This window comes from Rhizobium sp. BR 250, from assembly GCF_047445855.1.
In the GTDB taxonomy this organism is placed as follows: domain Bacteria; phylum Pseudomonadota; class Alphaproteobacteria; order Rhizobiales; family Rhizobiaceae; genus Agrobacterium; species Agrobacterium tumefaciens_I.
The window spans coordinates 221891-277973 of the sequence record NZ_JARWKW010000002.1 but is presented as its reverse complement, the minus strand read 5'-3'; the positions used below and the strand labels follow the sequence as shown (position 1 = coordinate 277973).

At 60.3% G+C, this 56083-nt stretch carries 58 protein-coding genes (2 of these 58 cut by a window edge); 30 read left to right on the top strand and 28 right to left on the bottom strand.

What is annotated here, in order from left to right:
• The 3 genes in view from QD336_RS04425 to QD336_RS04415 are tightly spaced (at most 13 nt apart) and all read right to left on the bottom strand, a layout consistent with a single transcriptional unit that may run on beyond the window.
• Positions 1–85 carry the 5' portion of a 2-dehydro-3-deoxy-6-phosphogalactonate aldolase gene (locus tag QD336_RS04425; protein WP_269342205.1) on the bottom strand. The gene continues 545 nt to the left of window position 1, outside the view, so 85 of the gene's 630 nt are visible here — the first part of the coding sequence; its start codon is at positions 83–85; its stop codon lies beyond the left edge, outside the window.
• A 13-nt stretch (positions 86–98) separates the two neighbouring features.
• Complete coding sequence (locus QD336_RS04420; protein ID WP_499169545.1) at positions 99–1013, bottom strand: 2-dehydro-3-deoxygalactonokinase; 915 nt, start codon at positions 1011–1013, stop codon at positions 99–101.
• On the bottom strand, positions 1013–1816 hold the full coding sequence (locus tag QD336_RS04415; protein ID WP_499169544.1) for an SDR family NAD(P)-dependent oxidoreductase: 804 nt from the start codon (positions 1814–1816) through the stop codon (positions 1013–1015). The genes QD336_RS04420 and QD336_RS04415 overlap by 1 nt, the downstream gene beginning before the upstream one ends.
• Positions 1817–1867: 51 nt before the next feature.
• Between QD336_RS04415 and QD336_RS04410 the strand changes: the two genes are divergently transcribed.
• The 13 genes from QD336_RS04410 to QD336_RS04350 all read left to right on the top strand — a co-directional run bounded on the left by QD336_RS04410 (position 1868) and on the right by QD336_RS04350 (position 15927).
• Complete coding sequence (locus QD336_RS04410; RefSeq protein WP_499169542.1) at positions 1868–2737, top strand: IclR family transcriptional regulator; 870 nt, start codon at positions 1868–1870, stop codon at positions 2735–2737.
• Positions 2738–2948: 211 nt separating this feature from the next.
• Positions 2949–3689, top strand: a complete 741-nt coding sequence (locus tag QD336_RS04405; protein ID WP_499169541.1) for a helix-turn-helix transcriptional regulator — start codon at positions 2949–2951, stop codon at positions 3687–3689.
• Positions 3690–3767: 78 nt separating this feature from the next.
• Entirely contained in the window at positions 3768–4991 is a 1224-nt protein-coding gene (locus tag QD336_RS04400) for a CmpA/NrtA family ABC transporter substrate-binding protein (protein WP_269342211.1), read from the top strand.
• A gap of 128 nt (positions 4992–5119) precedes the next feature.
• Positions 5120–6250 (top strand): Mrp/NBP35 family ATP-binding protein, encoded by a 1131-nt coding sequence (locus QD336_RS04395; protein WP_499169540.1) that lies wholly within the window; start codon positions 5120–5122, stop codon positions 6248–6250.
• Between the two features lie 336 nt (positions 6251–6586).
• Positions 6587–7564, top strand: coding sequence for a magnesium transporter CorA family protein (locus tag QD336_RS04390; RefSeq protein WP_269342215.1), 978 nt, complete (start codon positions 6587–6589; stop codon positions 7562–7564).
• A 15-nt stretch (positions 7565–7579) separates the two neighbouring features.
• The gene (locus QD336_RS04385) at positions 7580–9499 is read left to right on the top strand and encodes a potassium transporter Kup (RefSeq protein ID WP_269342216.1); all 1920 of its coding nucleotides are present in this window, start codon (positions 7580–7582) and stop codon (positions 9497–9499) included.
• A gap of 364 nt (positions 9500–9863) precedes the next feature.
• Positions 9864–11027: a cell wall hydrolase gene (locus tag QD336_RS04380; protein ID WP_269342217.1), complete on the top strand. Its 1164-nt coding sequence runs from the start codon at positions 9864–9866 to the stop codon at positions 11025–11027.
• Positions 11028–11297: 270 nt separating this feature from the next.
• Positions 11298–11663, top strand: a complete 366-nt coding sequence (locus QD336_RS04375) for an AtpZ/AtpI family protein (protein WP_269342218.1) — start codon at positions 11298–11300, stop codon at positions 11661–11663.
• 63 nt (positions 11664–11726) lie between these two features.
• On the top strand, positions 11727–12476 hold the full coding sequence (locus QD336_RS04370; protein ID WP_269342220.1) for a F0F1 ATP synthase subunit A: 750 nt from the start codon (positions 11727–11729) through the stop codon (positions 12474–12476).
• Between the two features lie 72 nt (positions 12477–12548).
• Positions 12549–12776 carry a F0F1 ATP synthase subunit C gene (locus QD336_RS04365; RefSeq protein ID WP_003494147.1) on the top strand — a complete coding sequence of 76 codons (228 nt, stop codon included), beginning with the start codon at positions 12549–12551 and terminating at the stop codon, positions 12774–12776.
• A 79-nt stretch (positions 12777–12855) separates the two neighbouring features.
• Positions 12856–13497, top strand: a complete 642-nt coding sequence (locus QD336_RS04360) for a F0F1 ATP synthase subunit B (RefSeq protein WP_499169536.1) — start codon at positions 12856–12858, stop codon at positions 13495–13497.
• A gap of 1 nt (position 13498) precedes the next feature.
• Positions 13499–13984: a F0F1 ATP synthase subunit B gene (locus QD336_RS04355; RefSeq protein WP_499169535.1), complete on the top strand. Its 486-nt coding sequence runs from the start codon at positions 13499–13501 to the stop codon at positions 13982–13984.
• A gap of 341 nt (positions 13985–14325) precedes the next feature.
• Positions 14326–15927 carry a hypothetical protein gene (locus QD336_RS04350; RefSeq protein ID WP_499169534.1) on the top strand — a complete coding sequence of 534 codons (1602 nt, stop codon included), beginning with the start codon at positions 14326–14328 and terminating at the stop codon, positions 15925–15927.
• Positions 15928–16149: 222 nt separating this feature from the next.
• On the opposite strand, the gene rnhB is transcribed toward QD336_RS04350, so the two are convergent.
• Together rnhB and QD336_RS04340 are read right to left on the bottom strand one after the other, a co-directional pair.
• Positions 16150–16803, bottom strand: a complete 654-nt coding sequence (gene rnhB, locus QD336_RS04345) for a ribonuclease HII (protein WP_499169532.1) — start codon at positions 16801–16803, stop codon at positions 16150–16152.
• 330 nt (positions 16804–17133) lie between these two features.
• Positions 17134–18291: a PA0069 family radical SAM protein gene (locus QD336_RS04340; RefSeq protein ID WP_499169531.1), complete on the bottom strand. Its 1158-nt coding sequence runs from the start codon at positions 18289–18291 to the stop codon at positions 17134–17136.
• A gap of 286 nt (positions 18292–18577) precedes the next feature.
• Here QD336_RS04340 and QD336_RS04335 point away from each other — a divergent pair, with 286 nt between their 5' ends.
• Both QD336_RS04335 and QD336_RS04330 read left to right on the top strand, forming a co-directional pair.
• Positions 18578–19096 (top strand): glycosyltransferase family protein, encoded by a 519-nt coding sequence (locus tag QD336_RS04335; RefSeq protein ID WP_269342235.1) that lies wholly within the window; start codon positions 18578–18580, stop codon positions 19094–19096.
• 150 nt (positions 19097–19246) lie between these two features.
• A complete protein-coding gene (locus QD336_RS04330) occupies positions 19247–20098 on the top strand; it encodes a glycoside hydrolase family 75 protein (protein WP_499169530.1) in 852 nt (283 codons plus the stop codon).
• A gap of 97 nt (positions 20099–20195) precedes the next feature.
• Here the strand turns inward: QD336_RS04330 and QD336_RS04325 are convergent, their stop codons facing one another.
• The 3 genes from QD336_RS04325 to QD336_RS04315 all read right to left on the bottom strand — a co-directional run bounded on the left by QD336_RS04325 (position 20196) and on the right by QD336_RS04315 (position 23406).
• Positions 20196–21623 carry an FAD-binding oxidoreductase gene (locus QD336_RS04325; protein WP_499169529.1) on the bottom strand — a complete coding sequence of 476 codons (1428 nt, stop codon included), beginning with the start codon at positions 21621–21623 and terminating at the stop codon, positions 20196–20198.
• Positions 21624–21670: 47 nt separating this feature from the next.
• Entirely contained in the window at positions 21671–22648 is a 978-nt protein-coding gene (locus tag QD336_RS04320) for an L-threonylcarbamoyladenylate synthase (protein ID WP_499169528.1), read from the bottom strand.
• Between the two features lie 149 nt (positions 22649–22797).
• Positions 22798–23406: a DUF6656 family protein gene (locus QD336_RS04315; RefSeq protein WP_269342240.1), complete on the bottom strand. Its 609-nt coding sequence runs from the start codon at positions 23404–23406 to the stop codon at positions 22798–22800.
• 332 nt (positions 23407–23738) lie between these two features.
• Between QD336_RS04315 and QD336_RS04310 the strand changes: the two genes are divergently transcribed.
• The 4 genes from QD336_RS04310 to QD336_RS04295 all read left to right on the top strand — a co-directional run bounded on the left by QD336_RS04310 (position 23739) and on the right by QD336_RS04295 (position 27570).
• Entirely contained in the window at positions 23739–24983 is a 1245-nt protein-coding gene (locus tag QD336_RS04310; protein WP_269342242.1) for an aromatic ring-hydroxylating oxygenase subunit alpha, read from the top strand.
• A 7-nt stretch (positions 24984–24990) separates the two neighbouring features.
• The gene (locus tag QD336_RS04305) at positions 24991–26073 is read left to right on the top strand and encodes an FAD-binding oxidoreductase (RefSeq protein WP_269342244.1); all 1083 of its coding nucleotides are present in this window, start codon (positions 24991–24993) and stop codon (positions 26071–26073) included.
• A gap of 292 nt (positions 26074–26365) precedes the next feature.
• Positions 26366–26830: a BA14K family protein gene (locus QD336_RS04300; protein ID WP_269342247.1), complete on the top strand. Its 465-nt coding sequence runs from the start codon at positions 26366–26368 to the stop codon at positions 26828–26830.
• 224 nt (positions 26831–27054) lie between these two features.
• On the top strand, positions 27055–27570 hold the full coding sequence (locus QD336_RS04295; protein ID WP_269342248.1) for a BA14K family protein: 516 nt from the start codon (positions 27055–27057) through the stop codon (positions 27568–27570).
• A gap of 58 nt (positions 27571–27628) precedes the next feature.
• Here QD336_RS04295 and QD336_RS04290 read toward each other — a convergent pair whose 3' ends face one another.
• Positions 27629–28624: a transporter gene (locus QD336_RS04290; RefSeq protein WP_269342250.1), complete on the bottom strand. Its 996-nt coding sequence runs from the start codon at positions 28622–28624 to the stop codon at positions 27629–27631.
• A 221-nt stretch (positions 28625–28845) separates the two neighbouring features.
• On the opposite strand from QD336_RS04290, the gene QD336_RS04285 reads away from it, so the two are divergent.
• From QD336_RS04285 to QD336_RS04275, 3 genes are all read left to right on the top strand, one after another.
• On the top strand, positions 28846–30630 hold the full coding sequence (locus QD336_RS04285) for an acyl-CoA dehydrogenase family protein (RefSeq protein WP_499169527.1): 1785 nt from the start codon (positions 28846–28848) through the stop codon (positions 30628–30630).
• A gap of 10 nt (positions 30631–30640) precedes the next feature.
• Complete coding sequence (locus tag QD336_RS04280) at positions 30641–31399, top strand: crotonase/enoyl-CoA hydratase family protein (RefSeq protein WP_499169526.1); 759 nt, start codon at positions 30641–30643, stop codon at positions 31397–31399.
• 171 nt (positions 31400–31570) lie between these two features.
• Positions 31571–31885, top strand: a complete 315-nt coding sequence (locus QD336_RS04275) for a hypothetical protein (RefSeq protein ID WP_499169524.1) — start codon at positions 31571–31573, stop codon at positions 31883–31885.
• Here the strand turns inward: QD336_RS04275 and QD336_RS04270 are convergent, their stop codons facing one another.
• Both QD336_RS04270 and QD336_RS04265 read right to left on the bottom strand, forming a co-directional pair.
• Positions 31886–33136: a class I SAM-dependent RNA methyltransferase gene (locus QD336_RS04270; RefSeq protein WP_499169522.1), complete on the bottom strand. Its 1251-nt coding sequence runs from the start codon at positions 33134–33136 to the stop codon at positions 31886–31888.
• Complete coding sequence (locus QD336_RS04265; protein ID WP_499169521.1) at positions 33133–33885, bottom strand: TlyA family RNA methyltransferase; 753 nt, start codon at positions 33883–33885, stop codon at positions 33133–33135. Before QD336_RS04265 ends, QD336_RS04270 begins: the two co-directional genes overlap by 4 nt.
• Before the next feature lie 275 nt (positions 33886–34160).
• Here QD336_RS04265 and QD336_RS04260 point away from each other — a divergent pair, with 275 nt between their 5' ends.
• Entirely contained in the window at positions 34161–36182 is a 2022-nt protein-coding gene (locus QD336_RS04260; protein WP_499169520.1) for a methyl-accepting chemotaxis protein, read from the top strand.
• 81 nt (positions 36183–36263) lie between these two features.
• On the opposite strand, the gene QD336_RS04255 is transcribed toward QD336_RS04260, so the two are convergent.
• Positions 36264–37226: a nucleoside recognition domain-containing protein gene (locus tag QD336_RS04255; protein WP_269342258.1), complete on the bottom strand. Its 963-nt coding sequence runs from the start codon at positions 37224–37226 to the stop codon at positions 36264–36266.
• A gap of 120 nt (positions 37227–37346) precedes the next feature.
• Between QD336_RS04255 and QD336_RS04250 the strand changes: the two genes are divergently transcribed.
• Genes QD336_RS04250 through QD336_RS04240 form a run of 3 tightly spaced genes read left to right on the top strand, consistent with a single transcriptional unit; the run spans position 37347 to position 38634 of the window.
• The gene (locus QD336_RS04250; RefSeq protein ID WP_269342259.1) at positions 37347–37799 is read left to right on the top strand and encodes an Lrp/AsnC family transcriptional regulator; all 453 of its coding nucleotides are present in this window, start codon (positions 37347–37349) and stop codon (positions 37797–37799) included.
• Positions 37800–37837: 38 nt separating this feature from the next.
• On the top strand, positions 37838–38221 hold the full coding sequence (locus tag QD336_RS04245) for an ACT domain-containing protein (RefSeq protein ID WP_499169519.1): 384 nt from the start codon (positions 37838–37840) through the stop codon (positions 38219–38221).
• Positions 38222–38262: 41 nt separating this feature from the next.
• Complete coding sequence (locus QD336_RS04240) at positions 38263–38634, top strand: nuclear transport factor 2 family protein (protein WP_499169518.1); 372 nt, start codon at positions 38263–38265, stop codon at positions 38632–38634.
• A 53-nt stretch (positions 38635–38687) separates the two neighbouring features.
• Here QD336_RS04240 and QD336_RS04235 read toward each other — a convergent pair whose 3' ends face one another.
• Both QD336_RS04235 and QD336_RS04230 read right to left on the bottom strand, forming a co-directional pair.
• Positions 38688–38996: a putative quinol monooxygenase gene (locus QD336_RS04235; RefSeq protein ID WP_499169517.1), complete on the bottom strand. Its 309-nt coding sequence runs from the start codon at positions 38994–38996 to the stop codon at positions 38688–38690.
• 5 nt (positions 38997–39001) lie between these two features.
• Positions 39002–39796, bottom strand: a complete 795-nt coding sequence (locus QD336_RS04230) for a helix-turn-helix domain-containing protein (protein WP_499169516.1) — start codon at positions 39794–39796, stop codon at positions 39002–39004.
• Positions 39797–39903: 107 nt separating this feature from the next.
• Here QD336_RS04230 and QD336_RS04225 point away from each other — a divergent pair, with 107 nt between their 5' ends.
• On the top strand, positions 39904–40266 hold the full coding sequence (locus tag QD336_RS04225; RefSeq protein WP_269342266.1) for a nuclear transport factor 2 family protein: 363 nt from the start codon (positions 39904–39906) through the stop codon (positions 40264–40266).
• Positions 40267–40322: 56 nt separating this feature from the next.
• On the opposite strand, the gene dxs is transcribed toward QD336_RS04225, so the two are convergent.
• From dxs to QD336_RS04190, 7 genes are all read right to left on the bottom strand, one after another.
• Positions 40323–42242, bottom strand: coding sequence for a 1-deoxy-D-xylulose-5-phosphate synthase (dxs, locus tag QD336_RS04220; protein ID WP_499169514.1), 1920 nt, complete (start codon positions 42240–42242; stop codon positions 40323–40325).
• 89 nt (positions 42243–42331) lie between these two features.
• Positions 42332–43255, bottom strand: a complete 924-nt coding sequence (locus QD336_RS04215) for a pirin family protein (RefSeq protein ID WP_003494197.1) — start codon at positions 43253–43255, stop codon at positions 42332–42334.
• Between the two features lie 101 nt (positions 43256–43356).
• The gene (locus QD336_RS04210; RefSeq protein WP_499169512.1) at positions 43357–43611 is read right to left on the bottom strand and encodes an exodeoxyribonuclease VII small subunit; all 255 of its coding nucleotides are present in this window, start codon (positions 43609–43611) and stop codon (positions 43357–43359) included.
• A 2-nt stretch (positions 43612–43613) separates the two neighbouring features.
• Positions 43614–44549, bottom strand: coding sequence for a histone deacetylase family protein (locus QD336_RS04205; RefSeq protein WP_499169511.1), 936 nt, complete (start codon positions 44547–44549; stop codon positions 43614–43616).
• 25 nt (positions 44550–44574) lie between these two features.
• Entirely contained in the window at positions 44575–45138 is a 564-nt protein-coding gene (locus QD336_RS04200; protein ID WP_269342270.1) for a biotin transporter BioY, read from the bottom strand.
• A gap of 5 nt (positions 45139–45143) precedes the next feature.
• Entirely contained in the window at positions 45144–45776 is a 633-nt protein-coding gene (locus tag QD336_RS04195; protein WP_499169510.1) for an energy-coupling factor transporter transmembrane component T family protein, read from the bottom strand.
• Positions 45773–46453 (bottom strand): energy-coupling factor ABC transporter ATP-binding protein, encoded by a 681-nt coding sequence (locus QD336_RS04190; RefSeq protein ID WP_499169689.1) that lies wholly within the window; start codon positions 46451–46453, stop codon positions 45773–45775. Before QD336_RS04190 ends, QD336_RS04195 begins: the two co-directional genes overlap by 4 nt.
• 279 nt (positions 46454–46732) lie before the next feature.
• Between QD336_RS04190 and QD336_RS04185 the strand changes: the two genes are divergently transcribed.
• Positions 46733–47926, top strand: coding sequence for a winged helix-turn-helix domain-containing protein (locus tag QD336_RS04185; protein WP_499169687.1), 1194 nt, complete (start codon positions 46733–46735; stop codon positions 47924–47926).
• Between the two features lie 261 nt (positions 47927–48187).
• On the opposite strand, the gene ribB is transcribed toward QD336_RS04185, so the two are convergent.
• Both ribB and aroC read right to left on the bottom strand, forming a co-directional pair.
• Positions 48188–49288 carry a 3,4-dihydroxy-2-butanone-4-phosphate synthase gene (ribB, locus tag QD336_RS04180; RefSeq protein ID WP_499169509.1) on the bottom strand — a complete coding sequence of 367 codons (1101 nt, stop codon included), beginning with the start codon at positions 49286–49288 and terminating at the stop codon, positions 48188–48190.
• 11 nt (positions 49289–49299) lie between these two features.
• A complete protein-coding gene (gene aroC / locus QD336_RS04175) occupies positions 49300–50397 on the bottom strand; it encodes a chorismate synthase (RefSeq protein WP_499169508.1) in 1098 nt (365 codons plus the stop codon).
• A 439-nt stretch (positions 50398–50836) separates the two neighbouring features.
• On the opposite strand from aroC, the gene QD336_RS04170 reads away from it, so the two are divergent.
• Positions 50837–51097 (top strand): DUF1344 domain-containing protein, encoded by a 261-nt coding sequence (locus QD336_RS04170; protein WP_269342274.1) that lies wholly within the window; start codon positions 50837–50839, stop codon positions 51095–51097.
• A gap of 258 nt (positions 51098–51355) precedes the next feature.
• Here the strand turns inward: QD336_RS04170 and QD336_RS04165 are convergent, their stop codons facing one another.
• The 4 genes from QD336_RS04165 to QD336_RS04150 all read right to left on the bottom strand — a co-directional run bounded on the left by QD336_RS04165 (position 51356) and on the right by QD336_RS04150 (position 54706).
• Entirely contained in the window at positions 51356–51949 is a 594-nt protein-coding gene (locus QD336_RS04165) for a histidine phosphatase family protein (RefSeq protein ID WP_499169506.1), read from the bottom strand.
• A gap of 30 nt (positions 51950–51979) precedes the next feature.
• On the bottom strand, positions 51980–52798 hold the full coding sequence (gene fabI, locus QD336_RS04160; protein ID WP_003521090.1) for an enoyl-ACP reductase FabI: 819 nt from the start codon (positions 52796–52798) through the stop codon (positions 51980–51982).
• A 131-nt stretch (positions 52799–52929) separates the two neighbouring features.
• Positions 52930–54045 carry a DnaJ C-terminal domain-containing protein gene (locus tag QD336_RS04155; RefSeq protein WP_499169505.1) on the bottom strand — a complete coding sequence of 372 codons (1116 nt, stop codon included), beginning with the start codon at positions 54043–54045 and terminating at the stop codon, positions 52930–52932.
• A gap of 211 nt (positions 54046–54256) precedes the next feature.
• Positions 54257–54706: an RT0821/Lpp0805 family surface protein gene (locus tag QD336_RS04150; RefSeq protein ID WP_331284189.1), complete on the bottom strand. Its 450-nt coding sequence runs from the start codon at positions 54704–54706 to the stop codon at positions 54257–54259.
• Between the two features lie 56 nt (positions 54707–54762).
• On the opposite strand from QD336_RS04150, the gene pdxH reads away from it, so the two are divergent.
• Positions 54763–55383: a pyridoxamine 5'-phosphate oxidase gene (gene pdxH / locus QD336_RS04145; RefSeq protein WP_269342277.1), complete on the top strand. Its 621-nt coding sequence runs from the start codon at positions 54763–54765 to the stop codon at positions 55381–55383.
• 30 nt (positions 55384–55413) lie between these two features.
• On the opposite strand, the gene QD336_RS04140 is transcribed toward pdxH, so the two are convergent.
• Positions 55414–56083 carry the 3' portion of a sulfite exporter TauE/SafE family protein gene (locus tag QD336_RS04140; RefSeq protein ID WP_499169503.1) on the bottom strand. Its footprint extends 110 nt past the window's final position, so 670 of the gene's 780 nt are visible here — the last part of the coding sequence; the start codon falls outside the window, past its right edge; the stop codon is at positions 55414–55416.

Sequence of the window (56083 nt, the reverse complement as noted above, 5' to 3'; positions counted from 1 at the left end):
CGACGACGCCCTCGGTTTCCTCGGGTTTCAGACCGCGCAGGATGGCGATCAGCGGATATTTGATGGAAGGGAAGGGAATACGCATGATGTGTCTTATCCTATGGCCAGATGGCATTTGCTGCGGCGAGCAATCCGCGCCGCACGGCCTCGTCGGCGTCGATGACCGTATAATCTATCTCAAGGGCGGTGAAGGCACCTTCATAAAGCGCGCCGAGCGCGCCGGAGCCGATCAGTACCACCGGCGTCTCCCGCCGCGCAGCGGAATGGGCGCCGGCGATTTCGAGGCCGATCATGATACCGGAGAGCCGGGCCTTGGCGTCGGTTGCGACAAGGCCGTGCAGCAACTGGCCGGATCGCAGGGTGAAAAGGCGATTGGTGGCAAGCTCGGGATGGGCGTAGATATCGCGCACGGCGGCCGTGAAAGCCTCATGCGCGCCGGTAAAGGCTTCGGCCTCCGCCACGGCGTGCGAAAGAATCGTCTGTTTCGAGATGGCTTCGAAGAGTTCGCCGGTCATGAAGGTGGCGAAACGTGTCACGCCGCCATCCTTGACGGTGACCCATTTGGAATGGGTGCCGGGCATGCAGACGAGCTTTTCTCCCTTATCGGCGGAAGCGAGCGCGCCGAGCAATTGCGTTTCCTCGCCGCGCATCACGTCGGGCGCGCCTTTATCCCGCTGCGCCAGACCCGGCAGGATGCGCACATCCCGTGCCTGACCCGGTACGCGAACCGCGCCGTCGAGAACCGCCGAAAGTGCTGCCGGCACGTCGATATAACCCGCCTCGACCCAGCCTTGCCGGGCACCGGCCATACCGCAGACGAGAACCGGCAAATCCGCCGGTGCGCCGATGGCGTCGAGATGCGCTTGCAGCACTTCCGCAAAACCGGTCCGCATGGCGGTGGTCATGCCTTCCGCGCTCCTGCGCTCGGCCAGCACCGCGCCCGACCGGCTGAGAAGCCAGAGCCGGAAACTGGTCGTACCCCAGTCGACGGCGATAAAAGCGGGTTCAGACATTACAGGAGGCCTCCGTCTACGATAATGGATTGCGCCGTGATGGCGCTCGATGCCGATGATGCAAGAAACAGGCAGGGACCCGCCAGATCGGCGGCGATGAGCGTGCGTTTCAGGCACTGCCGCGCCGTGGTGGCGGTGATGCCTTCATCCGTCAGCCACAGTTCCTTCTGCCGCTCCGTCACGATCATGCCCGGCAGGAGCGTGTTGACGCGGATATTCTCCGGCCCCAGCCTGCCGGCAAGGCTTTTCGTCAGTCCGATAATGCCGGCCTTGGCCGCCGCATAGGAGGGCAGTTCGCCCATGTTCAGCAGAAACGAGATCGATGAAAAATTGATGATCGAGGCGTCCTTCGCCTGTCGCAGATGGGGAAGGGCGGCCTGAACGGTGAAGAACATCTGCTTGAGATTGACGGCCTGATTGGCATCCCAATAGGCTTCCGTGACGCTGTCTATATCGTGACGGTCATCCCAGGCGGCATTGTTGACCAGCACCTTGATGCCGCCGGTGGCGGCGGCAGCCGTATCCACCGTGCGCTTGATTGCGTCGATATCGCTGAGGTCGGCCCGGAAATAATGGACCGGGTGGGGTGCCGTCGCCGCAAGCCGCTCCACGAGGGCCACGCTCGGCGCTTCGGCGATGTCGATGAAGGAAACTTTCGCACCCTGCATCGCGAAAGCCTCGACCAGCGATGCCCCTATGCCGGAGCCGCCGCCCGTGACAAGCACGCCCGCATCCTTGAGGTCTGGAAATCGGGCTTGCGTCATCGGCGTCATCTCGTCCACGGAAAGGCTTGATTGTTCCATTATTTGGAACTAGATTTTACTAAATGGAATTATTCTCTTGGCGTCACGCTTATGTCAAGACGGATGACGGTGGATGTTGCCATGCCCGACGATAAAAAGCCCAATGGGGAAAAGCCCGCTGCGGTTCCGGCCTCGCAGGGGAAAACCGAAAATGCCACCGGCACGCTCGGCAAGGTCGTCTCGCTGCTGGAGCTGATCGCCTTCGCCGAAAAGCCGATGCGTTTTACCGATGTGGTGGAAGCCTGCGGCCAGCCGCGCGGCACGGTTCACCGCCAGCTTGCCCATCTCGTCGCCGAAGGCCTAGTGGATCATGCGGCCGATCAGACCTATGCGGTGGGGCTGAGGCTCCTGCAACTGGCTGCGAAAGCCTGGAGCGGCAATGATCTGCGCAGCGTCGCAGCCCCCCATCTTTCTGCCCTGCAGGAGGCAACGCAGGAATCCGTGCACCTCGCCGTTCTGAACGGCGGGCAGGTCACCTATCTCGACAAGATGGAAGGCCGGCATACATTGCGCATGCATTCGCAGGTCGGCAAAACCTCGCCGGCCTATTGCACGGGGGTGGGCAAGGCGGCGCTGTCGCTGCTGTCCGTCGATGCGCTGGCGGAACTTACAGCAGGAATGGAGTTTCACCGCTTCACGGAGGCGACGATCACGACGCCGGAAGCCCTTGTCGCGGATGTGACCGCCATTCGCGAAAATGGCTATGGTTTCGACCTTCAGGAACATGAAATCGGAATTCATTGCGTCGCCGCACCGGTCCGGGCGCCCGGCCGCAATTTTCGCGCGGCGATTTCCGTTACCGGCCCCGCCTATCGGGTGGATGTGGAACAGCTTCGCAAATGGGCCCCTCTGGTGCGCGAGACGGCCGATAAAATCTCCGTGGAACTTGCCTGCAGATTATCCCCGGTTGCGGATGATTGAGGAAAAGCGCGGGGCGCATGCTCGCGGATTTCCCTGCCGAAAAGGCGGTTCGGCCACCCGTTTATGTGCGTTTGATATTATTTTCGATTATTCTGATTTAAGTTTTCAACTTTTGTTTGCATAAATCGATTTGCTGAGTAACATCCCCATGATTTCCGGGCAAAGGCGGGTCTTTGCGGCGGCATTTTCTCATTCTCGAAGAACAGCTTTGATGCAGAAAACAGAAACGGCCGCCGTTCAGTCGATTGGTGTGGATTGCGTTCGCGAGATCGCCGATCTGAACACGCAGTTCGATATATTCCGCTTCCTGAAACTGCTGACGGAGGCCTGGGAATTCCGGGCTTTCATGGTGCTCGACCTGTCGTCGGAACTGGCGAGCGAATTGTCGCAATATACCATCATCACCAGCTGGCCGGCCGAGCTTTTGCAGCGTTACGACGAAGAGGGCATGCTGCAGAACAGCCGCGTCATGGCGCAGCTGAAAAAATCGACCATACCTTTTTCGGTCTCCAGGGATTTTCTGCTCAGGGGCGACGAGCGTATCGCCAAAAAAACGGTGATCAGCCTTTTCGAACGTTTTGAAATGATCAATTCGGTCTGGTTTCCCGTTCACGACATCACCATGATGCGCGGCGCCGTATCCTTCTCCGGCAACAAGACAGCGCTTCCCGCCAGCCAGCTCGCGGAGCTTTTTTACATTTCCAGCCACATCTTTGCGCGGCTGTCTGAAATCCGCCGCCTCGATCTGCGGGTTCCCGAGACATTGAGCGAGCGGGAGCTTGACTGTCTGAACTGGACCGCCGCCGGCAAGACCAGTGCCGAGATTGCCGAAATCATGATGCTGTCGGAACATACCATCAATCACTACCTGAACCGGGCGACGAAAAAACTCGACACGGTCAACCGCACCCAGGCCGTCGCCAAGGCGCTGCGGGTTGGCCTGATAAAATAGCGAAATCGTAATTTTATCATTGTGATAAAGCGCTTCCTGGGCGATCCTTCTTTCGAATCACCGGAAAGGAGAAATCGTTTGCCGGAACGGCATAGGGTAAAAGCGGGATTTTCTCCGACTATCGATTGCGCCGTGCTGATAGCCGCTGCCGAAAAAGGCTTTGCTGCCGATGAAGGCATAGAACTGGACCTTTTCCGAATGCAGTCCGCGCGCGCGGTGCTTACCGCACTTGCCGAGGACGGCGTTCATATCGCACATTTGCCGGCTCCGGTTCCGGTGGGGTCCGCCGTCGGGCTCGATGACCTGCCGGCCGATATTGTCGGCGTTTTCACGCTTTCCCTTGGCGGGTCGGCAACGACCGTTTCGCACGGATTTTACGACGAGCTTTACCGCGAAGGGATGAAGCTGCCGGATCCGGCGGCCTTTGGACGGGCAATGGCCCGCGTCTGCGCCGCACGTCGGGCGGCGGGCGCAAATCCGCCGGTCTTTGCGGTCGAGGATATCGTCTCCACGCCGTTTTATGCCCTGCGTTATCTGCTCGGAAGCTGTGGCGTGCTGCTCGGCCGGGACATGGAAATCGTCGAAGCCCTGCCGAAGGCGATGCCGGGGCTGATGGAAAGCGGCAAGGTCGACGCGCTCTGTACCGCCGAACCGTCCGGCAGCGCCGTGGTGCTGGGTGGCGCCGGACGCATCGTCACCACCGGGGCGTTGATCTGGCATAATGCGCCGGAAAAGATACTGGCGGTAAAAAGAGGCTGGGCGGAGGAGAAGGCCACCCTGCTGGAAGGGCTGCTGCGCGCGCTTTACCGCGCCGGCGAATGGTGCGCCAATGCCGCCAATATCGAGGAACTGGCCGGCATCCTCGCCGCCCCTCAATATATGGACGAAAACGGTGAGTTCCTGCTGCCGGCGCTGACGGGCTATATTTCCACCTCGCAGCGGGACATGCGGCGTTATCCTGAGTTTTTCGTGACGAGTGCGAAGGCCGCCAATTTCCCCTGGCAGAGCCAGGCTCTCTGGTTCTTCAGCCAGATGTTGCGCTGGGGCGAAATTCCCGCCGAAAGCCGGTTCGATGCGGATGTCATGGAGGCTGCGCGCAATGCCTACCGGCCGGATATTTTCCGCAAGGCCATGAAGCCGCTTTTCGTGCCGGTGCCGGGCGCGAACCTGAAGCTGGAAGGCACGCTCAGGGAACCGGTGCATGTCGGCGCGTCGCGCACGGGCCTCGTGCTCGGCCCCGACTGTTTTTTCGACGGTCGTGTCTTCGACCCGGAAACGCTGGCGATGGACGACGAAATCTGAAATCGCAGCGTTAAATCGTCGCGAGCGCTTCACCTTTACGCTTTGGCATTGGCGAAGCGCTCCGGCTTGTCTATGGATGGCGCGGAATGAAGCCCGTATCCGGCCGGATGATATAGCGGAGTAAAATTATGGCAGAGGTCAGCAAGAACCAGGTCGAAAAGGCGTTGGAAGCCGTTATCTATCCTGGCAGCGGCAAGAACATCGTGGCGCTTGGCATGGTCTCGGAAATCTTCATCGCCGACGCGAAAGCCTATTTCTCGATCACCGTGCCGGCCGACAAGGCCTCCGAAATGGAGCCCCTGAGGCTTGCAGCCGAACGGGCGGCCAAAAGCGTGGAAGGTATTGCTGGCGCAGTCGTCGCGCTGACCGCCGATCGCAAGCCCGGCCAGCAGCAGCCCGCACCCGCACGTCCCGCCGCGGCAACCGGCCGGCCGGCCACGCAACCCGGCTCATCCAAGGTCGGTGTACCGGGCGTCCGCGCCATCATCGCCGTGGCCTCGGGCAAGGGCGGGGTCGGCAAATCGACGACGGCCGTCAATCTGGCGCTTGGCCTGCAGACGCTCGGCCTCAAGGTCGGCATGCTCGATGCCGATATTTACGGCCCTTCGCTGCCTCGGCTCCTGAAGATTTCCGGCCGTCCGCAGCAGCAGGAAGACCGCATCATCCTTCCCATGGAGAATTACGGGCTGAAGGTCATGTCCATGGGATTTCTGGTGGATGAGGAAGCCGCAATGATCTGGCGCGGGCCGATGGTGCAGTCCGCGCTGATGCAGATGCTGCGCGAAGTGGCCTGGGGCGAGCTGGATGTGCTGGTGCTGGACATGCCGCCCGGCACGGGCGACGCACAGCTCACCATCGCCCAGCAGGTGCCGCTTGCCGGTGCGGTCATCGTTTCCACGCCGCAGGACCTGGCGTTGCTTGATGCGCGCAAGGGCATCACCATGTTCCGCAAGGTGGAGGTGCCGCTGCTCGGCGTCATCGAGAATATGAGCTATTTCATCGCGCCGGATACCGGCGCGCGCTACGATATTTTCGGCCATGGTGGCGCCAAAGCCGAAGCGGAGAGGATCGGCGTGCCGTTCCTCGGCGAAGTGCCGCTCACCATCTCCATTCGCGAGATGTCGGATGCCGGAACGCCGGTCGTCATTGCCGAGCCGGATGGCCCTCAGGCCGCGATCTATCGCGATATTGCAGAAAAAGTCTGGGCCCGCATCGGCGCGGGCGAGAGAAAAGCCGCGCCGAAAATCGTTTTCGAATAATGCGCTGCCTGTCCGCATAAACCGGACAGGCGTCTGCCCGTTTCGAATAATCTTTTGAAAACAGAAGATTAATCGTAAAGTATCGGGCATTTCTCGCAGGGTTGAGCTCCAGAAATGCTTTGTCTGCAAGGCTGTCACGAAAAAATATTGCTTGATTGCGCCTCGCTTTGGGCGCATACGCCTGCGCCGTTTGGCTCTCGGTCCATCGGGCTGGCGGGACATGATGTCCTGCGTGTTCCGGAGTGCCCTGAAGTGTCGTCCAAAGGTTTGCCGACCGCAAACAGGATATGTTAAGCAGCATTGCGGCAAGCCTGCGATGTGGAGCGGAGAAACGGATTGATAAAAGCCTATCGCGCCAATTGCGAGGCGATCAGCCTGTCGACAGACGACGGCTCCGGACCGATTCCCGACGACATCGTCTGGATCGATCTCGTCAATCCGGACAGGGCGGAAGAGCAGCGTGTGGAAAAGCTGCTGGGCGTGGAACTGCCGACGCGCGAAGACCTGAAGGACATCGAGCCTTCCAGCCGCCTCTATATGGAAGACGGCAATGTCTTCATGACCGCCTCTCTGGTGTGGAAGGCGGATTCGGACGATCCGGGCCTTACCGATGTCGCCTTCATTCTGGTCGGCAAGCGCCTGGTGACGATCCGTTATGCCGAGCCGAAATCCTTCCACCTCTTCATTGCCGCCATCACCCGCACGCCGCACGAGATGCGCAGCGGCACGGCGCTGCTTTTGAAACTGCTCGAAACCATCGTCGACCGCACGGCGGAAATTCTCGAAAATTCGGTCGCCGGCATCGACAATCTCGCCGCCGACATTCTCGGCAGTCAGGCTCGTTCCAAACGCAAGGCGCCGCGCTATCTTGAAGACCGCCTGACCAATATCGCCGCCTATCACCGGCTGATCTCGAAGGTCCGCGTCAGCCTCGCATCGCTGGCGCGGCTACAGACCTTCCTCTCCACCAGCGATCAGGCTCGCGATGATAGGGGGGCGAAGGAACAGGGCAAGTCGATCGGGCGCGATATCCAGTCGCTGAACGAACATGCCTCCTTCGTTTCTGGCAATCTGACCTTCCTGCTGGACGCCTCGCTTGGTATCATCAACATCGAGCAGAACAGCATCATCAAGATTTTTTCCATCGCTTCGGTGGTGTTCCTGCCGCCGACGCTGGTGGCCTCCGTTTATGGAATGAACTTTCAGCTCATGCCGGAGTTGAACTGGACATTTGGTTATCCGCTCGCGCTCGTCATCATGCTGATGTCCGCCATCATCCCGTTTCTCTTTTTTCGTTGGAAGGGCTGGCTCTGAGGAGCCAGGATCATCATGTCCCAGATCGCTGACAAGGATGTTGCCGAGAAACCGGATGCGGATGACGAGCACAGGAACAAGGGGCTTTATGCCGCGATCCTCGGTTCCATCGGCGTTGTCTACGGCGATATCGGCACCAGCCCGCTCTACGCCTTCCGCGAGGCCCTGCGGCCGATCGCCTATGACGGCGTGACGCAGGAAGAAGTCATCGGCCTCACGTCGCTGATGATCTGGTCTTTGACGATCATCGTCACCTTCAAATATATCACCCTGCTGTTGCGCGCCGACAATGACGGCGAAGGCGGCACGCTGTCGCTGCTGGCGCTGCTGATGAAGACGGCGGGCACCCATCGCGGCGTTCTCATCGTGCTCGGCCTCATCGGCGCGGCCCTGTTTCTGGGCGATGCCATGATCACCCCGGCACTGTCAGTGCTTTCCGCGGTGGAAGGCCTGAAGCTCGTCACGCCGGAAATGGACGCCTTCATCATTCCGATTTCCGTTGGCATTCTCATCGGCCTCTTCGCCATTCAGTCCCACGGCACGGGCACGGTGGCGAAGTTCTTCGGGCCGATCACCGCGGTCTGGTTCATCGTCATGGGCCTGGCGGGCCTTATCCACATCGCTGACGATTTCAGCATTCTTTTTGCTTTCAATCCCTGGCATGCCGTCGAGTTTCTGGCGAATGAAGGCTTCTACGGCATCGTCGTGCTCGGCGCAGTCTTCCTGACGATCACCGGGGCTGAAGCGCTTTATGCCGATCTCGGTCATTTCGGCCGCCGTCCCATCCAGTGGGCGTGGTTCTGTCTGGTTTTCCCGGCCTTGACGCTGAACTATCTCGGGCAGGGCGCGCTGGTGCTGAAAGACCCGGCGGCCATGTCCAATCCCTTCTATCTGATGTTCCCGCAATGGGCGATCCTGCCGGCTGTCATTCTCGCCACCGCCGCCACCATCATCGCCAGCCAGGCGGTCATCACCGGCGCGTTTTCGCTGGTGCGCCAGGCGATCCATCTCGGCTATCTGCCGCGCATGGAAATCCTCTTTACGTCTGAAACCAATACCGGGCAGATTTACCTGCCGGCCGTCAACACCATCCTGCTGTTCGGCGTCGTGGCGCTGGTGCTCACCTTCAAGAGCTCGGATGCGCTGGCCACCGCTTACGGTATTTCGGTTACCGGCGCGATGGTCGTCACCAGCCTGATGTTCTTCGAATTCGTGCGCAAACGCTGGCAATGGTCGGTCTGGCTGGCAATTGCCGTGCTGGCCCCGCTTCTGGCGCTGGAACTGATCTTCCTCGGCGCGAACCTGCTGAAGATCCACGATGGCGGCTACGTGCCGGTGCTGCTGGCAATTGCCTTCACCGTCATCATGACCACCTGGCAGCGCGGCTCGAAAATCCTTTTCGCCAAGACCCGCCGCGGCGATGTGCCGTTGAAGGCCTTCGTCGCTTCGGTGGAAAAGGAAAGTGCCCATGCGCCGGTGCGTGTGCCGGGCACCGCGATCTTCCTCACCGGCGATCCGGAGGCAGCACCAGCGGCATTGCTGCACAATCTCAAGCATAACCATGTGCTGCACGACAAGAACGTCATCCTGACGATCCGTACCGAGGACCAGCCGCGCGTTCACCCCGAAGATCGCTATACGCTGACGAAGCTGAGCGAACGTTTTGTCGTGGTCGAACTGCATTTCGGCTTCATGGAAACCCAGAACGTCACCCAGGCGCTGGGTTATTTGAGACGCACCGGCTACAAGTTCGACATCATGTCGACCTCGTTTTATCTCGGTCGCCGCAAGCTGGTGCCGGATCCGAAATCGGGCATGCCCGGCTGGCAGAACCGCCTGTTCATCGCGCTTGCCGAAACCGCTGCCGACCCTTCCGACTATTTCCGCCTTCCGGCCAACCGTGTGGTGGAGCTGGGTTCGCACGTCGTCGTCTGATAGAGGCAGCCTTCCGGCGGCGCGCGGGTTCCTGTTTCCTTCGTCATACCGGCCTTGAGCCGCTATCCAGCAAGCCCAAGTCCCTGGGCTGAAGGGAGTCTTTTCGCCGCGCGAGAGGCGCGTCGGCTGGGTTCCGGCTCAAGGCCGCAATGACGGATGTGGCGATGCCCTGTGGGACAATTATGGCCGACACATGGAAACCCGATGTACCGCCCCGCGCATTAGAATATGTTCACACATTAACGTGAATCCGCATCCACGCGCGGCGTTAACCAAGCATCAAGGTTAATAAGAGATTCTCGAACACCTGTAGCGAATATGGTTGTCGGTGTTCGGAGTGCTGGTTTTGCGTTCGAAAAGTGTAATGCGTCGTCGGTCCGCCGTGCCCTTTCAGGCATGGGCGTCAAAATGGACCTCGCCCGCCGTCCTCGGCCTTGCCGCCTGGCTCGTTTTTCCATCTCTTGCCGCGCGTGCGGATCTGGCCTCGCTTCTGGCGGGACTGGACAATGGCGGTGAGCAATGGCGCATGGTGCTGACCGCCTCTCCGGCGGGATCGGTGCATAATGCCTCGCTTACCTTCAACGATGCAGCGGGGGAGGCGGCGCTGCATGGCAGCGGCATGACCCTGCCCAACGGCAGCAAGGTCGCCTTCGTCACCAACAAGAAGGGTGAGGCAACGACGCCGGACAGCGAACGTGTGAACCGCGCCGCCAAGAAAGGCCGCATCGTCGCAACCGAAATCATGCAGCCGCCCAAGGCCTTCACCGCGGGTTCGGTATTGCAGCGCACCTCAATGCTGGATATCGAGCCGCTGAAGCGCAAGGACCGCACGGCGTTCGTCAAGCCGAAACGCGGCAAGGACGTGGAACTTGCCTCCTTCTATTTCCGCCGCGAGGAAAAGAAGGTGGACAAGGGCGTCTCACCGATGCTGGCCGAGCTCGTCACCAACCGCACGCCGGATATTCTTGCCACGGCTTACGCGCCGGCCGAACCGGATTTCGCCCGCGAGTCGCCCTTCGACGCCATTCTCAAGAAACCCGAGGCCGGCCGTTTCGTGCCGCAGATCGCCGAAGACGATCACGCCTGGGCGGCGACCCCGCTGCCGGCGGCCGTATTTTCCGCCGCCGAACAGCAATGCCTCGCCTCCGGCATCTATTTCGAGGCGCGTGGAGAATCGGTGAAGGGCCAGGCGGCGGTGGCGCAGGTCATCCTCAACCGCGTGCGCAACCCCGCCTATCCGAAAACCATCTGCGGCGTCGTCTATCAGAACAAGGACTGGCGTAACCGCTGCCAGTTTTCCTTCGCCTGCGACAACATCAAGGACCGGGTGAATTCCGAACGCCACTGGAAAATGGCGCGCGAAGTGGCCATGGCCACCACCGCCGGCAAGATCTGGCTGAAGGAAGTGGGTTCCGCCACCCATTATCACGCCGTTTATGTGCGTCCCGCCTGGGGCCGCACGATGAAGAAGGTCGGCAGGATCGGCCTGCACGTCTTTTACCGTACCTATGGTGGCGGCTGGAGCTGATACCACCGCCGATTTGCCGCATTTTGCGTGTCAAAAATGCCGATTCCCTGGGGAAACATCGCCGCCAAACCGCGATTTGATGTCAAGCTATTGTTTTTGCATGATTAATTTGTGCTGAAACAACCGGCCTCAGTGCCTTGACTAGAGAAGCCCCTAAAACTATGTTGCGCGCGACTTCAGAGCGGGCTGGAACAGGCTTAATCCGTCACCGTTTACAACTCCAAAGGGTTCTGGCATGGCTGGAACGGAGAAAATGGGTGGGATTCTAAGATGACTGGCAACCGTGACGATAGTCTGGACGAGCGTCGCAGGCGCCTTGCCGAAGAACTGGCAAAGGTGAAGGCGGAGGATGAGGCGGAAGTGAGGGCGGAGACCAACGCTGCGGAAAACCGGAAAGGTTTTGCGATGGCGGTTAAACTCTCATCGGAGTTCATTTCGGCCATCGTGGTCGGCGCTATGCTGGGTTATCTTCTGGACTATTTTGTCGGCACGACGCCGTGGGGGATGATCGTTCTTCTTCTTCTCGGTTTCTGCGCAGGCGTATTGAATGTGTTGCGCTCGACGGGCGCGGTGGCCAAGCCACCGTTGCTTGAGAAAGCGGACAAGCGAGACGAGGGTGGAAAAGGCGGCGTTTAGGCCGTTTTTTCTGGCAGTTGATGTGGTGCCGCGGCATGCGGCGACAAGTAAAGAGGGCAGCCGGTGTCAAACGATCCGACCCATCAGTTCCTGGTGCAGCCGATCATTCCGATCGAAATTGGCGGCGTCGATTTTTCCTTCACCAATGCGTCGCTTTTCATGGTCGCGACCGTGGCTGCCGCTTCCGGTTTCCTTTATTTCGCAACGTCGAACCGCGGTCTGATCCCGACCCGCATGCAGTCCGTTGCAGAAATGTCCTATGAGTTCATCGCCTCCATGCTGCGCGAAGGCGCCGGCAAGAAGGGCATGGTCTTCTTCCCATTCGTCTTTTCGCTGTTCATGTTCGTGCTGACGGCGAACCTTCTTGGCATGTTCCCGTATTTCTTCACGGTCACCAGCCAGATCATCGTCACCTTCGCGCTTGCCTGCCTCGTCATCGGCACGGTCATCGTTTACGGCTTTTACAAGCACGGCCTGCACTTCTTCGGCATCTTCGCCCCCTCGGGCGTGCCCAAGGCGCTTTTGCCGCTTGTCGCGTCAATTGAAATGATCTCGTTCCTGTCGCGCCCGATCAGCCTTTCGGTTCGTCTTTTCGCGAACATGCTGGCCGGCCACATTACGCTTAAGGTTTTCGCAGGCTTCGTCGCCTCCATGGGTGCGCTCGGCGCGCTCGGCGTCGGCGGCGCTGTCCTGCCTCTCATCATGACGGTCGCGATGACCGCTCTCGAATTTCTCGTTGCCTTCCTGCAGGCTTATGTGTTCGCGGTACTGACTTGCATGTACCTGAACGACGCCGTGCATGGTGGTCACTGAGAAGTAAAGTCGCTGGCCCCGGCAACGGGCGTCAAAAACAGCCGCAACAACCAATATCTCAAGGAGTCTCACATGGAAGCGGAAGCAGCAAAGTACATCGGCGCAGGTCTCGCATGCCTCGGCATGGCTGGTACGTCCCTCGCACTCGGCCGTATCTTCGGTGATTACCTGTCCGGCGCACTGCGCAACCCCTCTGCTGCCGACAGCCAGTTCGGCCGTCTGGTATTCGGCTTCGCCGTTACGGAAGCTCTGGGCATCTTCTCGCTGCTCGTTGCTCTCCTTCTCCTGTTCGCTGTTTAATAGCAGCATCAGGTACGGATCACGGCCCGCAAATGGCGTGCCGTGATCCTTCGCATTTGCAGTCCCCCTGGAGGTGAGCATGTTCGTGACCGAGGCTTATGCCCAGTCAGCACCGACCGTAGGTGAAACGCATACGGAAACTCCGGCTGTCGGTCAGCCGCAACCGGAAGCCACGCACACGGAAACCGGTGTAGCGCACGGCGCCGAACACGGTGCTTCCGGCGTTTTCCCGCCGTTCGACCAGTCTACTTATGCATCGCAGGTCCTGTGGCTGGCGATCACGTTCGGCCTTTTCTACCTGCTCATGCAGAAGGTCATCGTTCCGCGCGTCGGCGGCATTCTCGAAAACCGTCATGGACGCATCGCACAGGATCTCGACGAAGCGGCACGGCTGAAAAGCGAAGCCGACGCAGCCGTCGAAACCTATGAAAAAGAACTCGCGGCAGCCCGCGCCAAGGCAAGCTCCATCGGCGCCGCGGCTCGTGACGCCGCCAAGGCGAAGGCCGATGCCGACCGCGCCGCGATCGAAGCCGGTCTTGCCGAGAAGCTCGCCGCCGCTGAAAAGCGCATTGCGGGCATCAAGGAACAGGCATTCGCCGATGTCGGCGCCATTGCCGAAGAAACCGCGACCGCGATCGTTGACCAGCTGGTCGGCACCAAGGTCAAGGACACGGACGTCAAGGCAGCCATCGTCGCCGCTTCTGCCGTGAAGGGAGCCTGATATGGCATTTGATGCATCATTTTTCGCTCTCGTCGGTCTCGTCCTTTTCTTCGTCCTGATCGCCTATCTCAAGGTTCCGGGCATGCTTTCCAAGTCTCTGGACGAGCGTGCGCAGAACATTCAGGACGAGCTGGCCGAAGCCAAGCGTCTGCGTGAAGAGGCCCAGCACCTGCTGGCCGAATATCAGCGCAAGCGCAAGGAAGCTGAAGCGGAAGCCGCCGGCATCGTCGCCGCCGCCGAACGCGAAGCCGCCGCGCTCACCGAAGAAGCCAAGCAGAAGACGGAAGAATTCGTCGCCCGCCGCACGGCCCTTTCGGAACAGAAGATCAGGCAGGCCGAAGAAGACGCCATCGGCGCCGTCCGCGCCGCCGCCGTCGACATCGCCATCGCCGCTTCCGAGAAGCTGCTGGCGGAAAAGACAACGGCTGCCGCAAAGGCCAAGCTTTTCGCTGCCACGATTGGCGAAGTGAAGTCGAAGCTGAACTGAGATTTATCTCGGCTTTTCAAAACCCCTCCGGCGCGAGCCGTGAGGGGTTTTTTGTTTGGCCTTTAGAGGCGAGTTTGGGATGCGTCGCCGGGCAATCATTGGCAGCGCGCTTTGCATTCGCAACGCGTATATCCAGTTACATCTCCGCTTTGATACCTTTTCTCAGTCACTACACAATACTTAAATGCTCGCAACAAAGTTGTTCTACTTCACCGCCGACATATGCGATGGGAAGGAAGCGAGCCGTGGAGCCTAGTAATCTACTCAAGAACCGGCAAAAATTGCAATCGATCTGCTATTTAAGTAAGCAGACTGAAATCTGAAATTGCATAGAGGTCCTCATGTTTAGCTTCTTCAAGAAAAAGATATGGCCTCCTAACAAGCAGAACCCACCTTGGGGAAGCGCTGCGTCTATCTATACCCATATCGCTACACATATTGATCCGGCAAAGCCGGCAGGCTTGTTGGAAGAGGGGTATCGGCTTCCCGATGAGCCTGCCAGTAATCCGAATAAAATTTCATTCGCACCGGGTGCTATGGACGGGGTGATGAGCCATCATGGTGTTTCAAAACAGGAAGACCAGATTGTCGCAGAACTATATGCGGCGTTGAAGCGCGCTACTGAAAATGCGTCGGAAAGCAACATAAAATCCTTATATTTGATGATCAAGGAGGGCTTTGCCCTCGGCGTCATCGATCCACTGGTCGAGAGAATTCGGCTTGAAAGGGCTTTGGACGCCGACCGGCTGTATGAGATCGTACATTGGTTCACGACACACGCAGCTCACAGAGAGCCAGTGAAGTTTTCAATGGCATTGCTCGGCCTGTTACGTGGTAGCGATGAAACAATGACTTTTCTGACGCTTGGTCGACACGACGAGTTCACACTTTATGCGGCAGTTGCAATCGCTGGTAACGATAGCTACGGCGAAATAGTACTGTGGAAGTTGGCCAAGGCCGTTGAAGGATGGGGACGAATTCACGCAGTGGAGCGGCTTGTCAATACAGTTGACCCCGAAATCAAGGGTTGGCTAATTCGTGAAGGCTATAAGAACGTAGTAATGTATGAATATCTGGCCTGTATTTGTGCCAGAGCGGGTGATCTTCACATTGCGCTTCAGGCGGCGCGAATAGATGACGACTTGTTCAATTCAGCCTTCGAAATCGTCGATACCCTAATACTCGGCGACGGTGGGCCGGCTGAAGGATTATCTGATTACGAACACGGTTGCGTGGTCGTTGGGGCACTGTTGGAGCATGGAAAAGACAGATTTGATTCCGTTTCACACTATTCTTTCCTTTCCCGGCTTCGAGACAGGCTCGATGAGCATCAGTCCGGTGAAGGGAAACTGCGGCATGATTGGTCTACCGACGCGGTCGATCAAATCTCCGCGAATGTCTCTAACCTGCTCGCCAAAGATCACTGGAAGCCGGCGATATGCAGCGCTTTGGAAGGCGGCGACAGGCAAGAGTTCTGGAATGCAAGCAGGGTATGCCAGAAATTTGGCATCGATCCATGGCCTTACTGTTATGCTCGAACGGAAGCGGGTGAGGAATATTGGTGGGATTTGATGCGCAGCTCTGATGTGGATCGTATTGATCAAGTGCTTGAGCTTGGCTTGAAATGCATTCCCCTCGATGAAATTGCGACAGGCCCGATTACCGAAATGGGCCTCGGCCCGGGATACTCAGCGCATGCCGCTTTGGATTTCATTTTACAGGACCTTGAAAAGTTTCCCGGAAAAGGTTGGGCCTTCATTTCTGCGGGTTTGCAAAGCCCAGTGATAAGAAACCGCAACATGTCAATTCGGGCTCTATCTAGCTGGGATCGAAAAGAATGGCCCCAGGAAGCCGTTGTTGCATTAAAGCGGCTGAAGGAATTTGAAACTGATGATGACACAAGACAGCGGATCGAAGATTTGTTGACGGCAAAAGAGCTTTAATAGACCGCAGACGGTATCATTAGAAACACTTGTTTCATACCTGAAACGAAATTCGTAGACCCGGACATCTTAGTCGAGGGAAGCATAGTCAGTCGAAGGCAATGGGCCGGAAGTAGTTGTTGGGGTGAATGATGACCAGCTCCTCTTCGGTGCCCAAAGCCGGACCGTCGAACAGCGACCTAGTAACGGAAGTTATCGCTCAACCTCCATTCTCAGCCGCAATCAATCCCGCTTCAGCGGCCGAAAGCTCATCCGGTGCAGCGGGCAGGGGCCGTGGCTTTCGATGGCGCGCAGATGGGCCGGCGTGCCGTAACCGGCATGGCCTTCGAACCCATAGGACGCATGCACCACGCCGGCGCGTTCCATCATCCGGTCGCGTGTCACCTTGGCGATGATCGAGGCGGCGGCGATGGAGAGGGAGCGGGAATCGCCCTTGATGACGGCCTTGGCTTCGCAGGCGATGCCCGGCGGCCTGTCGCGGCCGTCGGCCAGCACGAGGGCAGGGGAGATTTCGAGACCGAGCACGGCGCGGCGCATGGCATCGAGGCTGGCGCGCAGGATATTCATGCTGTCGATCAGGCCGGGGCCGGAGGAGGCGACGGACACGATCGAGGTTTCCATGATCTGCACAAAAAGGCTTTCCCGCTTCTGCCGGGTCAGCTTCTTGGAATCGTCCATGCCCTTGGGAATATTATCCGGATCGAGAATGACGGCTGCCGCGACCACCGGTCCGGCCAAAGGCCCCCGTCCCGCCTCATCCGTGCCGGCCACGGGCCAGAGGCCCTTCTTTTTCGCTTCCAGTTCGAAGGAAAAATCCGGACCGGTATCGGCAAGATCGAAAAGGGCAGGAGAATCGGGTGTGGCGGTGCGTTTCATGCGGCGAAACTCGCATACACACCCGATCTCCTGCAAGCCCCCGGAAGCGGGCGATGACAGGCGCGGGGAGCCGGGGTCAAGGGGCGTGGCTCACCGTGCCCCTCAGGTCATCATGACCTTTGATCCTCCAACGGGGCGGCGGAGGAAAAATGATCGCACGCGAGGCGGCGGTTCCGGGGGCAATGTCCGGCGAGCCAGGGAAAACCCGCCGGGCATTTCGTCGAGAGCGTGGTCGGCCAAAACGAAGGGCCGCGCTTCTCATAATGTTCTTCCCGATATCGGCACGCCGATGCGGCGGTTTCGATCAGGGAGCGCTTTCCGTGCCCGTTTTCAAAGCAGCGACAATTGTACGCCGGCACCGCCCGGCGGCACGAAGAGATCGTCACGCAGGTGAATGCCGCGGCGAATAAGGCCGAGCCTTTTGGTCGCCATCTCGAAACGCCGGCCGATCTGCCAGGCATAGGGGCCGGCGCCCTTCATGCGCTTGCCGAATTCCGCGTCGTAATCCTTGCCATCACGCATGGAGCGCACCAGCGACATGACATGGCGGTAACGGTCCGGATAGTTGCGCAGCAACCAGTCGCGAAAGAGCGGGCTCACCTCCAGCGGCAGGCGCAGCAGCACGTAGGAAGCTTCGGTGGCGCCCGCTGCCTTGCCGGCCTCGAGAATGCGTTCGATCTCATGATCATTGAGGGCGGGAATGATGGGCGCCATCATCACGGCGACCGGGATGCCGGCTTCCGTCAGCGCCTTGACCGACTCCAGCCGCTTCTCCGGCGTTGCGGCGCGCGGTTCCATGTTGCGCGCGAGTTTCCGGTCCAGTGTGGTTACGGAAATGCCGACCTTGGCGAGGCCCTTTTTGGCCATGGGCGCCAGAATGTCGATATCCCGCTTGATCAGCGCCGATTTGGTGACGATGGCGACAGGGTGATCGGCCTTGGCTAGCACTTCCAGTATCTGCCGCATGATGCGCCATTCACGCTCGATCGGCTGATAGGGATCGGTATTGGTGCCGATGGCGATCACCCGCGGCTTGTAGCCGGGCTTTGCCAGCTCCCGTTCCAGAAGCTTTGCCGCATCCGGCTTGGCGAAGAGTTTCGATTCGAAATCGAGCCCGGCCGAAAGCCCCATATAACTGTGTGTGGGGCGGGCGAAACAATAGATGCAGCCATGCTCGCAGCCGCGATAGGGATTGATGGAGCGGTCGAACGGGATATCGGGCGATTCGTTGCGGGTGATGATGCTGCGCGGCTTTTCCACCTGCACCTCGGTGCGGAATTCCGGCATGTCTTCGAGCGTCTGCCAGCCATCGTCGAAAACCTCGTGCTGCAAGGTCTCGAAGCGCCCGTCCGGGTTCAGCCCGGCGCCCCTGCCACGACGACGGTCGATCTCGATGCGCAGGCCGGATGCATCGGCGAGCGCATTGGCAATATCCGGCATATGGCTCGGCTGGAAGGCAGCCTGCCCCGAAAGCGTATGGTTTCTCATCTGGATGCTCCCAGGACGCTGCACACCCATCGAGGCACGCTCAACGCCCTAAACCGTTTCCATGCGGACCGGCGTTTCCTCGCCGTCCGAATGATTAAATTCCTACATCAGGAATGAGAACAATACAAGAACAAAATTGTGAATTCGTGACATGCCGCACAGCCTGCGGCGAAGATGGCGGGCTCCGGATCCTGTTTGAAGAAGGCCATGTTCGAATGGGTGGCGGTGGTTTTTACCGTGATGAGCGTAGTGGCAATTTATTGTGCGATGCGTTAGAGCTATGCCTATGTTGACAGTGATTATGGAATGCCGGGATCAGGAACCGGAACTGGCGCACACGCTGTCTGCGCTCGTCACCGGGGCCGTGGAAGGGCTGGTAAGCGATGTGGTGATCCTCGATCACGGTTCGCGCGATGGGTCGTCGCGCGTCGCCGATGCCGCCGGCTGCCGTTTTTATGGGCAGTGGGACATCGAGGAGATCGTGCAATCCGCCCGCGGCGGCTGGCTGCTGCTGATAGAGCCCGGCGCGCGCCCGCAGGCAGGCTGGATCGACGAGATTCTCGAATATGTGGCGATCTGCGCGCAGCCGGCCCGCTTTTCGCCGTCGCGTTATCATCGCCGCAATGTCTTTAGCCGCGTGCTGCGCCGCGTTCCGCCGCTGGAGCATGGATATCTTCTGCCGAAGAAACATGCCGTCTCGATCGCCAAATCGGGCATGGGCCTGACGCAGCTCGTCGGCGCGCAAAAGCCGCGCCGGCTGAATGCGGAAATGGTGCCCGCCTGGGCGCTGCGGGCCATGGCCTGAGGTCAGTGGCGCCTTTGGCGCATTGGTTCCCAATTTGCCAAAAGAGATGGTAGCCTAAGCGAACACTAAACTTAAGCGATACTATAAGATTATACTCGACTTATGAGGGAATAAAGAGCAGTCTCGACCCGTTTTCCAAAGGAGGGTCGCATGCTCTGTGAAGTCTCTAAATCTTCGATGCTTGTCACTGTTTTTTGCGGTTTCATTACCCTTGTCGCGCCGACGGCGGCGATGTCCCAGGCGGCATGTGGGGCCGGGGGGATCGTGTTTAAGAGCAGGGAACTCAAAGTCGATGCTGACGGTGCTCCGAATTCCTATCTCGTCGATGGCAAGGGGTTATCCTACACCTGCGATGGTGTGACGGCGGTCGGCTCCACGCCGAAGACGGATCCGGATCGCTGGCAGGATAAGTGCCGTGCAGCCTGGAAAAAAGCCGTCGCAACAGGTGATTACTCAAAAGTCAGAATTTTTGGATTTTCCAAAGACGAGAACAATAGACCGATCGTCCAGAAAGCTGGTGATCCCTTTCCTGGAAAAGCCTTCATCACGGAAACCTCCGTCCCGGTTCCAGACGGTCCTGTTGGAACACAGAGGCATTGGGTGGATGCCAACGAAATTCCCTACGTGGTTCTCTCCAGCAGCTTCGTGAGCAGGTATGGCGTGAAGGATGGCGATATAGCTGTCATCTATCGTCCGGCGACGGGAAAATTTGCCTATGCGGTTTATGGCGATGGCGGTGATCTTGGCGAGGCCTCGGTGCGGCTGCATCAGGATATCGGCAATAATCCGCTGGTGAACTATGGAGGCGTGATGCGCGCCAAGTCGGGGATCGCCGATAAGACCAGAAACGGGCCAGTCGCCATCTTAACCGTTATTTTCCCTGGTAAAACGACGCATCCGACGGTCGATGCAAAAAAGTGGCGAGAGGAAATTGCCGCCAAGGGGAAAGCCCAGTTTGAGCAATGGGGCGGCGTTAGAAAACTGGTGGAATGCGCCCGTTGAGGCGCCAGCTGCGGGTAAGTAAATGGGCGGCATGATGCCGCCCAAACACCCCGCCAGCGCAGGGAAGCCTGTATTTATCAGCTGCTCCGCTGAACTGTTACGACACCAGAACCTTGCCGGGGTTCATGATGCCCGCGGGGTCGAAGGCGTGCTTGATGCGATGCATCAGCTCCATTTCGATGCCGGGCCGGATGGCGGCCAGCTCATCGCGCTTCAACTGGCCAATGCCATGTTCGGCCGAAATGGAACCGCCGAGCGACAGCACGATGCCGTGCACGATCTCGTTCATGCCCCGCCAGCGGCCGAGGAATTCGGCCTTGTCCGCGCCCACCGGCTGGGAGATGTTGTAATGGATGTTGCCGTCGCCGAGGTGGCCGAAGGCGCAGACGCGGGCGCCGGGAATGGCGGCGAGAACCGCCTTTTCCGCCGTCGCCATGAATTCCGGTATTTTAGACACCGGAACGGAAACGTCGTGCTTGATTGATCCGCCTTCCGGCTTCTGCGCATCCGACATGCTTTCACGCATGTGCCACAGCGCCTGACGCTGGGCTTCGGAGGCAGCGATCACCGCATCTTCCACCAGCCCGGCCTCGAAACCGCGCTCCAGCAGCGATTGCATCATGGTGTCGGCCGTCTCGGCCGAATCGGAGGTGGAAATATCGATCAGCGTGTACCAGTCATGCGGCTGCTCCAGGGGATCGCGCACGCCGGGAATATGTCTGGCGGTGAATTCGACGCCGATTCGCGGCATGAGCTCGAAACCGGTCAGCGCCGTGCCGCAGAGATTGGAGGCCATTTCGAACAGCTTCAGCGCGTCTTCGGTGGAACGAAGACCGGCAAACGCGACCTGATGGCCAAGTGGCTTGGGGAACAGCTTCAGAACCGCGCCGGTGATGACACCCAGCGTGCCTTCGGAACCGATGAAGAGATCGCGCAGATCGTAACCCGTATTGTCCTTTTTCAGTCGGCGCAGCCCGTTCCAGATTTCGCCCGTGGGCAGCACCACTTCGAGCCCGAGGCAAAGCTGGCGCATATTGCCATAGGCAAGCACCGCCGTGCCGCCGGCATTGGTGGCGAGATTGCCGCCGATGCGGCAGGAACCCTGCGAACCGAGCGACAGCGGGAACATGCGCTCCACGGAATCGGCTGCCTTGTGGATGTCGTCGAGAATGCAGCCGGCATCCGCCACGATGGTGTTGGCAACGGGGTCGATGTCGCGGATGCGGTTCATGCGCTCCAGCGACAGGATGATATCGGTGCCGTCCGCGCGCGGCGTCTGGCCGCCCACAAGGCCGGTATTGCCGGTCTGCGGCACGATGGGCGTGCCGGTTTCGCTGGCGAGTTTCAGGATGGCGGCAACGTCCGCGACGGAACCGGGCTTGAGCAGCAGCGGCGAAGTACCGTGATAAAGCCCGCGATTTTCCACCAGGCGCGGCGCCATCTCCGCCGGGTCACGAACCGCATTTTTTTCGCCGACAATGGCGGTGAAGCGGTCAAGGATGTCGGAGGAAGGGATGGCGGTCATGGGCGTCTCGCTGTCTTTTGAAACATGGGCGAAAGGGTAGAGTGCCGTCAACCTCGCGGCGCGGCGGCGCGGGAAAGGCGGTCGTTGATCGCCTCTCCAAGACCATGGGTGGGAATGGCGGTGATGGCGATGGTGTCCGCGCCGCTCGCATCGGCGGCTTTCAGATAGTCGAACAGATTGGCGGCGGCCTCGGCAAGGTCGCCGGAAGGGCTGAGATCGAGAACGGTGCGCGCCGTCGCCTCACCGGAAACCGCGATGCCACCGAAGCGGATCAGCGCTTCGCCGGGCAAAACGGATATGGCGCCGAGGCGGACAGTGGCGCCCGGCGCATAATGCGAGGCCAGCATTCCGGGTGCCTCGATGGCGGCGGCGGCTTTTTCCGGCCGCTCGAGCTGCGTGCCGGCGACGCGCTCAATATCTTCGGTGACGATGCCGCCGGGGCGAAGCAGCCGCACCCGCCCATCCGCTTCCACCTTGACGATGGTGGATTCGACACCGACGGCGGCGGCACCGCCATCGAGAATGAGATTGATCTTCTGCCCGAGATCGGCCTCCACATGGGTCGCACTCGTCGGGCTGATCTTGCCGGAACTATTGGCGCTGGGGGCGGCCAGCGGCCTGCCGAAGCGGCGGATCAGATCGCCGGCAAAACCCTGCGGCACGCGAATGCCGACGGTATCGAGCCCGGCCGTCGCCAGTGCATGAATGCCGCTTGCAGGTTTCAGCGGCAGAACCAGCGTCAGCGGGCCGGGCCAGAAGGCCTCTGCGAGCTTCCGCGATATGGGGTCGAAAACCGCGTAACGTTCGGCCATGGCGATATCGGCCATATGGCAGATCAAGGGATTGAACTGCGGCCGTCCCTTGGTCTCGTAAATGCGGGTGATGGCCGCCGGATTGGTGGCGTCGGCGGCAAGACCATAGACGGTTTCCGTCGGCAGGGCGATGGGCTGGCCATCCGCAAGCTCGGCAACGGATGCCTGCAGGGCGGTTTCCCGCTCGTTTTCGATGTTGATATGACGCGCCATGATGCTGCCTTTCAGGGCGGTCAATAGCGTATTTCAGGCCATACTGGGAAGCGCTAATGCATGTCGCCCGAAAGTGGTCCGCGGTTTCGGGATAACGACATACATAAAACAAATAAAGATAAAGCGCCCGGGGCGCTTTATCGCGGCTTTTATATCGCCTTGATGATCTTGCGCATCTCCTGCGAACGCGCGCCGAGCATCAGCACGTTTTTCAGCGCCTCGCGCGGATCATGGGTCTGGAACAGCAGGCCGCCGCGATGGAAGGAGGTGTCGATGGCCATCTCCCGATCGGGAAGCGCATTGATGGCGACGGCGAAATACATGCGCGAATAGCGCGCATCGATGTTTTCGAAGAAGTTTTCAGCCCCGCTCAACTCCGCGAAGAAATTGGCGAAATAGAAGGACCAGAGCACATGGCGCTCGGCATCGAAGCTGGTTCTCGCCGCCGTGACGTGGCAATAGCCGAGATGCGGGCGGTCGTTGAGGAGATGGTGAAACACCATCTTGGGAAAACGGATGGACTGGTGGAAGGCATTAAGCCGCGTATGGGTGGCGTCGGCCGCGGCCTCCAGCTTGCGTCCCGTCAGCGCCGCGACCTCGTCGTGGCTGTAATAGACGCGCTCCCTCGGCAGCCAGCGCTCTTCGTAACGGCTGATGCGCCCGGTCCGCAGGAAATCCGAATGCGCGGTCTTGGAGCGTATCGGCGCGACGGAGTGTCTGCCGGCATCGAAATAACGTATGCGTGTCGCCTTCTCCACCAGGAACGCCCTCGTTGCTGTCAATCCGGAAAGATAGTTTAGTCGGTATTAATACTCCGTTGCACCGCACCCCCTGTTTTTTGATGGGTGGAGAGAAGGGCAGGCGCTATCATGCGTCATATTGCGACGTCGTTTCCGGCGCTGAATAGCCGTTAGATTTCCCAGCGGAATGGGCAGCGAGGGCGAATTGCGCATGTCGCAATTTGTCGCCAATGCGGAAGCCGATGTCGCTGTTTGTGCTGCCGCAAATGACCGCCGGTGTTTAGATGAGGACATGCTTCCGCAACCCCGCAAATGGTGCCGGGCAGGGCGGTTTGATCGAGGATTTGGCCATGGAATTGCGTGACACCGTATTGCGCCAGCTGAAGAACCGCCGCGAAGGCTTCAGCCTGGAACAGCCCTTCTACACGGACCCGGATTATTTCAAGCTGGATATGGAAACCATCTGGTATCGCGACTGGCTGTTCGTCGGCCATGATTGCGAAGTGCAGAAATCCGGCAGCTATTTCACCGTTCAGGTCGGGGCCTATTCCGTCGTCATCGTGCGTGGCCGCGACGGAGAGATCCGTGCCTTCCACAATTCCTGCCGCCATCGTGGTTCCCGCGTCTGCACGACGCAAAAGGGCCAGTCGGCGCGTCTCGTCTGTCCCTACCACCAGTGGACCTATGATCTCGACGGCAAGCTGCTGTTCGCGCGGCATATGGGCGAAGAATTCGACAAGGGCGATTTCGGCCTGAAGCCGGTCGCCTGCGAAACCGTCGCCGGTTACGTCTTCATCTGCCTTGCCGACCAGCCGGCGGAGTTCGAGCCGATGCGCAAGGAAGTCGAGAGCTATATGGCTCCGCACCGCATCTGGGAAGCCAAGGTCGCGCATGAGAGCACGATCATCGAAAAGGGCAACTGGAAGCTCGTCTGGGAAAACAACCGCGAGTGCTACCATTGCGCTGCCAACCATCCGGAACTCTGCCGCACCTATCCCGAAAACCCGAGCGTGACGGGAACGGATGGCGGCGCGAGCGATCCGGAAATCGGCGGTCACTGGGCGCGCTGCGAGGCGGCCGGCCTGCCGAGCCGTTTCAAGATCGATCCGAAGGGTCAGTTCCGTGTCGCCCGCATGCCGCTGATCGGCGAGGCGGAAAGCTACACCATGTCGGGCAAGCGCGCCGTGCGCCGGCCGCTTTCGGAAGATGTCAGCATCAGCCATATCGGCGCGCTGCTCCTGTTCCACTATCCGACGACCTGGAACCATTTCCTCGGCGACCACACCATTTCCTTCCGGGTGCTGCCGCTCAGCGCCAACGAGACCATGGTCACCACCAAGTGGCTGGTGCACAAGGATGCGGTGGAAGGCGTGGACTACGATCTGGAAGACCTCACCCACGTCTGGAACGAAACCAACGACCAGGACCGCCGCATCGTCGAGGAAAACGCTTTCGGCATCCGTTCGCCCGCCTACCAGCCCGGCCCTTACTCCATGGAAGACGAAGGCGGTGTGATGCAGTTCGTCAACTGGTATGCTGATTTCATGATCGACCGGCTTTCGGGCGACAAGGCCCGGCTTTCGGCCGTAGCGTAACGCGAAGATGAATATGGTTGTGACCTACAAGCACATAGACGAGATGAAGCCGTGGAGCGACAAGCTCCACCTGCTGGAATGTATCTCGGTGACACCCGAGACACCGGATGTGATGACATTCCTGTTCCGCTCCGAGGATCAGAACTGGTTCCGCTATCTTCCGGGCCAGTTCGTCACGCTGGAATTGCCCGTGGGCAGCGAGCCGCTCTACCGCACCTACACATTGTCCTCCAGCCCGTCGCGGCCCTATGCACTTTCGGTCACGGTCAAGGCGCAGGCCACCAGCATCGGCACGCGCTGGATGTTCGACAATCTGAAGCCCGGCATGAAAATCCGGGCGCTCGGCCCGCTCGGCGACTTTTCCTACGTCAAGCATCCCGGTGACAAATATCTGTTCATCTCGGCAGGCTCCGGCGTCACGCCGATGATGTCGATGGTGCGCGACATGAGCGACCGTGCGCCGCAGAGCGACATTGCCTTCATCAACTGCTCGCGTACCCCCGGCGATATCGTCTTCCGTCATGAGCTGGAATATCTCGCCCGCTTCATGCCGAACCTGTCGCTCGGCTTCATTGTCGAGAAATGTGGCCGCACCGATCTCTGGTCTGGCCTGAAGGGCATGGTCGACAAGGCCAAGATCGCGCTGCTCGCGCATGATTTCATGGAGCGGACCGTTTTCTGCTGCGGACCGGAGCCGTTCATGGCCGCCGTCCGTTCCATGCTCGACGCATCCGGCTTCGACATGAGCCGTTACCACCAGGAAAGTTTCTCGCCAGCCGCTCCCGTTGTCGTCGGCGAGAGCGTTCAGCCCCTGGCGGATGGCGAAGCGCTATCGATGGTGGGTTTCACCCTTTCCGGAAAAGAGATGCCCTGCCAGCCCGGCCAGACGGTTCTGATGACGGCGCGCGCCGCCGGCGTTCGCATCGGTGCCGCCTGCGAATCCGGCATCTGCGGCACCTGCCGGGTGCTGAAGCTTTCCGGTGAGGTGGAGATGAACCACAATGGCGGCATTCTCGATGAGGAAATCGAGGAAGGCTATATTCTGGCCTGCTGTTCGCGGCCCTTGACCGATGTGAAGGTGGAAGCCTGACACAGGCAGTCTCCCGAAACTCTCATCGGTTTCGGGAAAAAGACAGGCATGAGACACAGGCATGAGACAAGGAGCTGGATCGTTTTGGCAATTCGACGAAAAGCCAAAACGATCCAGCGTCGTGTCACGCCCCTTTCCTTCACCGGATAGTTGTCTTGGAACCAAATTTCCCTAAACTCGTTTGCACGTCATCGAATTCTTTTCGGGCATGAACGGGGTCCGCCCCTCTCTCCGACGAGAACGCATGGGTGAAAAGGCGCGGCCAACGCGCTGAAGCAAACGGAGGAAGATCATGATGAATTTCCGGACAACGAGTGTCGCTACAGCGATCGTCGTGTTCCTCACCAGCTTTACGCCGTCGCAGGCGTTCCAGGTCCCTGTTCCGATGCCCAAGCCGGCGGTTTCCACCGACAACGTGGTGCCGGTGCAATATCGCGAATGGGACCGCAGATACGATCGCCGTTATGGCGACCGCATGTATCGCCCGCGCCCGCCGCGTGACGGCTGGTATAATGGTCACCGCGGTTATCGCGATCGTCGTCCGGGTTACCGTTATCACAATGGTTACTGGTTCCCGCTGGCAGCCTTTGCCGCAGGCGCCATCATCGGCGGCGCCATGTCGCAGCCGCGGCCGGTCTATGGCGGCAGCCATGTCTCCTGGTGCCAGAACCGCTGGCGCTCCTATCGCGCCTACGACAATACCTATCAGCCGAACAGCGGTCCACGCCGCATATGCGTATCGCCCTACAGCCGCTGATGACGGTTTTGGAAAGCCCGGATTCATTCCGGGCTTTTGTTTTAAGGCTGCCGATCTGGATAAACCAGGTGTGATGGGGCCGTTAATGCTGGGTTCAGGCGCGGACGCCTAGCCTGTAGGTGGTAAAGTTACAGCCAGACCCGACAAACTGGCCAAACGAGAAGAAAAAACTGCTATTATTCACGGAGAACGGCCTGTCGACCGTCGTGAATGGAGGAAGTCAGATGAAAAGCTATGTGAAGAATATCCTGGCTGTCGGTCTTTCTGCAATCGTGGTTGCAGGAGCGATCGTTCCGGCAGAAGCAGCGATGCCGTTGCCAGTGGCGCCAAAGAGCGTCGAGGCCGTGGGCAATGACGCCGGCCAGAATATCGTGAATGTGCAATATTGGCGCGATCGTGACGATTGGGGCGGCCGCCGTGGTTGGTATCGCGGCCATCGCGGTTATCGCGATTATCGCCCGGGTTATCGTCACCATGACGGTTACTGGTTCCCGCTCGCAGCCTTTGCGACGGGTGCGATCATCGGCGGCGCACTGTCGCAGCCGCGCGAAATCTACCGTCCGGTGCCGGAATATCGCCCGCGTCCGGTCTATCGCGAATACCGCCCGGTCTATCGTGGCGGCATGAGCCGCGCACATGTGAACTGGTGCTATGGCCGTTATCGTTCCTACGATGCCTATAGCAACACGTTCCAGCCGTATCACGGCCCGCGCCAGCCCTGCTATTCGCCCTACGGCTGATAGAAGCGAGGTTTAAATCGAGAGAGCCGTCCGGTGACCACCGGGCGGCTTTTTGCTGTCACAAAATCCGCGCGCGCTTCAACACCACCCAGGCGAGCAGGACCGAAATCACGATGAAGACGCTGGCCGAAAGCGTGCCGCCCGTGCCGACGGTAAACGGCAGCTCATCCGTATTCATGCCGAAAAAGCCGGTCACCAGTGATGGCGGCAGCAGGAATGCCGTCATCAGCGACAGGATATAGAGGTGGCGGTTGGTTTCCGACGAGAGTTTGGAATCGATTTCTTCATGCAGCAGCCTTGCGCGCTCCTGCAAGGCATAAACATCGTGATCGACAGCCTCCAGACGGCTCATCAGCCGCGAGGCGACATCCTCGAAACCATCCGGCATCTCGTCGTCATCGGCGGCGGAAGCGCGCCGCATCAGGGTAAGCACGGTGCGCAGATGCCGGTGCAGGCGAACGACCGTGCGGCGCAGCGGCGCAAGACGCCGCCGCTCGTCGCGGTTCTCGCTGTCATAGACCATATCCTCGATGGCGTTGAGTTCTTCCGTCGTCTCCATCACCAGATTGATGAGCGAGCGCTGGAATTCCGCCACCAGCCCCTCGAAGACATGCGACGGCGTGAGGTAACGATTGGAATTCTTGTCGACCGCCGCCTTCAGCCGGTCCACCGAATGCAGCGGCTGTAGCCGGGTGGTGATGATGAAACGGTCGCTCACCGCGAAATGCAGCCAGCCGAAATCGCGCGTTTCCTTGTCGAATTCCCGCTGGAAATCGACCAGCGTGCCATAGAGCGATTTTTCATCGACCACGATGGAAGGATGGGTCTCATGGGTGGTGAGGCTTGCCCGTGCCGCCGGATCGAGACCGACGATCGTTTCGAGAAAGCCCGCCACCCGCTGGTCGGCGAGGTTGAGATGCAGCCAGTAGAACCCCTCATAACCGGCCATTTCGTCGAAGCCGGCATCGGGTGCTAGGCGGCGGCATGGGGCCGTTCCCGGCTGGAAGTGGTAGGCCCAGACAAGGCCGGGAATGGTGGGCGTTATGAGATCCATCGTGGCAGTCCTGACTGGCTGGATGGGAGGAGGGGAGGCGCCCGTCGTTCCGGTGTGGGAGCGGCAGCGGCGAGGCGCCTTTCAGCGCATGCTGAGCAAATTCATATGACAGTTTTATAACAAACCTGCCGAAATGGTGGGAATTTTCAAATTGACGTTTACGTAAAAATCATTTAGCCCGAGGGCAGTAGCAAGATGCAAGAGCTTCGGGAGGAGGCAGCATGTATAGCGCGCCGGTGGATGATATCGCCTTTACACTCAAACATGTGGCGGGTCTTGAAGACGCGCTGTCAAAGGGTGTGCTGGGAGACCTCAGCGAAGATCTCGTCGATGCCATTCTGCAGGAAGCCGGTCGCTTCGCAACCGGAGAGGTTGCGCCGCTCGCCGAGATTGGCGACCGCCAGGGCGCGAAGCTCGCTGACGGCAAGGTGACGACGCCGGATGGCTGGGCCGATCTTTATCGCCGCTGGGCGGAAGCGGGCTGGAACAGCCTGACCGCGCCGGAAGAATTCGGCGGCCAGAACCTGCCGCATATGCTGAATGTCGCAGCGCTCGAAATGTGGAATTCCGGCTCCATGGCCTTTGCGCTGGCGCCGACGCTGACCATGGGGGCCGTGGAAGCGCTCGTCGCCCACGGCAGCAATGATCTGAAGCGCATCTATCTTCCCAAGCTGGTCTCCGGCGAATGGACCGGCACCATGAACCTCACCGAACCGCATGCGGGATCGGACCTCGGTGTGCTGAAGACCCGTGCGGAGCGCAATGGTGACGGCACCTACCGCATCTTCGGCCAGAAGATTTTCATCACCTGGGGCGAACACGACGCGGCGGACAATATCATCCACCTCGTCCTCGCCCGCCTGCCGGATGCGCCGGCCGGAACACGCGGCATCTCGCTGTTCCTCGTGCCGAAATTCCTGCCCGATGAAAACGGCGCGCCGGGCAGCCGCAACGACCTGTTCTGCCATTCGCTGGAGCACAAGCTCGGCATTCATGGCTCCCCCACCTGCACGATGATTTTCGGCGACGGCAAGTTCGGTGACGAAAAGGGTGCTCTCGGCTGGCTGGTCGGCGAGGAGAACAAAGGTCTCGCCTGCATGTTCACCATGATGAACAACGCCCGCTTGGCCGTCGGCATGCAGGGCGTGGCGATCTGCGAGGCGGCAACCCAGAAGGCGATCGGATATGCGAAGGAGCGCACGCAGGGCAAGGCGCCCGGCTGGCAGGGCTCCGGCATGAGCCCGATCATCGAACATCCGGATATCGCCCGCACATTGCTGACGATGAAGGCGCTGACGCAGGGGTCACGGGCGATTTCCTTCAGCTGCGCCCATGCCATCGACATGGCGCATGCGACCGAAGACGCCCATCAGCGCGCTCACTGGCAGGAGCGCGCTGCCCTTCTGACACCGATTGCCAAGTCCTTCTCCACCGATGCCGGCGTCGATGTCGCTTCCATGGGCATTCAGGTGCATGGCGGCATGGGCTTCATCGAGGAAACCGGCGCGGCGCGTTATCTGCGCGATGCCCGCATCGCCCCGATTTATGAAGGCACCAACGGCATTCAGGCCATCGATCTGGTGTTGCGCAAGCTGCCGCTCTCCGAGGGTGCGCAGGTGCGCGGTTTTATCGCCGAACTGCGCGAGATCGCCGCCCGGACAGCGGCTTCGAACCGCGACGATCTCGGCGAGACCGCCCGTTATCTCGAAGCCAGCCTCAACGATCTGGAAACGGTGACCGACTGGCTGCTCTCCCGCATCAAGGCGGGCGAAACTGAAACCGCGCTTGCCGGAGCGACGGCCTATCAGCGCCTCTTCGGCCTAGCGCTCAGTGGCGCCTATCTCGCTAAAGGCGCTTTGGCCTCCGTCGATGATGGCAGGGGCGAGCACCGCGCAGCCCTTTGCCGTTTCACGGCGGAAAACCTGCTGGCGGAAACGGCTGCGCTGAAGGACCGCGTCATCTCAGGCGCGGCAAGCCTTGCCGCCGCCCGCACCCTGTTGGCTTGAGGAGTTTCAGATGTCGGACGATCACATTCTCGTCGAGCGGGTCGGCCATGCGCCGGAGGTTCTGACCATCCGCTTCAATCGGCCGGAAAAGAAAAACGCCATCACCGATGCCATGTATCTGCGCATGGCCGAGGCATTGCATGCCGCCAATGCGAATCCCGAAATCCGGGTGGTCGTATTTCTCGGCACGGAAGGCTGCTTTTCCGCCGGCAACGACATGGCCGATTTCCTGGCCTTCGCCATGTCCGGTGGCAAGGGCAAGCTTGCGGCACTCGAACTTCTGAAAGCGCTCGTCGCCTTCGAAAAGCCGCTGGTATCCGGCGTGGATGGGCTCGCCATCGGCATCGGCACGACGCTCAATCTTCATTGTGACCTGACGGTTGCCGCCAGCCGCAGCCTGTTCAAGACGCCTTTCGTGGATCTGGCACTGGTGCCGGAAGCGGCCTCCAGCCTGCTCGTGCCGAAGCTCATCGGCCACCAGCGCGCCTTTGCGCTGCTGGCCATGGGCGAGGGTTTTTCCGCCGAACAGGCATGGCATGCCGGGCTGATCTGGAAAGTCGTCGCCCCCGAACATGTGGAGAGCGAATCGCTGGCGCTCGCCACCCGGCTCGCCGCCAAACCACAGCAGGCGCTGAAGATCGCCCGCGATCTGGTGCGCGGCAACCCGGACGATGTTCTTGCCCGCATCGAAGAAGAAGGCCGCCATTTCATCGCGCAGCTGCAAAGTTCGGAAGCGCGCGCCGCCTTCGAGGCCTTCATGCGCCGTTGAGCGCGCACAAGACGACGGGACGTTGCTTGTCATTCGGGAGTGCGCGCCACTTGTTTCTTCTCCCCGCGGGAGAAAAAACAGGCGGCATCCCCTGCGTTCGAAGCCCTGTGCTTGTGAATGCGGATTATGTATGGTCGCGCCAACCGGTCCAGTAAAGGTGAAGGCCTCCGCATGCGTCACGTCGTTTTTGTTCTGTCCGTCTTACTCTCCGCCGTAACCGTTGCAGAAGCGGCCGTGACTGCGCCTTTGTCGGTTTCGAGCAGCGACGTCATCCTGGCGCAGTCCGCGGATGACGATAGTCCGAATTTTTATTCCGGCAATAATCGTGACCACCAGCGCCGCGCCCGTTTCGTCTGCGTCATCACCCCGCCGGAAAGCGCCAATCGCCGCCGGCCTTATATCTGCCCGCTGGAACGGGGTCGTGTTGGCGGTTCCTGCCGCTGCTCGGGCGTGGTCGGCAATGGCACGGTCGATACGGCCTGGTGATCATTTCTCCAGTACCGCCACGGCTTCCACATGCGGCGACCACAGGAACTGGTCGACCGGCGTGACGCGGGTGATGCGATAGCCGCCTTCCGTGAGGATGGCGAGATCGCGCGCGAGCGTCAGCGGATTGCAGCTTACCGCAACGATCTTCTTCACCGTGCTGCGGGCGAGTTCCTTGCACTGGAATTCCGCGCCGGCGCGCGGTGGATCGAAGACGACGGCATCGTAATTCTTGAGTTCGCTGACCATCAGCGGCCGGCGGAAGAGATCGCGCTTCTCGACGCTCACCGGCTTCAGGCCCTGCGTGTTGCGGGCGGCGAAATCCAGCGCCTTCAGCGGCTTGTCTTCCGCTTCCACCGCATGCACCTTGCCGACGCGCGCAAGCCGCAGCGCAAATGTGCCGGAACCGCAGAAGAGATCTGCAATGCGTTTGGATTTGCCGACATGGGCAAGCACAAGCTCGGCCATGGCATCTTCCGCCTGCTTCGTCGCCTGCGTGAAACCGCCGGCCGGTGGCGAAACCGGAACGCCGCCGAATTCGATGATCGGCTTTTGCGGTTCGATCAGGATTTCACCCGAGAGTGAAACGCGGGCAATGCCGCGCATGGCAAGCACCGTTTCCGTGAGCGTGCGTCGCTGCTTGTCGCTGACCGATTTGATGCCCTCGACGGAAATATCGAGACCGGAGAGCGTTTCGAGAACGGTGATGCGGAACGGCTCGGCATTCGCCACCATGGAAAGGCCGATGGCGCGGATGGCATCGAGCCGCGAGACGATGCCCGGTGAAGTCACGGGACATTCCTCGATGGCGACGATGTGATGGCTGTTCGCTTGGCTGAAACCGAGCAGCAGGCCCTTTTCCGTCCTGCGGGCGGCAAACACCGCACGACGGCGCTCGCCGGGGCGACAGATGACGAGATCGTCCACCGGCGGTGTCAGGCCCTTTGATTTCAGTGCCGAGACCACCAGCTCCCGTTTGAAGGCATGGTAAGGCTGGTCGGCAAGATGCTGCAGCGAACAGCCGCCGCAGGTGCCGTTCTTGCCTTCGGGGCCGAAATGGCGGCAGGCGGGCTCGCGGCGATCCGCCGAGGCTTCGGCTATCGACATGACGGTGCCATGATCCTTCACCTTGGCGATGGCCACCGTTTCGCCTGGCAGCGCGAAGGGCACGTAGACCGGGCCGTCGGGACAGTGGGCGATGCCATCGCCCTGCGCGCCGAGGCTCTTGATGGTGACGGTCTGTGTGCTCATGGCTTTTCGCCTCCGAGAAGAAATTCGAKATTGCCGTCGCCGCCGGAAATCGGCGAGGGAATGAGGCCGAGGCTTTTCCAGCCCATGTCTTCAACGAGCCAGCGTTCCAGCTCTGCCGCAACGGCAGGCGCGGTTTCGGGCTCCTTCAGAAGCCCGGCCTTGCTGATGGCATCGCGCCCGGCTTCGAATTGCGGCTTCACCAGCAAAGCCGCCAGAGCGCCGGTTTCGGCAAGCTCAAGCGCCGGGGCCAGCGCAAGCTTCAGCGAAATGAACGAAACATCCGAGACGATGAAAGTGACGGGCCTGTCGTCCAGGTCTTCCGACGTCAGAGACCGCGCATTCAGCCCTTCGAGATTGGTTACGCGCGGGTCGTTCTCGATCCTCGGATGCATCTGCCCGTGGCCGACATCGATGGCGGTGACGTGTTTTGCGCCCCGCTCGAGCAGCACCTCGGTAAAGCCGCCGGTCGATGCGCCGACATCGAGACAGTCCTTGCCCGATGGATCGAGCCGGAAATGATCGAGTGCGGCCACGAGCTTGAGGGCTGCGCGGGAAACGTAGGCCTGCGCCGGGTCGCTGATGGCGATTTCGGCATTTCCGGCGACAGTCTGGCTGGGTTTGGTGACGATTTTGCCGTTCACACTCACGGTGCTGCGCGAAACCGCGTCGCGCGCACGCGAGCGGCTGGCGAAGTGGCCGAGCGATACAAGAAGCTGGTCAAGCCGTTCATTTTCAGATGTTTTGGACATGGTCCCGTGTCAATGACCGTCAAACTCCGCCGATGCAAGCGATTTATCGCGGGGAAGGGGTTGTCGGCGTGCGCCATCGCTGCGGAAGGCGCTGTTGCACCGCAAAATGAGAAAGTTCGATTAATCCAATATAAAGGCTTGTATTGCACTTTGTCCGCAAGGCCTGTGCGGCCACCGGAACCCCGCCATGATGGCATCTCCTTCCATTCCTTAAATTGCGACCGTTGCAGCGCAGACGCCTGCTTCGAGGCATCGGGTCGCCGAGAGAGTTTGCGATGTCGTTGAAAAATCTCCCCATTAACCTGAAGCTCATAGCCACCTTCTGTGCCTTGATGAGCGTGTGCCTGCTCGCTTCCGCGGTCGTGTTCTGGCAGACGTTGGGGAGCGAGCGTGTCACGCTCGAAAACAACGAGACCAAGGATATCATCCAGGCCGTGGATGGCGCGACGGCTGCCATGCTGGAACAGGCCGTCAACCAGCGCGGCTTCCTGCTGTTCCGCAGCGACAGCACCTATAATGATGTGTTCGCCCAGCGCGACCTGATGCTGAAGAAGCTCAATGAAGCCCGGGCTCTCGCCGCCGGCCAGTCGGATATCCTGAAATCTATCGATGATATGGAAAAATCTGCTACCGTGTTCTTCAAGGAACTGGCGGAACCGCAGATCGCCGCCCGCAAGACGACGGAAGCGCCGATTTCCGAAATCATCGAGATCGGCCGTAACCAGGCGAAGGGCCAGCTCGATGGCTTCCGCGCTTCCGCTGCCAAGATCAAGGATCAGCTGAACGGCCTGTCGGCCGTCTATGCGGCCGAGCAGCAGGCCGCGGCCCTCAATCTCAAATACGCCCTTCTGGGTGGTGGCGCCGTTGCCGGTCTCCTGGCCGTCGCCCTCATCTGGGCGCTGTCGCGCTCCATCGTCACGCCGATCGTCGGCATGACGGCGGCGATGAGCCGGCTTGCCGATGGCGACATGACCACGGAAGTTCCGGCTGTCGATCGCGGTGACGAAGTCGGCAAGATGGCGAAGGCCGTTCTGGTCTTCAAGCAGGCCGGGCTGGAAAAATCCCGCCTTGCCGGCGAAACCGAGCGCATGCGCTCGGCAACCGAGGCCGAACGCCGCCGCAACGAGGAAGAAAAGGCAAGAGACGAGGCCGCAAGCGCCTTCGCCAGCGCCGAGCTTGGCAAGGGTCTTGCCGCCCTTGCGGATGGTGATCTTTCCTATCGCATCGAAACGCCTTTTGCGCCTGCCATCGATCCTGTCCGTCTCAATTTCAACGGCGCTGTCGACAAGCTGCAGCAGGCGCTGCGCACGGTCGGCGAAAATGCCGCCGCCATCAATGCGGGTGCTTCGGAAATGTTGTCGGCTGCAGACGACCTGTCCCGCCGCACCGAACAGCAGGCGGCGTCCATCGAGGAAACCGCCGCAGCACTGGAAGAAGTCACCACCACCGTGCGTGATAGCGCCCGCGGCGCGGAAGATGCCGGCAATCTGGTCCAGCGCGCCCGTGCCGGTGCGGAAAAGTCCGGCGTCGTGGTCCGCAAGGCGGTTGCCGCCATGCGCGAGATCGAGAAATCCTCGGGCGAGATCGGCAATATCATCGGCGTGATCGACGACATCGCCTTCCAGACCAACCTGCTGGCGCTGAATGCCGGTGTGGAAGCGGCCCGTGCCGGGGATGCCGGCAAGGGTTTTGCGGTGGTTGCGCAGGAAGTCCGTGAGCTTGCCCAGCGTTCCGCCAATGCCGCCAAGGAAATCAAGACGCTGATCGGCGCTTCCAGCCAGCAGGTGGAAAACGGCGTCAATCTGGTCGACGAGACCGGCAAGGCGTTGGAACTCATCGTCGCGGAAGTCGAAGAGATCAACGCCCATGTCAGCGCCATCGTCGTTGCCGCCCGCGAACAGGCGACCGGCCTGCAGGAAATCAATACGGCCGTGAACACCATGGATCAGGGCACGCAGCAGAACGCCGCCATGGTGGAGCAGCAGACCGCCGCCAGCCATTCCTTGGCCCGCGAGGCGGAAGCGCTGAACAGCCTGCTCGGCCAGTTCAGAATGGACGGTATGCGCGCTGCTGTCGCGAGTGCCGGCGGATATTCGGCGCCGCGTCAGTCCTCCGCCAAGCCCGCCTTCCAGCCCGCGCCCGCCGCACCGATGCGCAAGGCGCCGGTGAAGCCTGCCTCCGCAGCTGCGCGGCCTGTCGCTTCTCCCGCCCGCGCGCTTGGCCAGAGCCTTGCCCGCGCCTTTGGCGGTGCCGCCGAGGCACCGGCCGCGAAGGATCAGGACTGGACGGAATTCTGAGATCGTCTTTCAGACTGAGTAATGGAAAACGGGGCCGCAAGGCCCCGTTTTTTTGCATCAGCTCTTGAGACGGGGACATAGTTACGTTCCCTGCAACCGGAACATCCGCGCGAAAAACTGCTCATCGGACAGTCGGTGAAGCAGGGCGGCAATAACGGCGGTTGCCGCAACGGCGAAAACAAGCCGCCCGACGAGAACACCATAGACATCGGCGCCCAGCGACATCACCACCAGCGTGTCTTCGATCACGCTATGGGCAAAGCCCATGAACACGCAGGAGAGAAACACCTGGCGTGGTGAGACCGCCCCCGATTGCGCCTCGCGGATCAGGAAACCCGCGCCATAAGAAATCCCCAGAAACAGGCCGATGGCGGTGAGATGTTCCGCCTCGCCGCGAATACCGGCAAGACGCAGGAGCGGTGAAAGCGCCTTCATCATCAGCGCCAGCAGGCCGGTCACGCGAAGGATTTCAAGTCCGAACGACAAAGCGAGAAGGATGACAAACATCCAGACCATGGTTTCCCCAAGGCCGAGGAAATAACCCGTCCAATCGGGTGTGGCGCCCATTGCGATCCAGGCCGGGTTCACCGGGGCGGACAGCCATCCCGTGGCTTCCAGAATCTGGTGCAGGAGAAACGCATAAAGCAGGCCGCCGGCGATGCGCAGCAGCGTGGAAACGAGCATGCCCGGTCCCGCCTTGGCGATGATCTTCTGTTCGATGGGCAGGGCATGCGCAAAGAGGATGAGTGCGGAAAAAACGGTGATATCCGCGACGCTCAATGACGATGCGGGAACGAGGGTGAAGATGAGCGGCACCGCCCCCCATATGCCGACCAGCATGGCCGTCAGCCAGGCAAGACCGAGCTCCGGGGGAAGTCCGATAAGGTTCATGACGGGCGCAAAGGCAGGTGCCACCGCCTCGATTGCCCCCATTCTCGATAAAACTTCGGTCAATATGGCGATCGGAACCGTGATCCGCACGAGCACCCAGTAAATTCCGAGCGTTTCCCGCGTTTTCTGCCGGACGGTTGCGAAAAATGGCATGTGAGACTCCCTGAAGGTTTGTCCCTTTTCTCTAGGCTGAAGCCATTCGCATTTGTGGTCAAAGATTGCACTATCTTGCAATTTTATTGCAAATTGGCCGCAGGTGGATATGCTGCCGGCATGGATCGGATCGACCTGAAACTTTTGAATCTTTTGCAGAACGATGCATCGCGCACCAATGTGGATATGGCCGATGAGGTGGGGCTGTCCCCTTCCAGCTGCCTGCGCCGCCTGCAACGGCTGCGCAAATCGGGCGTGATCGACCGCATTGTCGCGATCCTCAATCCCGCCAAGGCGGGGCGCGTTCTCAAGGCGCTGGTGACGGTGGAGCTGAAACTGCATGGAGAGCAGCATATGCGCCGCTTTCTGGATATTGCGAGCGCCGAAGAGGCGGTGTCGCAAGCCTATGCGGTCACCGGCGCGAGCGATGTCGTGCTGATGCTGCGGCTGCGCGACATGGAGGAATTCGACGCGCTCTGCGACCGGCTGTTCCGCGACCAGCACAATGTCGCGCGCTTCTTCACCATGGTCGTCATCAAGACGGCGAAAGAGGAAACCGCGATCCGGCTTTAACCGGAACCGTCGCGGTTTTTCAGAAAGGTAATTTCCAGATGGCGCCTCGCGTTAAACTGAAAATTCTGGATGGTTCCTATGGAATTGCCCGGCTTGCTGCGTCCGAGGCCATTCCGGCATGGGCCGATGGTGGCGGGTTTGTCAGTATCACCCGGACCGATGATGAACTTTCCATCGTCTGCAGGAGAGATCGCATACCGCAGGATGTGCGGGTTGATCAGGGTTGGTCGTGTTTCAAGTTTCAGGGTCCGTTTGCCTTTGATGAGACCGGCATCGTTCTGTCGGTCATCGAACCGTTGTCGACCAATGGAATAGGAATATTCGTGGTTTCGACTTTCGATGGCGACCACCTGCTGGTGAAATCGAATGATCTGGAGAAAACGGTCGACCTCTTGGCAAATGCAGGGCATTCACTCATTTAAAAATCCATTTTGCCACGACGGCTTTTCTGAAGAGGTGCGTTTTGAACAGTGAAATCGAACTCCCGGTGCAACAGCAGCTGGAGGCCTATAATGCCCGCGACATCGATGCATTCATGGCCTGGTGGGCGGATGATTGTCAGTATTATGCCTTCCCGGCGACGCTTCTGGCAGGAAGTGCGGCAGAGATACGAGCGCGCCACATCGAGCGCTTCAAGGAGCCGGATTTGCACGGGGAACTGCTGACGCGCGTTATTGTCGGAAATCTCGTCATCGACCACGAAACGGTCACGCGGAACTTTCCGGAAGGAAAGGGAGAGGTCGACGTTGCCTGCATTTATGAAGTCGAAAACGGCAGGATCGCCAAGGCGTGGTTCAAAATAGGCGAGCCGCGGATATTGTCGCAAAAATCCTAACGTGGGCAGAGGACCCGCGCCTCGTGCGCGGGGCCTCTTCGCGGTCCATTTTGTTATGCCGCGTGATCGGCCCGCATGGGATGCCAGACGGAAATATCCCGCGGCGCATCCAGAAGATCGGGCAGGGCGTCATGCCATGCCTGCCGATAGGGGCGGTGGATCTGAACGTCGATGACGTCCTGATGGTCGCTCCAGGTCTCGTGCAGCAGGAAGCGGTTCTCGTCTGCGCCATCCCGGTGCAGGGTTGCGTTCAAGAAGGTCTTTTCGTGCCGCATGGCGTCGAGCAGCGCGTTCAGCAATTCTAGAAAACGCTCGCGCTGGCCGGGGCGCACCTGAAAGCCAATGAGATAGGTGGTGTGCACGGGTCTTACTCCTTGGTGCCTTGCATCAGTGCCGCGCGGGTTGCAGCATCGGCGGGGTAGAAACATTCCAGCACCAGTTCCGACAGCGTCACATCCGTCGCCGTGCCGAAAACCGTTGTGGTTGAAATGAAGCTCAGGATAGCGCCCGAAGACGGATCACGAAGCTGGAGCGGTATCGCCAGCGGATCTGCCCCGGCGGCATGGGCAGAAAGCTTCGGTGCGGGATAGACCGCAAGCTCCGCATGCAGGCGGGAAAGCACCACGTCTCCGGTTTCTTCCACCTGTCGTTTCAGCCGTTCAAGCAGATGGTGACGCCATTCGGCAAGGTTGACGATGCGGGAACTTAAGCCATCCGGATGCAGGCTCAGCCGCAGTGCGTTCAGTGGCGGCTGAAGCAGGTCCCGGGAAACGCCGGCGAGCAGCGACGTGATCGCATCATTGGCAAGGACAACATTCCAGTGCCGGTCGACGGCAAGGGCGGGGAAGGGCATGTGCCCATGCACGACGGTTTCGACGGCTTGCCGGGCTGCCGCCATATCCGGCGCATCCAGCGATCGTTCGGAATGGACAGGCGCATAACCCGCCGCCAGCATCAGCCGGTTGGCGGCGCGGGCGGGCATTGAAAGCTGTTCCGCCAGCCTCACCAGCATTTCGCGGCTGGGGGACGAGCGCCCGCTTTCGACAAAACTCAGGTGACGTGCGGATATTTCAGCCTCTACCGCCAGATCGAGTTGGCTCAATCTGCGACGGGCTCGCCATTCCTTCAGCACCTGGCCGACATGTTCTCGATGATGTGTCATGCCCCGCAACCTAGCAGAAGATATCGCCAATGCGATTACCTCGCAGGTAATTGTTCCGCTTCCCCATCCCCGCCATGCTCAGGCCGTCAACCCAAAGGAGCGCAATCATGACACAGCATCTCGCAATCGCCGAAACCTATCTCGCGGTCTGGAACGAGGAAGACGGCGAACGCCGCAGGCAGCTGATCGGCAAGGCATGGGCGGAAACGGCCCGTTATATCGACCCCCTGATGCAGGGTGAGGGCCAGAAGGGAATAGCCGCAATGATCGAGGCGGCGCGGCAGAAATTTCCGGGTTATCGCTTCGTGCTCACCGGCACCCCAGATGGCCACGGCGATTTCACCCGTTTCTCATGGCGCCTGATTTCGCCCGATGGAGACGATGTCGCTGGCGGTACCGATGTCGTCAGCCGCGATGCCGACGGACGGATCGACAATGTCGTCGGTTTCCTTGATGGCGCGGCGGCATAAAACAGTGACGAGGGGCGGGATCATCTGCCCGCCTCCTTCACCTCGGGAAGCTTGCTTCAGCCAGCAAATCCCACACCGGCCTGACGCTGGCCAAGCGCATCGAACACGGTGGAAACGATGCCGGCGCGGTCGAGGCCGGCATTGGCATACATGGTCTCGGGCTTGGCCTGTTCCACCCACTGGTCGGGCAGGGTCAGCGTCCGGACCTTGGGTCCATGGTCGAGCAGACCGGCGCTGGCCATGAAATGCAGCACATGCGCGCCAAAACCGCCAACGGAACCTTCCTCGATCGTCACCAGAACCTCGTGATGGGCGGCAAGCTGGCGGATAAGGTCGAGATCGAGCGGCTTGGCGAAGCGCGCATCGGCAACCGTGGTGGAAAGACCGGCGGCATCGAGATCTTCGGCGGCCGCAAGACATTCCGCCAGCCTGGTGCCGAAGGAAAGGAGCGCAACCTTGGTGCCTTCCTTGATAATGCGACCCTTGCCGATCTGAAGGATCTCGCCGCGTGCCGGCATTTCGACACCGACACCTTCGCCGCGCGGATAACGGAAGGAAATCGGGCCTTCATCGTAAGCCGCCGCCGTGCGGACCATATGTTTCAACTCCGCCTCGTCGGCCGCCGCCATCACCACCATGCCGGGCAGGGTGGCGAGGAACGTCGTGTCGAAGGAGCCGGCATGGGTCGGTCCATCCGCGCCGACAAAACCGGCGCGGTCGATGGGGAAACGCACGGGCAGGCTCTGGATCGCCACATCATGTACCAGCTGGTCGTAACCGCGTTGCAGGAAGGTGGAATAAAGCGCGCAGAACGGCTTGTAACCGTCAGCCGCGAGCCCGGCCGCAAAGGTGACGGCGTGCTGCTCGGCAATGCCGACATCGAAGGTGCGAGACGGGAAAAGCTCGGCCATCTTGTCGAGGCCGGTACCATTCGGCATGGCGGCCGTCACACCGATGATCTTGTCGTCGAGGGTGGCTTCCTGGATCAGCGCTTCGGCAAAGACGCTGGTATAGCTCGGCGCATTCGGCTTGGCTTTCGCCTGCGCGCCGGTGATGACGTCGAACTTGTTGACGCCGTGATATTTATCCGCTGCCGCTTCCGCCGGCGCGTACCCCTTGCCCTTCTGCGTCACCACGTGGATGAGGACGGGGCCTTTCTGGTTGTCGCGCACATTGCGCAGCACCGGCAGCAGGTGATCGAAGGAATGACCGTCGATCGGGCCGATGTGATAGAAACCAAGCTCCTCGAACAGCGTGCCGCCGGTCACGTAACCACGCGCATGGGTCACGGCGCGGGTAATGGCGCGGTCGATGGTCTTGCCGAGATAGGCCGTCAGTTTCTTGCCGAAATCGCGAAAGCCCATATAGGTGCGGCCGGAGGCAAGACGCGCCAGATAGGCGCTCATCGCGCCCGTCGGCGGCGCAATCGACATATCGTTGTCGTTGAGGATGACGATCAGCCGCGCATCGAGCGCGCCGGCATTGTTGAGCGCCTCAAACGCCATGCCGGCCGACATGGAACCGTCGCCGATTACGGCGATCACCTTGCGGTCGCTGCCATCGAGCCCTGCCGCCACCGCCATGCCCAGACCGGCGGAAATGGAAGTGGAGGAATGGCCGGCGCCAAAATCGTCATATTCGCTTTCGGCCCGCCGGGTGAAACCGGAAAGCCCGTCCTCCTGCCGCAAGGTACGGATGCGATCACGCCGGCCGGTCAGGATTTTGTGCGGATAACATTGATGGCCGACATCGAAGATCAGCCGGTCTTCGGGCGTGTTGAAAACCTTGTGAATGGCAATCGTCAGTTCCACCACGCCGAGGCCGGCGCCCAGATGGCCACCGGTTTTTGACACGGCATCAATCATCTCGTCGCGCAGTTCCCGTGCCAGTTCCGGCAGGTCGCGATCATCGATCTCCTTGAGATCGGAGGGAAAATTCACCCGGTCGAGCAATGGTGTCTGTGGCATTCCGGTCAATCGTTCGGCCTTTTCTGGTGGTCCGCAGGGCAACCTCCGCCGCGAAAGCCGGCGGGTCAGCCCTGCATGTCGTACACTTCTATAGAATTTCAACCTTCCGGCAAAGGGACAAACTCTTCTTCGTCGCCGGGAACGATATCGAAGCGTCCGGTTCTCCACTCCTGTTTGGCCTGTTCTATGCGTTCTTTTGATGACGAAACGAAGTTCCACCAGATGTAACGGCGCTGGTTGAGCGCCGCTCCGCCGAAGATCATGATGTGACAGCCATTGCTGCCGGCCTGCAGCGTGATGTCGTCACCCGGCCGGAAGACGAGAAGCTGGTCGGCGGCGAAGATATCGCCGGCCACATCGAGCGAACCGGACAGAATATAGATCGCCCGTTCCTCATGATCGGCGGAGAAGGGGAATTTCACGCCCGGCTCTAGGGTCAGGTCGACATAAAGCGTATCGGTAAAGGCCGAAACGGGGGAGGTGAGGCCTTCGAATTCGCCGATCACCACCCGGCCGGAAGCGCCCCTGATATCGATCAGCGGCATGTCTTCTTTCGCCGTATGGGCAAAGGCCGGGGCGATTTCTTCCATATGGTCGGGCAGGGCAAGCCAGGTTTGCAGGCCGGACATGGAGAGCGGATGTCCGCGCAGGTTTTCCGGCGTGCGTTCCGAATGCACGATGCCACGCCCGGCCGTCATCAGGTTGATGTCGCCGGGACGGATGACGAGTTCGGTGCCGAGACTGTCGCGATGCTTGATTTCCCCGTCGAACAGATAGGTGACGGTGGAAAGCCCGATGTGTGGATGCGGTTTGACGTCCAGTGCCTCTCCCGCCTTCAGGATCGCCGGGCCCATGCGGTCGAAAAAGATGAAGGGACCGACAAGCCGCCGCTGCCGCGTGGGCAACGCGCGACGCACCGCAAAGCCGCCAATATCGCTGGTACGGGGAATGATGAGGTTCTCGATGGCATCGCAGGCAAAAGCATCACCCGCGACAGGATCGTTACCGGGAAAGAAGGACATGGCTTGCTCCTCGTAGCGTTACACGAAAGCTTACCACGAACGGAACGGGGTGGGAGCGTCGGAATGGTGAACGCAGCGTCACACCGTTCAACAGGACGTGTTTACTCCCCGTCGAGCGGCTCCACACCCTGCGGCTTGCCCGCACGGTCGAGGCGGATCTTCTCGATTCGCTTCTCGGCGGCGTTCAGGAGCGTCTCGCAGTGCTTCTTCAGGGCTTCGCCGCGGTCATAGATGTCGATAGATTCATTGAGCGCAACATCTCCGCGTTCCAGGCGGGCGACAATGCTTTCCAGCTCGGCGACGGCCTTCTCGAAGGAGTATCCGCTTATATCGGCTGCGTTGGCATTTTCCGTCATGTTCAACCCTTCATCATTCTCAAAATATGCATGGCTGCCGATTCCGCCAGCCCTTCCAGATCATAACCACCTTCAAGCAGGCTGACGACCCGGTTCGATGCGTATTTGTCGGCCATTTCCAGAAGCCGGCCCGTCGCCCAGTCGAAATCCTCGCCCACGAGATTGATCTGCGCCAGCGGATCGCGGTGATGCGCATCGAAACCGGCGGAGATGAGGATGAGATCGGGCGAAAAATCGGCGATCGCCGGCAGGACGCGGGATTTGAACGCCTCACGGAAATGCTCGCTGCCGGTATTGGGCGAAAGCGGCGCGTTGACGATGTTGTTCTTTACGCCGGTCTCGTTCTTGTCACCGCTCCACGGGTAAAGCGGCATCTGGTGGGTGGAACAGAACAGCACGGAGGTATCGTTCCAGAAAATTTCCTGCGTGCCGTTGCCGTGGTGCACGTCCCAGTCGACAATGGCGATGCGCTCCGCCCCATGGGCCTTCTGCGCATGGCGGGCGGCGATGGCCACATTGTTGAAAAGACAGAAACCCATGGCCTTGGCGGTTTCGGCATGATGGCCGGGCGGGCGGGCGGCGACGAAGACATTGTCGGCAGCACCGGTAAACACATCATCCACTGCCGCCATGGCAGCACCGATGCCGGTCAGCGCCGCCTGCAGGCTTTTCGGCGAAACGTAGGTGTCGGCCTCGATGCGGTTGATCTCGCCTTCCTCTTCGGGCACCTGCCGCATGACGGCAAGAAGATGCTCTTCCGGATGCGCCAGAAGCACCGCATCCTCATTGGCCTGCGGCGCCTCTTTCCGGATCAGCCGTTCGAAATTCGGGTGTTCAAGCGCGATGTTGAGTGAGCGCAGCCGGTCCGGCCGCTCGGGGTGGCCTTCGGGCGTGATGTGCTCCAGGAAGATCGGATGTTCGTATAAACGCGTCGCCATTCTTTTCCTCCCGAAGAAAGTGTGTTCAGGCGCGCTGCGGCAGAAGCGGATAACCGGCCATTACGGCGCGGCCGGCCAGCGCCGCAAGTACGGCCTTCAGCGCATCGCCCGGAATGAAGGCGAGCGAGCCCATGAAGGCCTTTTCGAAACCGAGCCCGACGACCAGCGCCAGATAGGTGATGCCGAAAGCATAAAGCACGACGACGCCGCCAATCAGGCTGGCGACGAAGAAACCGACGCCCTGCGCCAAAGCCGACTGGCCGCGATGGACGAATTTTTCCGAGAGAAAGCCCGTCACGAAAACGGCCGCGATCCAGCCGATCAGGAAGCCCGTCGTCGGTGTGGTGAAGATGGAAAGGCCGCCGCGTCCGCCCGAGAGCACCGGCAGGCCGATGGCGGCGATCAGGATCGTCAGCAGAACCGCGAGCGTGCCGCGTTTTGCCCCCAGCACGACACCGGCCAGCATGACGCCGAGCGACTGCGCGGTGATCGGCACCGGAATGAAACCGAGGGTGATCGGCGGCAGAAGCCCGAGTGCGATGATGATGGCGGAAAACAGCGAAATCAGCACAAGGTCGCGGGTCGTCATGGCGCTCAAAACTCCGGATGGTTGTCTGGCGCCAAGCTTTGGCCTCTGAAACCGCGCGCGTCAATGGCGTCGGCAATGGCATCGGCATCCTTCAACGTCATAATGACGAGCGGCACGATGATGGTGGCCATCCGCACGGGCAGGCCGCGCGCCCGGTGTGCGTCGCGCACCGCATGGTAACGGTTGACGATCTCCGGCACGAAGCGCACGACGAGCCCGACCGCAAGCCCGATATCGGCGGCTTTCACCAGCCCCAGCCTTTCGAGCGGTGCCGCGGCACGGGTAATCTCATCCATGAATTGCGAAATGCTGACGGTGATGGTGACGGCGGTGGCGAGAAACGCAAGCGCCGTGAGCCGCAGAAGATTGACGCTCGCATCCTGGGCCGGCAGCAGCAGATAGCTGAAGGCGGCAACAAGGAGGATGGTCAGCATCACCGGCCGCAGCCGCAGACCGATTTCGCGGAAAGAAAGCCGCGTCTCACGCAGGATGAGGGCAGCGAGCCCCACGGCGCTTCCCAGAAGCAGCAGGTCACGGGTAAGGAACAGCGCGATGCTGAAGCCCATGAGCGTCAGGAGCTTGATGCGCGGCGAGACGCGGTAGAGCCAGCCGGTGCCTTCCACATGCAGCGATTTCATCGCGACACCGCCGCGAGATACCGCGCGACCGCTTCTTCGGGGCCGGCGTCGGCAATCAGGGCGCCCTCGTGGAAAACCAGCACGCGGTCAAAACCTTGAAGCAGCGGCAGGTCGTGGGTGATGACGATCAGCGACTGCGACAGCGCGGCCATGGTTTTCTCGACGATTGCCCGGTTTTTGAGATCAAGCTGATTAGTCGGCTCATCGAGAATGAGGATTTGCGGTTCGGTAACCAGCAGGGCCGCCAGCGCCGCAAGCTGCAGTTCGCCGCCGGAAAGCTCATGCGCGCGCCGTTCCTCGAGATGGGAAATAGCGAGCCGGGCAAGAACGGCCTTCACGCGACTTTCGGTTTCCCCCTTGCCGATGCCAAGCCGCTTGAGGCCGAAGGCGATATCGTCCCGCACGATCGGCAGGATGATCTGGTGCTGCGGATTCTGGAAGATGAAACCGACCGTCTGGAGGACCGCTTTTGCGTCTTTCACGGTGTCGAGCCCGTTGACCGACACCTTACCCTCGTTCGGCTTCGTCAGCCCGTTGATCAGCCGCGCGAAGGTGGTCTTGCCCGAGCCGTTGAGGCCGATCACGCCGATGCGCTTCTCCGTCAGCGTCAGAGACAATGGCCGCAAGGCCTGCCGGCCCTCGAAGGCGACACCTGCGGCGTCGAAACGGATTCCCAAGTTTTCCATGCTTTCTCGCATAATCCACGGCGCAACGATTTCCTAGAGCGAACCGCACTGCTTTCATCATCCCGGCCTTGAGCCGGGATCCAGCCGACGCGCGTCGACGCGGCGGAAAGCGTCTTTTCAACCCAGGGACTTGGGCTGGCTGGATACCGGCTCAAGGCCGGTATGACGGGAAGCAGCGGGCATGACCCCGATCCCATCATCAACAGAAGTGAAATAAAGAACAAAAAAAGAACATTGCAATCGCGAAAAAGCCGTTCTACCTTCCCCTCCATGACGATCAAGGTTTCGAACGAAGCGGCAAGGCGGATTTTTCTGGCGCGGCAGGGGCTTTCCTCTCCGCCCGGCAAGGCGCTTTCCAAGGACGGGCTGCTGCAGCTCATCACCGATATCGGTTTTGTGCAGGTGGACAGCATCGGCACGGTGGAGCGCGCCCACCACCAGATCATCTTCTCCCGCAACCAGACCTACAGGCGAGGCCATCTGACCACGCTGCTGGAAAAGGACCGGGCGCTGTTCGAGCACTGGACGCATGATGCTTCCATCCTGCCGACGGAATTTTACCCCTATTGGAAACACCGCTTCCGCCGCCGCGAGCCAATCATTCAGGAGCGCTGGCGCAAATGGCACGGCGAGGGTTTCGATGCGGCTTTCGGCGAAACGCTGGAGCGCATTGCCGCCACCGGCCCGGTTCTGGCGCGGGAGCTGAAGGAGAAGGGGCATCAATCCGGAGGCTGGTGGAACTGGCATCCGTCCAAGACGGCACTCGAATATCTCTGGCACACCGGCAAGCTGGCGATTGCCGGCCGTGTGAATTTCCAGAAGGTCTATGATCTGGCCGAACGGGTCATTCCCGGCGAACATCACGAAACCGAGGTAGAGCACGCCGAATTCGTCGACTGGGCCTGCCGCGAGGCGCTGAAGCGGCTGGGTTTTGCCACCCACGGCGAAATCGCCGCCTTTTTTGATCTCGTCACCCCGCAGGAGGCGCGGGACTGGGTCAAGAACCATCGCGGTGAATTATGTGAGGTCTCGCTCCTCTCCAGCGATGGCGAGAGTGCCCGCCCGTCCTATGCCTTTGCCGGTTTCACCGCAGACCTTTCCGACGTGCCGGAACCCTCCGCCCGGGTTCGTGTGCTGAGCCCGTTTGATCCGCTGTTGCGTGACCGCAACCGCACGGAACGGCTGTTCGGTTTCTATTACCGCATCGAGGTCTTCGTGCCGGAGCCGAAGCGGCAATATGGCTATTATGTTTTCCCGCTTCTGGAAGGCGACCGGCTGATCGGCCGCATCGACATGAAGGCGGACCGCAAGCGCAGCACGCTGGATGTGCGTCGCCTGTGGCTGGAGCCCGGTGTGCGCGCCTCCGCCGGACGGCTGGAGAAGCTCGACGCGGAACTGTCGCGGCTTGCGAAGTTTACGGGAGTGGAGAGCGTGACTTATCTGGAGGGGTGGCGGGAGGAGTAGGGCGGTCGCTCTATCGCAACGTCATCCCAGCCCTTGAGTCAGGACGAGAGCACGGCATTGGCGGCATATTTCTTCTCCCCGCCGGGGAGAAGGTGGCCCGAAGGGTCGGATGAGGGGGCAGCTTGCGATCTATCGCTGACCGCGCCCCCTGATCCCGCTGCCGCGGACTTCTCCCCCTCGGGGAGAAGAAACAAGCGGTACCCGATCGCTTCATATTCACCGACGGGCGGATTGATGCTCGTCCTCAGTGAAGCTTAGAAATCACCCGATATCCGTCGCAGAAATCTTGATGCCGAACCCTTCGAGGCCGACATAATGGCGCTCGCGGGTGGTCATCAGCTTGATGGAGCTGATGCCGAGGTCTTTCAGGATCTGTGCGCCGAGGCCGATTTCCAGCCATTCATTCTCGCGCGAACGGGCCTGCGCATGGGCCTCATCGGGATCGCGTGCCTTGCGGCGTCCGGCCACCTGGCCAACGCCGACGGAGCCTTCGCGCAGATAAACGATGACGCCGCGGCCTTCCTCGGCGATTTTCTGCATGTAATGCCGCACCGGCTGGCGATCGCCGAACACGTCGTCGGCCACGTTTTCCGGATGCAGGCGCACGGGAATGTCGATGCCGTCGCGAATGTCGCCGAAGATCACCGCCATATGCTGCATCGGATCCCAGGGCAGGGAATAGGTGTGCGCCTTGGCAGGGCCGAAGGGCGTTTCGATGGTGAAGGAGGATTCCAGTTCCACCAGCGTTTCCTTACGCTGGCGATAGGCGATGAGATCGGCGACGGAGACCTGCTTGAGCTGGTGCTTTTCCGCAAAGGCGGAGACCTGCGGTCCGCGCGTCACGGTGCCATCATCATTGACGAGTTCGCAGATGACGCCGATCGGCGGCAGGCCGGCGAGCTTGCAGAGGTCGACCGCCGCTTCCGTATGGCCGGAGCGCATCAACACGCCGCCTTCGCGGGCGATCAGCGGGAAAATATGGCCCGGCCGGGTGAAATCGGCAGCGCCGACATTCGGGTTGGCGAGATTGCGCACCGTCAGGGTGCGGTCATCGGCGGAAATGCCTGTCGTGGTGCCGTGCTTGAAATCGACGCTGACGGTGAAGGCCGTCGTATGGGCGCTGTCATTTTCCGCCACCATGGCATTGAGGTTCAGCCGCTTGGCTTCTTCGCGCGGCATGGGCGCGCAGACGATGCCGGAGGTGTGGCGCACGATGAAGGCCATCTTTTCCGCCGTGCAATGCACCGCCGAAATGATCAGGTCACCTTCGTTCTCGCGGTCGTCATCATCGGTCACGACAACGATTTCGCCGGCTTCGAAAGCGCGGATGGCGTCGACGACGCGTTTCTGGTCGTAAGCCATGGTGGTCCCCCTTATTTCAGTCGGCCGGTCTGGCCACGGTCTCTCAGGTAATGGTCGGCAACGGTGCAGGCGACCATCGCTTCACCGATCGGCACGGCGCGAATGCCGACGCAGGGGTCGTGGCGGCCCTTGGTGCGCACATCGACATTGTTGCCGTCGGTATCGATGGACAGGCGCTCCGTCAGGATGGAGGAGGTGGGCTTGATGGCGAAGCGGGCGATGACCGGCTCACCGGTGGCGATGCCGCCCAGAATGCCGCCGGCATGGTTGGAAAGGAAGATCGGCTTGCCGTCATTGCCCATGCGCATCTCATCGGCATTTTCCTCACCGGAAAGCTCTGCCGAGGCAAAACCTTCGCCGATTTCCACGCCCTTGACGGCGTTGATCGACATCAGGCTGGAGGCGATATCCTGATCGAGCTTGGCATAGATCGGCGCGCCGATGCCGGCCGGAACACCTTCCGCCACCACTTCGACCACGGCGCCGATTGAGGATCCGGCCTTGCGGATGCCGTCGAGATATTCTTCCCACACCGGTACCATGGAGGCATCCGGGCAGAAGAACGGGTTCTGGTCGACCTGGTCCCAATCCCAATTATTGCGGTTGATTTTGTGTTTGCCGATCTGCACCAGCGCACCGCGGACATTCAGGCTCGGCACCACCTTGCGGGCGATTGCGCCGGCGGCGACACGCGCCGCCGTCTCGCGCGCCGAGGAGCGCCCGCCGCCGCGGTAGTCACGAATGCCGTATTTCAGGTCATAGGTGAAATCCGCATGGCCGGGGCGGAAACGCTTGGCGATCTCACCGTAATCCTTGGAACGCTGGTCGGTATTTTCGATCAGCATGGAAATCGGCGTGCCGGTGGTCGTCATCGTCTCACCGTCCTCATCCAGCATCACGCCGGAGAGAATCTTGACGATGTCATCCTCGCGGCGCTGGGTCACGAAGCGGCTTTGGCCGGGCTTGCGCTTGTCCATCCAGTGCTGCACCTCGGCAAGGGTAAACCGGATGCCGGGCGGGCAGCCATCCACCACGCAGCCAAGTGCCGGCCCGTGGCTTTCTCCCCAGGTGGTAACGCGAAAAAGATGACCGAAACTGTTATGCGACATAGTTCTCAAGACCGGAAACAGGGCGCCTGTGGACGGCGCCGTTTAAAACAAGCGGATTTGTCTTAGTGGAAAATCCGGGCAAGGCAAAAGCCTTTCTTTCATCGCAAACGGGATAAGCAGGTGACGTACCGTTCACGACTTGGGAACGGACGAAAAACGACAGTCCCGGCCATGGGCGGTGAAAAGTGATTCGACCGTATCGACTGGGTTTTTTCGAGATGACGAAATTGTAAAAGAGCTGAGGTTTTCCACCTTAAACCGGAGTTTTCCAATATTGCCGGGAAATGCGGTGTAAAAATCACTAACGGCTTGAACGTGATCCCAAATCCGTTCATCAATTGGGCCGAAAATGTCATGGTTGCGGGCAATTTCCGCCACATTCGAAAGGCAATTCTTCATGCATGTAAGGTTTTCACGCAAATCCACGAAAGCTAGATCGATGCGTATGATGATTGCCGCCCTTCTGGCCGCCACCAACCTCCTGATGCCCATCAACAGCTTCGCCCAGAGCGTCGATGTGGAAGGCACGATCAGCAAGATCGACGCGAATGGCCTGAGCATTACGCTGAGCGACGGCAAGACCTATCGCGTGCCGGAAGAGTTCAATTTCGAAGGTCTGAAGGCGGGCGTGAAGGTCGTGGTTTTCTACACGGAAGTGGATGGAAAACGCGTGGTCGACGATCTTCAGGTCGTGCAATAAGGCTTGGCCCTCCTGCTTAACCCTTATGTCAAACGTTCGTTGTGAAACGAGCGTTTGCATCCGTTTCTTCTCCCCGCCGGGGAGAAGTCCGCGGCAGCGGGACGAGGGGGGCAAGGGTAGAGATGTTCGGAGAGCTTGCCCTCTCGTCCGACCCTTCGGGCCACCTTCTCCCTGGGGGAGAAGAAACGAGCGGCAAGGCCCTGCCAAAATACAAGCGTCTCAAGGAGGACGATGCGGAGGGTTATGTTCCGCGATTTCTCACGAAATCCACTCCGCACTATTCCCATCGATCTCGACCCTCAAAATCCGGTCCTGGGGAATCTGCGTTCTCGACGCCTCATCCTTGTCCATACCTGAAACAAGCCGGAAGATTGAGCGGATGACGCCGCCGTGGCAGACGCAGACGGTTGGCCTTTCCACGGAAGAAAGCCATGCGCCGATGCGCCAGGAGAGGATTTCATAGCTTTCGGCATCCTGGCCGGGGGGAATGAAATCCCACTTGTTGGCCTTGCGTGCCTTCACCCGGTCGGGAAATTCCTTCTTCAGCTCGGGCAGGGTCTGCCCTTCCCAGTCGCCGAAGGAAACTTCGATCAGGCGGTCGTCGGTGCGGTAGGCCTTGGGATCGAGACCCATCGCGTCGCGCATCAGTTCCATGGTCTCGCGCGTGCGCCCGAGCGGGCTTGCCACATAGTCGAAATCCATGGCTCGTTCGCCCAGAAGGCGGGCGAGAAGCATGCCATTGCCGACCGCCTGCTGGCGGCCGAAATCATTGAGCGGAATGTCCTTCTGGCCCTGAAGCCGGCGTATCGCATTCCAGTCCGTTTGTCCGTGCCGGATCACATAGACGAGCAAGGCGATACCCCGTTTTCAAACTTCGCAGGCTTAGTCCTTCACGACCGAAATGTCAGGCGCATCCACCGCCTTCATGCCGATGGTGTGATAACCGGAATCGACATGGTGGATTTCGCCGGTCACGCCGGTCGAAAGGTCGGACAGCAGGTAGAGTGCGGACTTGCCGACTTCCTCGATGGAAACGGTGCGCTTCAGCGGCGCATTATATTCGTTCCACTTCAGGATATAACGGAAGTCGCCGATGCCGGAAGCGGCAAGCGTCTTGATCGGGCCGGCCGAAACGGCGTTGACGCGGATGCCGCGATTGCCGAGGTCGACGGCGAGATAACGCACGCTGGCCTCGAGAGCGGCCTTGGCCACGCCCATCACGTTGTAATTCGGCATGACCTTTTCGGCGCCGTAATAGGTGAGCGTGATGATCGAGCCGCCATCATTCATGACCGGCTCTGCGCGCTTGGCGACGGCGGCCAGCGAGAAGACGGAAATGTCCATGGTGCGGTTGAAGTTGTCGCGGCTGGTATCGAGGTAACGGCCGGTCAATTCGTCCTTGTCGGAGAAAGCGATGGCGTGCACGACGAAGTCGATCTTGCCCCAGTGCTTTTCCAGCCCGGCAAAAACCGCATCGATCGTCTCGAGATCGGTCACGTCACAGTGGCCGGCCATGAAGGCGCCCAGTTCCTGTGCCAGAGGTTCGACACGCTTCTTCAGCGCGTCGCCCTGCCAGGTCAGCGCAACTTCCGCGCCCGCGTCGGCACAGGCCTTGGCGATGCCCCAAGCGATGGAACGATTATTGGCGACACCCATGATGAGGCCGCGTTTGCCAGCCATGAGGCCGGATGCCTGAGCCATTTTATGCTCCCTAGTACTTTTGATCGGTCCTGCCTATGGCATAGGCTGCAATCCTGTTCAAGATTGCCAAAGATCATCAACTGTTAGGGAACGTAACAAAGGGTGCGTTGTCCCGGCTATTCGCAAAACTTTCACAAATAAAGGCCTTCGCGCATGTGCCGCATCAGGTCGGTCACCTTTTCATCCGGCTTTTCGAGCAGGATGATGCGCAATTCGATGACGAGATCACCCCTTCCGCCCTCGCCATCGGCAAGGCCCTTGCCGGCGAGCCTCAGCACGCGGTCCGAGCCGGACCAGGCCGGGATGGTGATGTTTTCCTCACCGAGCGGTGTTCCGACCTTCGTTTCGCAGCCCAGAACCGCGTCGCTGAGCGAAATCGGCAAGGTGGTGTGAATATCGAAGCCACGCAGGGAAAAGGCATCGTCGCGGGCGGCCAGCAATGTCACGGCAAGATCGCCGCGCGGCACATTGGCAAGCTTCAGCCCCTGTCCCTTCAGCCGCACGACGTGCCCGTCCGTCATGCCGGCTTCGAGCTGGAAGCGGATCTCGCGTTCGTCGGCAAGCGACACGGTGATCCACCGGTGCTCTAGGAGATCGGCGACGGTGACGGTGGCCTCCGCCGTAATATCCGGCGCCTTTTCCGCAGCGGGCTGCGCGGGGCGGAAACGACGCACGAGAGCGTTGAAGAGATTGGCGGCCAGCGAAGCGGGTGCTGTCCTGTCATCGCCTGTGCCGGGTTGGATGGGTTCGCCGGCGGCGGGTATGTCGCCTTTCGCGGAACTCGCCGCGGCCTTCGCCGCTTCCGCAGCCTGCTGCACCTTGGGGTCGTTCTGCGCTTCCGCACCAAAGATCCGCTCGACGATATCTTCGGCGGTTTCCGCCTTGGCGTCGGTTTTCTGGCCGGTCTGTGCCCGGTTGCGGGCATCCGCGCGGGCCAGTTCCTCCATCAGCTTTTCTGCGGCCTTGGCGCGCTCGGCGGCCTCGCGGGCGGCTTCCCGCTGCTGCATGATGGTCTGGTCGCGCTGCTTCTTCTCGGCCGCCTTGCGGGCCTGATCGTAAAGATCGCGCTTCCTGGGGTCTTTCAAAAGGTCATAGGCCTGGCCGATCTCGGCGAATCGCGCCGAAGCATCGGGATCGTCGCGATTGGCGTCCGGATGGACGGTTTTCGCCTTCGTGCGCCAGGCGGCCTTGATTTCCTCGTGGCGGGCGTCACGTTTCACGCCAAGGATCGAATATGGATCGCGCATGCGAAACACCAGTTACGTTGGCTCAGGCGCTGCCGCCCTTCATGGCGCAATCCTGAAACTAACCCCTCCGAAAAGGGGTGCCCGCGATCATTCGCCTGCACGCCCTCGGTTTAATCAACGTCGACTGTTGCAATAAGTTGCTAATCACTCCTTTACGGAGGAAGCGCGCCGCACCCGGGCCGGCTCTATTCCATGTACCAAGGTAAATAGATTATTTCTGCTCGAAGCGGGTCAGCAGCCATTCGCCGGTTTCCGACAGGCAGGCCTGTCCGGAATAGCTCGCCACGCCATCGAAGGAGTGGCGCGTCGTCCTGAAATCGCGGCAGACGAAACCGCTCGATTTGTCTTCGTGAATGGCGGTAACGACGCCGGCACTACCGGTGGCGGCATTGGCCCAGGGCAATGGCTGGTCGGCGAGCTTGGCGAGATCGGCCGACGTCACGGCGTTGCGGATCGTCGCATCGTCCGTCTGCGGTGCATTGTTCGGCTGGTTGGGAACGGAAGCCGTGGAAAGCGAGCGGTCGACCTTGTCGCCGCCGAACAGATCGAGGCTGACGCATCCGCTCAGCACCACAAGCATTGACACGACGGCGGAAACTTCCGCTATCGACGAAAGGAGGCCCTTTGTTCGACTGTTCGACTTTGCTATGACGGTCACCATCTTTCGCCAGAGATCATCTCTGGGGTCCAAATCAGCTCGGGAGCATTTTAGTCAATATGTCGGAAACGGGGTTAACATCCAGTGACTTCACGGAAGAAAATGAACCGTTCACGCTTTTTGCCGAATGGCTGAAGGATGCAACGGCTTCCGAAATCAACGATCCGAACGCGGTTGCGCTTGCCACTGTGGACGAAAATGGCCTGCCGAATGTGCGTATGGTGCTGCTGAAAGGCGTCGATGACCGCGGCTTTGTTTTCTACACGAATTTCGAAAGCCAGAAGGGTCAGGAGATCCTCGGTCAGAAAAAAGCGGCCATGTGTTTCCACTGGAAGAGCCTTCGCCGGCAGGTGCGTCTGCGCGGCGAGGTGGAGATCGTCACCGACGAGGAGGCGGACGCCTATTATGCCTCACGCCCGCGCGGCAGCCGCATCGGCGCCTGGGCGTCCAAGCAGTCGCGGCCGCTGGAAGGCCGTTTCGCGCTGGAAAAAGCGGTGGCCGAATATACCGCCAGATATGCCATCGGTGAAATTCCGCGTCCGTCCTACTGGTCCGGTTTTCGTATCCGCCCGGTCAGTATCGAATTCTGGCACGACCGCAAGTTCCGCCTGCATGACCGCATCGAATTCCGTCGCGAGACGCCGGACGGTGCATGGTCCAAGGTCCGCATGTATCCTTAAGGGCCATCAGGGCAGGCCGTCACGGCCTGCCTATTTCAGCAGCGAATCAAACAGCGGCAGGCCGATCACGGCGGAAATGGCGATCAGCCCGTAGCAGATGCGCCGGAAAGCCGCTTCGTTGGCAAGCCCGTGCAGTCGCGCGCCGGCATAAAGACCCGCCGCATAAAAGGGCAGCGCCAGCAGGAAAAACACGAAGACTTCCACGGTGAACAGGCCACTGACAAAATAGCTGGCGATGGAAAACACTGTCGAAACCGCGAAATAAAGAATGACATTGGCGCGCACGAAAGCGCCTTTCAGCGCCCCGCCCAGCCAATAGGCGACGACCGGCGGGCCACCCAGTTGCGCAGCCCCCGAAAACAGCCCGGCTAGAAGCCCGGTGGAAAGAGTGAGCGGCGTTTTCGGCCGACCGCTGTAACGCCAGCCGGACACCAGAAACACCAGCAGCACCACGACCACGCCGGAGATGAGCCAGCGCAGGGTCAATGGATCACCCTTCGAAAGCAGCATGGTTCCAAGCGGCACGCCGACAAAGGCACCGGCCGCCATGGTGAAGACCTCGCGCCGGTCCGCCATGCGAAAGGCGGGCGGAATCATGCCGAGCGTCAGGACGCCGTCCACCACCAGCAGCACCGCCGAGGCGATACGCGGCCCGACGATGGCGCTCGCCAGCGGAATGAAGATGAGCGCTGCACCAAAA

What these genes read in the sequence shown, in the direction of transcription:
- QD336_RS04420 (WP_499169545.1), bottom strand. Translation starts at nt 1,013, where the DNA reads ATGTCTGAACCCGCTTTTATCGCCGTCGACTGGGGTACGACCAGTTTC.
- QD336_RS04415 (WP_499169544.1), bottom strand. Translation starts at nt 1,816, where the DNA reads ATGGAACAATCAAGCCTTTCCGTGGACGAGATGACGCCGATGACGCAA.
- QD336_RS04410 (WP_499169542.1), top strand. Translation starts at nt 1,868, where the DNA reads ATGTCAAGACGGATGACGGTGGATGTTGCCATGCCCGACGATAAAAAG.
- QD336_RS04405 (WP_499169541.1), top strand. Translation starts at nt 2,949, where the DNA reads ATGCAGAAAACAGAAACGGCCGCCGTTCAGTCGATTGGTGTGGATTGC.
- QD336_RS04395 (WP_499169540.1), top strand. Translation starts at nt 5,120, where the DNA reads ATGGCAGAGGTCAGCAAGAACCAGGTCGAAAAGGCGTTGGAAGCCGTT.
- QD336_RS04385 (WP_269342216.1), top strand. Translation starts at nt 7,580, where the DNA reads ATGTCCCAGATCGCTGACAAGGATGTTGCCGAGAAACCGGATGCGGAT.
- QD336_RS04380 (WP_269342217.1), top strand. Translation starts at nt 9,864, where the DNA reads ATGCGTCGTCGGTCCGCCGTGCCCTTTCAGGCATGGGCGTCAAAATGG.
- QD336_RS04375 (WP_269342218.1), top strand. Translation starts at nt 11,298, where the DNA reads ATGACTGGCAACCGTGACGATAGTCTGGACGAGCGTCGCAGGCGCCTT.
- QD336_RS04365 (WP_003494147.1), top strand. Translation starts at nt 12,549, where the DNA reads ATGGAAGCGGAAGCAGCAAAGTACATCGGCGCAGGTCTCGCATGCCTC.
- QD336_RS04360 (WP_499169536.1), top strand. Translation starts at nt 12,856, where the DNA reads ATGTTCGTGACCGAGGCTTATGCCCAGTCAGCACCGACCGTAGGTGAA.
- QD336_RS04355 (WP_499169535.1), top strand. Translation starts at nt 13,499, where the DNA reads ATGGCATTTGATGCATCATTTTTCGCTCTCGTCGGTCTCGTCCTTTTC.
- QD336_RS04350 (WP_499169534.1), top strand. Translation starts at nt 14,326, where the DNA reads ATGTTTAGCTTCTTCAAGAAAAAGATATGGCCTCCTAACAAGCAGAAC.
- rnhB (WP_499169532.1), bottom strand. Translation starts at nt 16,803, where the DNA reads ATGAAACGCACCGCCACACCCGATTCTCCTGCCCTTTTCGATCTTGCC.
- QD336_RS04340 (WP_499169531.1), bottom strand. Translation starts at nt 18,291, where the DNA reads ATGAGAAACCATACGCTTTCGGGGCAGGCTGCCTTCCAGCCGAGCCAT.
- QD336_RS04335 (WP_269342235.1), top strand. Translation starts at nt 18,578, where the DNA reads ATGTTGACAGTGATTATGGAATGCCGGGATCAGGAACCGGAACTGGCG.
- QD336_RS04330 (WP_499169530.1), top strand. Translation starts at nt 19,247, where the DNA reads ATGCTCTGTGAAGTCTCTAAATCTTCGATGCTTGTCACTGTTTTTTGC.
- QD336_RS04325 (WP_499169529.1), bottom strand. Translation starts at nt 21,623, where the DNA reads ATGACCGCCATCCCTTCCTCCGACATCCTTGACCGCTTCACCGCCATT.
- QD336_RS04320 (WP_499169528.1), bottom strand. Translation starts at nt 22,648, where the DNA reads ATGGCGCGTCATATCAACATCGAAAACGAGCGGGAAACCGCCCTGCAG.
- QD336_RS04310 (WP_269342242.1), top strand. Translation starts at nt 23,739, where the DNA reads ATGGAATTGCGTGACACCGTATTGCGCCAGCTGAAGAACCGCCGCGAA.
- QD336_RS04305 (WP_269342244.1), top strand. Translation starts at nt 24,991, where the DNA reads ATGAATATGGTTGTGACCTACAAGCACATAGACGAGATGAAGCCGTGG.
- QD336_RS04300 (WP_269342247.1), top strand. Translation starts at nt 26,366, where the DNA reads ATGATGAATTTCCGGACAACGAGTGTCGCTACAGCGATCGTCGTGTTC.
- QD336_RS04295 (WP_269342248.1), top strand. Translation starts at nt 27,055, where the DNA reads ATGAAAAGCTATGTGAAGAATATCCTGGCTGTCGGTCTTTCTGCAATC.
- QD336_RS04290 (WP_269342250.1), bottom strand. Translation starts at nt 28,624, where the DNA reads ATGGATCTCATAACGCCCACCATTCCCGGCCTTGTCTGGGCCTACCAC.
- QD336_RS04285 (WP_499169527.1), top strand. Translation starts at nt 28,846, where the DNA reads ATGTATAGCGCGCCGGTGGATGATATCGCCTTTACACTCAAACATGTG.
- QD336_RS04280 (WP_499169526.1), top strand. Translation starts at nt 30,641, where the DNA reads ATGTCGGACGATCACATTCTCGTCGAGCGGGTCGGCCATGCGCCGGAG.
- QD336_RS04275 (WP_499169524.1), top strand. Translation starts at nt 31,571, where the DNA reads ATGCGTCACGTCGTTTTTGTTCTGTCCGTCTTACTCTCCGCCGTAACC.
- QD336_RS04270 (WP_499169522.1), bottom strand. Translation starts at nt 33,136, where the DNA reads ATGAGCACACAGACCGTCACCATCAAGAGCCTCGGCGCGCAGGGCGAT.
- QD336_RS04260 (WP_499169520.1), top strand. Translation starts at nt 34,161, where the DNA reads ATGTCGTTGAAAAATCTCCCCATTAACCTGAAGCTCATAGCCACCTTC.
- QD336_RS04255 (WP_269342258.1), bottom strand. Translation starts at nt 37,226, where the DNA reads ATGCCATTTTTCGCAACCGTCCGGCAGAAAACGCGGGAAACGCTCGGA.
- QD336_RS04250 (WP_269342259.1), top strand. Translation starts at nt 37,347, where the DNA reads ATGGATCGGATCGACCTGAAACTTTTGAATCTTTTGCAGAACGATGCA.
- QD336_RS04245 (WP_499169519.1), top strand. Translation starts at nt 37,838, where the DNA reads ATGGCGCCTCGCGTTAAACTGAAAATTCTGGATGGTTCCTATGGAATT.
- QD336_RS04230 (WP_499169516.1), bottom strand. Translation starts at nt 39,796, where the DNA reads ATGACACATCATCGAGAACATGTCGGCCAGGTGCTGAAGGAATGGCGA.
- QD336_RS04225 (WP_269342266.1), top strand. Translation starts at nt 39,904, where the DNA reads ATGACACAGCATCTCGCAATCGCCGAAACCTATCTCGCGGTCTGGAAC.
- QD336_RS04215 (WP_003494197.1), bottom strand. Translation starts at nt 43,255, where the DNA reads ATGTCCTTCTTTCCCGGTAACGATCCTGTCGCGGGTGATGCTTTTGCC.
- QD336_RS04210 (WP_499169512.1), bottom strand. Translation starts at nt 43,611, where the DNA reads ATGACGGAAAATGCCAACGCAGCCGATATAAGCGGATACTCCTTCGAG.
- QD336_RS04205 (WP_499169511.1), bottom strand. Translation starts at nt 44,549, where the DNA reads ATGGCGACGCGTTTATACGAACATCCGATCTTCCTGGAGCACATCACG.
- QD336_RS04200 (WP_269342270.1), bottom strand. Translation starts at nt 45,138, where the DNA reads ATGACGACCCGCGACCTTGTGCTGATTTCGCTGTTTTCCGCCATCATC.
- QD336_RS04195 (WP_499169510.1), bottom strand. Translation starts at nt 45,776, where the DNA reads ATGAAATCGCTGCATGTGGAAGGCACCGGCTGGCTCTACCGCGTCTCG.
- QD336_RS04185 (WP_499169687.1), top strand. Translation starts at nt 46,733, where the DNA reads ATGACGATCAAGGTTTCGAACGAAGCGGCAAGGCGGATTTTTCTGGCG.
- ribB (WP_499169509.1), bottom strand. Translation starts at nt 49,288, where the DNA reads ATGGCTTACGACCAGAAACGCGTCGTCGACGCCATCCGCGCTTTCGAA.
- aroC (WP_499169508.1), bottom strand. Translation starts at nt 50,397, where the DNA reads ATGTCGCATAACAGTTTCGGTCATCTTTTTCGCGTTACCACCTGGGGA.
- QD336_RS04170 (WP_269342274.1), top strand. Translation starts at nt 50,837, where the DNA reads ATGCGTATGATGATTGCCGCCCTTCTGGCCGCCACCAACCTCCTGATG.
- fabI (WP_003521090.1), bottom strand. Translation starts at nt 52,798, where the DNA reads ATGGCTCAGGCATCCGGCCTCATGGCTGGCAAACGCGGCCTCATCATG.
- QD336_RS04155 (WP_499169505.1), bottom strand. Translation starts at nt 54,045, where the DNA reads ATGCGCGATCCATATTCGATCCTTGGCGTGAAACGTGACGCCCGCCAC.
- QD336_RS04150 (WP_331284189.1), bottom strand. Translation starts at nt 54,706, where the DNA reads ATGGTGACCGTCATAGCAAAGTCGAACAGTCGAACAAAGGGCCTCCTT.
- pdxH (WP_269342277.1), top strand. Translation starts at nt 54,763, where the DNA reads ATGTCGGAAACGGGGTTAACATCCAGTGACTTCACGGAAGAAAATGAA.